The sequence below is a fragment of the Paenibacillus pasadenensis DSM 19293 genome, from assembly GCF_000422485.1.
Lineage (GTDB): Bacteria > Bacillota > Bacilli > Paenibacillales > Paenibacillaceae > Paenibacillus_O > Paenibacillus_O pasadenensis.
Window position 1 is genome coordinate 286,251 of the sequence record NZ_AULW01000001.1, and the last position, 57,671, is coordinate 343,921.

51 protein-coding genes and 1 other RNA gene (2 of these 52 cut by a window edge) are annotated in these 57,671 nt (G+C 65.8%); 4 read left to right on the top strand and 48 right to left on the bottom strand.

The annotated features are described in order from the left end of the window. From typA to H582_RS0101285, 3 genes are all read right to left on the bottom strand, one after another. On the bottom strand, positions 1-319 hold the 5' portion of the coding sequence (typA, locus tag H582_RS0101275) for a translational GTPase TypA (RefSeq protein ID WP_028597036.1). The gene continues 1,523 nt to the left of window position 1, outside the view; only the first 319 of its 1,842 coding nucleotides appear in the window; its start codon is at positions 317-319; the stop codon falls past the left edge of the window. A 61-nt stretch (positions 320-380) separates the two neighbouring features. After that, a complete protein-coding gene (locus tag H582_RS0101280; RefSeq protein ID WP_028597037.1) occupies positions 381-863 on the bottom strand; it encodes a hypothetical protein in 483 nt (160 codons plus the stop codon). 174 nt (positions 864-1,037) lie between these two features. Then, the gene (locus H582_RS0101285) at positions 1,038-1,718 is read right to left on the bottom strand and encodes a TerC family protein (protein WP_028597038.1); all 681 of its coding nucleotides are present in this window, start codon (positions 1,716-1,718) and stop codon (positions 1,038-1,040) included. 142 nt (positions 1,719-1,860) lie between these two features. Between H582_RS0101285 and H582_RS0101290 the strand changes: the two genes are divergently transcribed. Next, a complete protein-coding gene (locus tag H582_RS0101290) occupies positions 1,861-2,550 on the top strand; it encodes a TerC family protein (RefSeq protein WP_028597039.1) in 690 nt (229 codons plus the stop codon). A gap of 197 nt (positions 2,551-2,747) precedes the next feature. Here H582_RS0101290 and thiI read toward each other — a convergent pair whose 3' ends face one another. The 5 genes from thiI to H582_RS0101315 form a co-directional block, all read right to left on the bottom strand. Beyond that, a complete protein-coding gene (gene thiI, locus H582_RS32540) occupies positions 2,748-3,980 on the bottom strand; it encodes a tRNA uracil 4-sulfurtransferase ThiI (RefSeq protein WP_028597040.1) in 1,233 nt (410 codons plus the stop codon). Between the two features lie 3 nt (positions 3,981-3,983). Beyond that, a complete protein-coding gene (locus H582_RS32545; protein ID WP_052332854.1) occupies positions 3,984-5,165 on the bottom strand; it encodes a cysteine desulfurase family protein in 1,182 nt (393 codons plus the stop codon). 143 nt (positions 5,166-5,308) lie between these two features. Next, positions 5,309-6,112, bottom strand: a complete 804-nt coding sequence (locus H582_RS33070; protein ID WP_028597042.1) for a transglycosylase SLT domain-containing protein — start codon at positions 6,110-6,112, stop codon at positions 5,309-5,311. A gap of 129 nt (positions 6,113-6,241) precedes the next feature. Beyond that, complete coding sequence (locus H582_RS0101310) at positions 6,242-6,466, bottom strand: DUF1540 domain-containing protein (protein ID WP_028597043.1); 225 nt, start codon at positions 6,464-6,466, stop codon at positions 6,242-6,244. 55 nt (positions 6,467-6,521) lie between these two features. Beyond that, positions 6,522-7,022: a YpuI family protein gene (locus H582_RS0101315; RefSeq protein WP_028597044.1), complete on the bottom strand. Its 501-nt coding sequence runs from the start codon at positions 7,020-7,022 to the stop codon at positions 6,522-6,524. Between the two features lie 199 nt (positions 7,023-7,221). On the opposite strand from H582_RS0101315, the gene H582_RS25460 reads away from it, so the two are divergent. Beyond that, the gene (locus H582_RS25460) at positions 7,222-9,177 is read left to right on the top strand and encodes a S8 family peptidase (protein WP_052332855.1); all 1,956 of its coding nucleotides are present in this window, start codon (positions 7,222-7,224) and stop codon (positions 9,175-9,177) included. 134 nt (positions 9,178-9,311) lie between these two features. Here H582_RS25460 and rnpB read toward each other — a convergent pair. The 33 genes from rnpB to H582_RS0101480 all read right to left on the bottom strand — a co-directional run bounded on the left by rnpB (position 9,312) and on the right by H582_RS0101480 (position 47,980). After that, an RNA gene (gene rnpB / locus H582_RS29720) (RNase P RNA component class A) lies at positions 9,312-9,719 on the bottom strand. A 35-nt stretch (positions 9,720-9,754) separates the two neighbouring features. Continuing rightward, the gene (locus H582_RS0101325; RefSeq protein ID WP_028597045.1) at positions 9,755-10,876 is read right to left on the bottom strand and encodes a Nif3-like dinuclear metal center hexameric protein; all 1,122 of its coding nucleotides are present in this window, start codon (positions 10,874-10,876) and stop codon (positions 9,755-9,757) included. Next, positions 10,843-11,622, bottom strand: coding sequence for a tRNA (adenine(22)-N(1))-methyltransferase (locus tag H582_RS0101330; RefSeq protein WP_028597046.1), 780 nt, complete (start codon positions 11,620-11,622; stop codon positions 10,843-10,845). Before H582_RS0101330 ends, H582_RS0101325 begins: the two co-directional genes overlap by 34 nt. 1 nt (position 11,623) lies before the next feature. Continuing rightward, the gene (locus tag H582_RS0101335; RefSeq protein WP_028597047.1) at positions 11,624-12,478 is read right to left on the bottom strand and encodes a DUF2339 domain-containing protein; all 855 of its coding nucleotides are present in this window, start codon (positions 12,476-12,478) and stop codon (positions 11,624-11,626) included. Positions 12,479-12,669: 191 nt separating this feature from the next. Further along, complete coding sequence (gene rpoD, locus H582_RS0101340) at positions 12,670-13,797, bottom strand: RNA polymerase sigma factor RpoD (protein ID WP_028597048.1); 1,128 nt, start codon at positions 13,795-13,797, stop codon at positions 12,670-12,672. Between the two features lie 71 nt (positions 13,798-13,868). Beyond that, positions 13,869-15,737 (bottom strand): DNA primase, encoded by a 1,869-nt coding sequence (dnaG, locus tag H582_RS0101345; protein ID WP_028597049.1) that lies wholly within the window; start codon positions 15,735-15,737, stop codon positions 13,869-13,871. A gap of 47 nt (positions 15,738-15,784) precedes the next feature. Beyond that, complete coding sequence (locus H582_RS0101350) at positions 15,785-16,252, bottom strand: YaiI/YqxD family protein (protein WP_028597050.1); 468 nt, start codon at positions 16,250-16,252, stop codon at positions 15,785-15,787. Between the two features lie 43 nt (positions 16,253-16,295). Then, entirely contained in the window at positions 16,296-17,111 is an 816-nt protein-coding gene (locus tag H582_RS0101355) for a pyruvate, water dikinase regulatory protein (RefSeq protein WP_028597051.1), read from the bottom strand. Positions 17,112-17,148: 37 nt separating this feature from the next. Continuing rightward, positions 17,149-19,236, bottom strand: a complete 2,088-nt coding sequence (glyS, locus tag H582_RS0101360) for a glycine--tRNA ligase subunit beta (protein ID WP_028597052.1) — start codon at positions 19,234-19,236, stop codon at positions 17,149-17,151. Next, positions 19,229-20,116: a glycine--tRNA ligase subunit alpha gene (gene glyQ / locus H582_RS0101365; protein ID WP_028597053.1), complete on the bottom strand. Its 888-nt coding sequence runs from the start codon at positions 20,114-20,116 to the stop codon at positions 19,229-19,231. The genes glyS and glyQ overlap by 8 nt, the downstream gene beginning before the upstream one ends. A 349-nt stretch (positions 20,117-20,465) precedes the next feature. Further along, the gene (gene recO / locus H582_RS25465) at positions 20,466-21,299 is read right to left on the bottom strand and encodes a DNA repair protein RecO (protein ID WP_084136454.1); all 834 of its coding nucleotides are present in this window, start codon (positions 21,297-21,299) and stop codon (positions 20,466-20,468) included. Between the two features lie 143 nt (positions 21,300-21,442). Next, positions 21,443-21,616 carry a YqzL family protein gene (locus tag H582_RS30635; RefSeq protein ID WP_084136456.1) on the bottom strand — a complete coding sequence of 58 codons (174 nt, stop codon included), beginning with the start codon at positions 21,614-21,616 and terminating at the stop codon, positions 21,443-21,445. A gap of 110 nt (positions 21,617-21,726) precedes the next feature. Beyond that, a complete protein-coding gene (gene era, locus H582_RS0101380) occupies positions 21,727-22,653 on the bottom strand; it encodes a GTPase Era (RefSeq protein ID WP_028597054.1) in 927 nt (308 codons plus the stop codon). Then, positions 22,653-23,105, bottom strand: a complete 453-nt coding sequence (cdd, locus tag H582_RS0101385; protein ID WP_127464389.1) for a cytidine deaminase — start codon at positions 23,103-23,105, stop codon at positions 22,653-22,655. The genes era and cdd overlap by 1 nt, the downstream gene beginning before the upstream one ends. A 45-nt stretch (positions 23,106-23,150) precedes the next feature. Further along, positions 23,151-23,519: a diacylglycerol kinase family protein gene (locus tag H582_RS0101390; RefSeq protein WP_028597056.1), complete on the bottom strand. Its 369-nt coding sequence runs from the start codon at positions 23,517-23,519 to the stop codon at positions 23,151-23,153. Positions 23,520-23,529: 10 nt separating this feature from the next. Continuing rightward, a complete protein-coding gene (ybeY, locus tag H582_RS0101395; protein WP_028597057.1) occupies positions 23,530-24,030 on the bottom strand; it encodes an rRNA maturation RNase YbeY in 501 nt (166 codons plus the stop codon). After that, positions 24,027-26,273, bottom strand: coding sequence for an HD family phosphohydrolase (locus H582_RS0101400; protein WP_028597058.1), 2,247 nt, complete (start codon positions 26,271-26,273; stop codon positions 24,027-24,029). Before H582_RS0101400 ends, ybeY begins: the two co-directional genes overlap by 4 nt. Before the next feature lie 17 nt (positions 26,274-26,290). Then, positions 26,291-27,262 carry a PhoH family protein gene (locus H582_RS0101405; protein WP_028597059.1) on the bottom strand — a complete coding sequence of 324 codons (972 nt, stop codon included), beginning with the start codon at positions 27,260-27,262 and terminating at the stop codon, positions 26,291-26,293. A gap of 7 nt (positions 27,263-27,269) precedes the next feature. Continuing rightward, positions 27,270-28,463, bottom strand: a complete 1,194-nt coding sequence (yqfD, locus tag H582_RS0101410; protein WP_028597060.1) for a sporulation protein YqfD — start codon at positions 28,461-28,463, stop codon at positions 27,270-27,272. After that, positions 28,460-28,753: a sporulation protein YqfC gene (yqfC, locus tag H582_RS0101415; protein WP_028597061.1), complete on the bottom strand. Its 294-nt coding sequence runs from the start codon at positions 28,751-28,753 to the stop codon at positions 28,460-28,462. The genes yqfD and yqfC overlap by 4 nt, the downstream gene beginning before the upstream one ends. A gap of 202 nt (positions 28,754-28,955) precedes the next feature. Next, positions 28,956-29,600, bottom strand: a complete 645-nt coding sequence (locus H582_RS0101420) for a hypothetical protein (RefSeq protein ID WP_028597062.1) — start codon at positions 29,598-29,600, stop codon at positions 28,956-28,958. Between the two features lie 42 nt (positions 29,601-29,642). After that, complete coding sequence (gene floA, locus H582_RS0101425; protein WP_028597063.1) at positions 29,643-30,638, bottom strand: flotillin-like protein FloA; 996 nt, start codon at positions 30,636-30,638, stop codon at positions 29,643-29,645. A gap of 22 nt (positions 30,639-30,660) precedes the next feature. Next, the gene (locus H582_RS25470) at positions 30,661-31,404 is read right to left on the bottom strand and encodes an NfeD family protein (protein WP_052332856.1); all 744 of its coding nucleotides are present in this window, start codon (positions 31,402-31,404) and stop codon (positions 30,661-30,663) included. 165 nt (positions 31,405-31,569) lie between these two features. Beyond that, positions 31,570-32,013, bottom strand: coding sequence for a GatB/YqeY domain-containing protein (locus H582_RS0101435; RefSeq protein ID WP_028597064.1), 444 nt, complete (start codon positions 32,011-32,013; stop codon positions 31,570-31,572). A 15-nt stretch (positions 32,014-32,028) separates the two neighbouring features. Continuing rightward, positions 32,029-32,202 (bottom strand): 30S ribosomal protein S21, encoded by a 174-nt coding sequence (rpsU, locus tag H582_RS0101440; protein WP_028597065.1) that lies wholly within the window; start codon positions 32,200-32,202, stop codon positions 32,029-32,031. 85 nt (positions 32,203-32,287) lie between these two features. Continuing rightward, positions 32,288-32,644: a histidine triad nucleotide-binding protein gene (locus tag H582_RS0101445; RefSeq protein ID WP_028597066.1), complete on the bottom strand. Its 357-nt coding sequence runs from the start codon at positions 32,642-32,644 to the stop codon at positions 32,288-32,290. 227 nt (positions 32,645-32,871) lie between these two features. Beyond that, positions 32,872-33,387, bottom strand: coding sequence for a hypothetical protein (locus tag H582_RS32665; RefSeq protein ID WP_228551565.1), 516 nt, complete (start codon positions 33,385-33,387; stop codon positions 32,872-32,874). 181 nt (positions 33,388-33,568) lie between these two features. Continuing rightward, positions 33,569-34,150 (bottom strand): hypothetical protein, encoded by a 582-nt coding sequence (locus H582_RS0101455; protein WP_028597068.1) that lies wholly within the window; start codon positions 34,148-34,150, stop codon positions 33,569-33,571. Between the two features lie 15 nt (positions 34,151-34,165). Continuing rightward, positions 34,166-38,371: a helicase-exonuclease AddAB subunit AddA gene (addA, locus tag H582_RS25475; RefSeq protein ID WP_228551566.1), complete on the bottom strand. Its 4,206-nt coding sequence runs from the start codon at positions 38,369-38,371 to the stop codon at positions 34,166-34,168. After that, positions 38,355-42,035, bottom strand: a complete 3,681-nt coding sequence (addB, locus tag H582_RS25480) for a helicase-exonuclease AddAB subunit AddB (RefSeq protein ID WP_084136458.1) — start codon at positions 42,033-42,035, stop codon at positions 38,355-38,357. Before addB ends, addA begins: the two co-directional genes overlap by 17 nt. Positions 42,036-42,080: 45 nt before the next feature. After that, entirely contained in the window at positions 42,081-45,173 is a 3,093-nt protein-coding gene (locus H582_RS0101470; RefSeq protein ID WP_028597069.1) for an AAA family ATPase, read from the bottom strand. Next, on the bottom strand, positions 45,170-46,348 hold the full coding sequence (locus H582_RS0101475) for an exonuclease SbcCD subunit D (protein ID WP_028597070.1): 1,179 nt from the start codon (positions 46,346-46,348) through the stop codon (positions 45,170-45,172). The genes H582_RS0101470 and H582_RS0101475 overlap by 4 nt, the downstream gene beginning before the upstream one ends. Positions 46,349-46,561: 213 nt before the next feature. Then, positions 46,562-47,980 (bottom strand): class I SAM-dependent rRNA methyltransferase, encoded by a 1,419-nt coding sequence (locus H582_RS0101480; protein WP_028597071.1) that lies wholly within the window; start codon positions 47,978-47,980, stop codon positions 46,562-46,564. 115 nt (positions 47,981-48,095) lie between these two features. On the opposite strand from H582_RS0101480, the gene H582_RS0101485 reads away from it, so the two are divergent. After that, a complete protein-coding gene (locus tag H582_RS0101485; protein WP_028597072.1) occupies positions 48,096-49,082 on the top strand; it encodes a Na/Pi cotransporter family protein in 987 nt (328 codons plus the stop codon). Between the two features lie 132 nt (positions 49,083-49,214). On the opposite strand, the gene H582_RS0101490 is transcribed toward H582_RS0101485, so the two are convergent. From H582_RS0101490 to H582_RS0101500, 3 genes are read right to left on the bottom strand one after another with little or no spacing between them, the layout of a single operon-like run. Further along, positions 49,215-49,652, bottom strand: coding sequence for an NUDIX hydrolase (locus tag H582_RS0101490; protein ID WP_028597073.1), 438 nt, complete (start codon positions 49,650-49,652; stop codon positions 49,215-49,217). A gap of 48 nt (positions 49,653-49,700) precedes the next feature. Next, positions 49,701-51,059, bottom strand: coding sequence for a tRNA (N(6)-L-threonylcarbamoyladenosine(37)-C(2))-methylthiotransferase MtaB (mtaB, locus tag H582_RS0101495; RefSeq protein ID WP_028597074.1), 1,359 nt, complete (start codon positions 51,057-51,059; stop codon positions 49,701-49,703). Further along, complete coding sequence (locus H582_RS0101500; RefSeq protein ID WP_028597075.1) at positions 51,047-51,850, bottom strand: 16S rRNA (uracil(1498)-N(3))-methyltransferase; 804 nt, start codon at positions 51,848-51,850, stop codon at positions 51,047-51,049. Before H582_RS0101500 ends, mtaB begins: the two co-directional genes overlap by 13 nt. Before the next feature lie 330 nt (positions 51,851-52,180). Between H582_RS0101500 and H582_RS0101505 the strand changes: the two genes are divergently transcribed. After that, positions 52,181-52,492: a hypothetical protein gene (locus H582_RS0101505; protein ID WP_028597076.1), complete on the top strand. Its 312-nt coding sequence runs from the start codon at positions 52,181-52,183 to the stop codon at positions 52,490-52,492. Positions 52,493-53,110: 618 nt separating this feature from the next. Here the strand turns inward: H582_RS0101505 and H582_RS0101510 are convergent. The 4 genes in view from H582_RS0101510 to H582_RS25490 are tightly spaced (at most 41 nt apart) and all read right to left on the bottom strand, a layout consistent with a single transcriptional unit that may run on beyond the window. Next, entirely contained in the window at positions 53,111-53,785 is a 675-nt protein-coding gene (locus tag H582_RS0101510) for a site-2 protease family protein (protein WP_028597077.1), read from the bottom strand. A gap of 6 nt (positions 53,786-53,791) precedes the next feature. Beyond that, positions 53,792-54,847, bottom strand: a complete 1,056-nt coding sequence (prmA, locus tag H582_RS0101515; protein ID WP_028597078.1) for a 50S ribosomal protein L11 methyltransferase — start codon at positions 54,845-54,847, stop codon at positions 53,792-53,794. A 41-nt stretch (positions 54,848-54,888) separates the two neighbouring features. After that, complete coding sequence (locus H582_RS25485; RefSeq protein WP_240478898.1) at positions 54,889-56,751, bottom strand: IucA/IucC family protein; 1,863 nt, start codon at positions 56,749-56,751, stop codon at positions 54,889-54,891. Further along, positions 56,645-57,671: the 3' portion of a type III PLP-dependent enzyme gene (locus H582_RS25490; RefSeq protein ID WP_084136460.1), read on the bottom strand. Its footprint extends 281 nt past the window's final position; only the last 1,027 of its 1,308 coding nucleotides appear in the window; its start codon lies beyond the right edge, outside the window; it ends in the stop codon at positions 56,645-56,647. Before H582_RS25490 ends, H582_RS25485 begins: the two co-directional genes overlap by 107 nt.

The window sequence follows — 57,671 nt, forward strand, 5'->3', positions numbered from 1 at the left end:
AGCCCTCGAAGGCGTCCACGACGAGCAGGACGCCGTCGACCATCTTCATGATGCGCTCGACTTCGCCGCCGAAGTCGGCGTGGCCGGGCGTATCCACGATGTTGATCAGGTAGTTCTTGTAGTTGATCGCGGTGTTTTTGGCCAGGATCGTAATGCCGCGCTCCCGCTCCAGGTCATTGGAGTCCATCGCCCGCTCGTGCACGACCTCGTTGTCCCGGAACGTGCCGGACTGCTGCAGCAGCTTGTCGACAAGCGTCGTCTTGCCGTGGTCGACGTGCGCGATGATGGCGATATTGCGAATGTTCTCTCTTGCTTGCATAACTTCTTATCCACTCCATCTGTATAGGATCAAGCTAAAATCTACGACAGGCGCCGGCCCGCTACCAGCGGGCCTTCTTGCTCACCATCATCCAGCCGCCGAGCGCGACGAGCGCGAACGCGATCAGATAGATGCCCCAGCTCCAGAGCAGCACGAAGATCATGCAGAGCGCCCAGACTCCCGCCAGCGCGGCGGCAATCGTAAAGGCGCTTCTCGGATGGGACGAATCGAAGGTGTAGTACTCGTACAGTCCGACCGCGAGGCCGAGGATGAAAAACGGCCACAAATAGTTCATGTAGCCCCATCCGAACCAGTTGCAGAACAGGAAAACCAGTGCATATACGGACAAAATGCCGCCTGGAACAAGCGCTGCCGCAGGGAGGAGCCGGCCGAAATAGAGCACATGCAGCAATATGCCCGGCACGAGGATGAACAGCGGCCAAAATACGGAGCCGATGAAGCTGAAGACGCCCATGCGGCCCAGCAGGATGGCGATCCCTGCAAGCAAGATGACGATTCCGGCGGAATATTGATTGCGGATCAACCCTATCCCCCGTTTCCCTTGACGACTGCCTGCGCGCAGGCAGAGGTACGACCAGTCAGATCTTTCTTATTCTAAAGGAAGCGGAGTGAAATTGCCAGCGGGAAACCGGGCATGCCAATAAAAAAAGCGCCGCTCGCCTGCCCGGAACGAGGCTGGCGAACGGCGGAGGAGCCTTCAGCTCCGGCGCGCGGAGCGGGTCAGCAGGATGCCCGCCGCGATGACGGCCGGCACCATCAGCACCGGCAGCGCCCCGTGCAGCAGCGGAGCGTGACGGAGCAGAGGCTGCAGCGCCGCGTCGGAGACGAGCATCTCTCCGGCGGCATAGCCGAGCAGGCCGGCGCCGGCATACACAAGAGACGGGAAGCGCAGCAGCAGGCCTCCGAGAAGCTGGCTTCCCCACAGGATCATGGGTATGCTAAGGGCGATGCCGAGCAGCATGAGCGCAGGCTCTCCGCCCGCCACGGCGGCGACGGCGAGCACGTTGTCGAGGCTCATGACAAAATCGGCGGCGACAATCGTGCCGACCGCGCCGGCCAGCGTGCCTGCTCGCTTGACGCCGGCCCCCTTGGAGCGGCGCTCCTCGCCGGGACGCTCCGCATCCCGCAGCAGCTGCACGGCGATAACGAGCAGGAGCGCGGAGCCGCAAGCCTGCAAATAGGGCAGCTGAAGCAGCGAGATGGCGGCAAGCGTCAGCACGCAGCGGAGGGCGATGGCGGCGAACGTGCCCCAGGCGATCGCCCGCTTGCGCTGCTCCGGAGGCAGATGCTGGCTCGCCATGGCGATGACGAGCGCGTTGTCGCCGCTCAGCAGCACGTTGATCGCGATGATTTGCAGAAAGATCCATAGATGGTCCAAGCCGTACGCCCCCCTTCCCTACAGGGGTATGTACAAGCAGGTCCATTTATGTTACAAAAAAAAACGAATCCATTGTCCAGCTCATCCGTATACGGGTAAGTATTTAAGTCGGGGATTGTTCGAACACGAAGGAGGAGCAAGGATGGAATGGTTAGGTCCGCTGTTGACCATCGTCTTCATCGACCTTATGCTGGCCGGAGACAACGCGATCGTCATCGCGCTTGCCGCCCGCAACCTGCCTAAGCATCAACAGAAAAAAGCCGTCATCTGGGGAACGTTCGGAGCGATCGCCATCCGCATCGTCGCCACCGTGCTGGTCGTGAAGCTGCTCGATATTCCTTGGCTGCATCTGGCCGGAGGACTGCTGCTCGTCTGGATCGCGTACAAGCTGCTCGTGCAGGAGGAAAGCAGCCACGACAACATCAAGGCCGGCAGCACCCTCGGGCAGGCGATCGGCACGATCGTGCTCGCCGACGCCGCCATGGGCATCGACAACGTGCTGGCCGTCGCCGGCGCCTCGCACGGCAACATCTGGCTCGTCATCGCCGGGCTGATCATCAGCATCCCGATCGTCGTCTGGGGCAGCACGCTGTTCATCCGGCTGATCGAGCGCTTCTCGTGGATCCTTTACGTCGGAGCGGCGATTCTGGGCTATACCGCCGGCCACATGATCACGGGAGAAAAGAAGATCGCCCATCTGTTCGGAAACGGCGGCATGCCGGAGTGGCTCTTCATCGGACTCGTCGTCGCGCTCATCGTCGGAGCCGGCGTTCTGACCAAAGCGATCCGCAAAAACAAGCAGCCCGCCCATCGCGAGCGGGAAACGCATTGAATCCGAAAAGCCGAATCGTCCTTGCGGACGGTTCGGCTTTTCGCTTTGTACAGCCGAGCGAGCTGTCCCGGAGCAGACGGCCGGCTCCGAGGCGGCTCGTCCTGGATGCCCTGCCGGTACGACCGCCCCCGCCGCATGCCGCAGCGGCCAGCGGCAGTCCAGCCAAAAGAAAAAAGCCTGTTTCCAGGCTTTCTTCGTCAAAACCAGTCCCGCTCCTCCGCCTCGGCGACGGCCGGCTGCCGGCGGAACGTCCTGCCCCGGTCCAGCTGCACCGTCTCGACGCCTTGGACGGCCTGTCCGATCAGCTCGTCGAGCTCCGGAATGCCGTCCTCGATCCGCTCCACGATGCGCAGGTTCGGATTGGTGCTCGGGGATTTGGGCACGAACAGCGTGCAGCAGTCCTCGAAGGGCAGGATCGACGTCTCGTACGTGCCGATCTGTACCGCCCGGTCGATGATTTCCTGCTTGTCCATCATGATGAGCGGGCGCAGCAGCGGCAGCTCGAGGCTGCGGCCGATCACGTTCATGCTGCCGAGCGTCTGGCTCGCCACCTGGCCGAGGCTGTCGCCCGATACGACCGCGCCCGCGCCGGCCTGCTCGGCCAGCCGGCCGGCGATGTTCAGCATCGCCCTTCGCATGAGCGTGATGATCAGATGATCCTGCCCCGTCTGCGTGAAGCGAGTCTGAATATCGGTGAACGGCACGAGATGCAGCTTGAGCGGCTTGCCGGCGAAGCGCGACAGCTGGCGGGCAAGCTCGATCACCTTGTCCGTCGCCTGCTCGCTCGTGAACGGAAAGCTGTGGAAGTGGACCAGCTCGAGCTCCAGCCCCTTGCGCATCGCCGACCATGCCGCGACCGGGCTGTCGATGCCGCCGGACAGCAGCAGCATCGCCTTGCCGTTGGAGCCGTACGGGAAGCCTCCCGCTCCCGGCTCGATGCGGTTGAAGACGTAGGCTCCCTCCGGCTGGATGTCGATGCGCAGCTCCATCTCCGGCCGCCGCACGTCCACCTTGAGCTCGGGAGCCGCTCGCAGGATATGCGAGCCGATCAGATGGTTAAGCTCATGGGTGACATAAGGGAATCCCTTCCACCCCCTCTTCACCGTCACCTTGAACGTCGCGGGCTTGGCCGGAAGCGCGTTCCACAGCTGAAGCGCGGCTTCCTGGATCGCCTCCAGCTCGTTCGCCGCCCGCTTGACCGGGCTGAACGAATGGATGCCGAACACCCGGCGCAGCGCCTCGGCGACGCGCTCATACTCGACTCCATTAAGCTTGATATAGGCGCGGGCATAGGTCTTTTCGAATTCGAGCCCTTCCAGATGCTGCAGGCTGAGCTTGATATAGCGGAACATCTGCTGCTCGAACCGGCCGCGGTTGCGCCCTTTGAGCGTCAGCTCTCCGTACCGGACCGTGATGAGATCATACTCCATGAATCAGATCTTGCTCCTCTCCAGCGGCTTCAGCCGCTTCACGACGGCTTCCAGGCTGTCCGCCAGCCGGTCCGCCGCCTCCTCGTCATGCTCGTCGCCAAAAGTGATGCGGATGCCGCCAGCCGCCCGCGAAACCGGATACCCCATCGCCAGCAGCACCTCGCTCGGCTTCTCGTCCTTGGATGAGCAAGCCGACTTCGTGGAGACGATGATGCCCTCCTCCTCGAGCGCATGCACGACGACTTCCGGCTTCATGCCCGGATAAGACAGATGCAGCACATGCGGCGCCTGCAGGGGCGAGTCCGGATCCGGATCGCCGCTCAGCCGCAGCTCCGGAATCTCGTCCAAGCGGCCGATCAGCCGCTTGCGCAGCCTCCCCATCCGCTCGGTCCGCTCCGTCCTGCCTTCCATCGCCAGGCGAAGCGCCTTGGCGGAAGCGACGATCGCCGGCACGTTCGGCGTTCCGCCGCGCCAGCTTCCGTCCAGGCCGCTGCCGCCGATGAGCGGCTCCAGCCTGACGCCGGCGCGGACATAGAGGAAGCCGGTTCCTTTGGGCCCGCGAAGCTTATGCGCCGAAGCGCTGAACAGATCGATGCCCCACTCCTTTAGCCGGATCGGCAGCTTGCCGACGCTCTGCACGCCGTCCACGTGGAACAGCACCCCTGGAAAGCGGCGCAGCAGCGCTCCCGCCTCCTCGATCGGCTGGACGGACCCGACCTCGTTGTTCACATGCATGAGGCTGACGAGCGTCGTATCGGGACGCAGGGCCGCTTCCAGGCTGTCCAGCCGGATCCGGCCGTTGCCGTCGACCGGCAGCCTCGTCGTCTCGAAGCCTTCCGCCTCGAGCCGGTCGGCCGCCTGCTTCACCGACGGATGCTCGATCTGCGACACGATGACATGGCGGCCCCTCGACCTCGCGGCCCTCGCCGCTCCGACGACCGCAAGCTGATTGCTCTCCGTGCCGCCGGAGGTGAACACCCATTCCTCGGCCGACGTGCCCGTCAGCTCGGCCGCCAGCTCCTGCGAGCGCCGCAGCAGCCTGCCCGCCTCCAGCCCCGCTCCGTGGATCGAGGACGGATTGGCATAGTGCCGCTCCATCACCTCCGCGAGCGTGCGGATCACCTCGGGATGCGGCGGCGTCGAGGCTCCGTGATCAAAATAAAGCACCGGACGGTGCTTGCTCATCGCCATGACCTCCTTGAATCAAACAAAAAGACCGGCTTCGCCGGCCGCCCGTCAAGCGTGCAGCCGCGAATGCGGTCCTTCCGTGGGCTCCGGCCGAACGCCTAGAGCCAGCCTACGCCTATCCTATTATAAAAAGCCTCCGGTTACAACCCGGTGCCGGAGCCGCCGAGCTTGGCCATGATCTTGACGACGTACGACTGCGTCTCCTGCGGCAGCTCGGAAAAGTGCTCGGTCAGCGTCGCCTCGTCCCGGATGCCGAGCCGATCGAGCCTTCCCGGTCCGGCATTGTAGGCCGCCAGCGCGGCAGGCACGCTGCCGTCCAGCTTGCGAAGCAGGTAGGAGAGATATTTGGAGCCTCCGTCGATGTTCTGAGCGGGATCGAACGAGTCCGTCACGCCGAGTCCGCGCGCCGTTCCGTCCATGAGCTGCATGAGGCCCTTCGCGCCGGCGCCGGAGACGGCCAGCGGCTGGAAGGAGGATTCCGCCTCGATGACAGAGCGGATCAGCTTCGGAGACAGTCCATGGCGGGCGGCGGCCGAGGCGATCAGCCCTTCGTACTCCGCTCCCGCCGAGCCTGCGCCCTCTCCGATCCACGCGGCGGCTGACGACGCATAACCGCTTCCCGCCGCGATCAGCGCGGCTTGCAGCGCCGGCGAAGCCGAGGCGTCCCATCCGCCCGCCGCCGCGGCGGCTTGGCCGTTCAAGCCGGTTCCGGCAGACAGCCCGGACCAAGCGGCGAGCGCCATCATACCGGAGTCGGCGGAGGCGGAGGCATCCGCATCGGCCAGACCCGAAGCCCCTGCGGCCCCCGACAGCTGGCTCAAGATCTGATCGAAAGCGGAGGCCGCTCCGCTTGATGCCTGGCTGCCGCCGCCAGTCAGCTGATCCAGGCTGGGCCGCAGCTGCTGCTGGATGAGCATCGTAAGCATTCGAGGATCGATCGACATGATAGGTTCACTCCTCATTTCCCATTATCCTCGGTATATCGGCGGACGAGCCTCGGAAATGTAGAGCTCGGCGATATGGCTTTATCGAAAAAGGAAAGAGCCGCCCCGGACGGGACGGCTCGATGAGGCTCATGATGGCGAATCGGATTTGGGTTGGAACGTGTGGCAGCAGGTCGCGGACGACTCCTTGGCCTCGTCCGTATGGCGGTCTCCGAACTCTCCGCCGGCAAACTCGGCAGACAGATCGGCGTGCGCATGCTGGTCGATCTCGATATGGATCGCATCGGCCGAGCATTGGTTGCCTTGTCCCCAGAAAGCGCAATTCGAAACGCTGCATGCAACGCCTTTTGGCATGGTCCCTCACCTCCGCTACCTAGGCTGGCCAGGGAGGGGACGCGGTATGCCTTCCTTATTTTTGACCTTGCATCCGACGCGAGGTCATGTAGTCGTTTTCGTAGTAGGAGAGATCGTCCCTCAGCTCTTCGTAGATCTTGGATACGCCGAGCACGATGTCGCGCGCGCTGCGCAGCGGCTTGTGCCGGAAGCGGATCGCATCCTGGCCGGTGTACGCGTAGCGGCCGTCCTCGGAGTAGCCTTCGTTCTTCGGATAGAAGAAGGCGTTGACGCAGTGGTGGTACACCTCATAAAGCTGGCGCTCGGCATGCTCGGCGTCGAAGTTCGGCCGGCGCAGCGTGACCCCGAGCTTCTCATAGGCGACCTCGGAGTAGACCAGCAGATGACGCAGGTCGGACAGCAGCCCTTTGTAGAAGGTGAGCTCCTCGTCATTTGCTTCCGGGGACGCGAGCTGAGGAAGAGCATGCTCGTTCAGGAAAGGCTCCAGCTGCGAGATGGCGTCCTTGAGCTTGGCGCGGGTTGATTCGCTGAGCGGCTTTACATTGGCGGATGGCATGGTGAATTAGGTTCCCCTTTCATCGATCCCGTAAGAAGTTGAAGATTATGTCTATCCTAACATACAATCGGCGCGATTTGTACTCTTTATGACCCTTGCCGCGGCCGCGAAGCCGCGCCGTCCCTCCGAATAATTTACGCCCGCTTGCCGGACTCTAAGCAGGAACGGCTATAGACTTGACCGGGAGGATGAGGCCTTCATGAGAAAAAAATGGATCGGCGCGTTCACCGCGCTCGCTCTGCTGACGCTGTTGATTCCGATCAGCCCCTGGCTCATTCCCGGCGCGCGTCCGCAGGAACAGAAGGCCAAGACGAGGGCTCTGTCCGCAGAGCAGGAAAGCCGGCTCAAAGAGGCGGACATCCGCCACGACATGGAAGCGACCGCGATGCTGTGCGCGAGCGAGTGCTCCCGGGATATCGGCAAGCTGTTCGCGTTGACGGACGCGCCGGCCGCCAGCCGCGCCGACCGGATGAAAAAGCTCATCCGCCACCATCCGCAGATGGCTCATCTGAGCTGGAAAAGCCCCGGCGCAGCTGACGCCGAAGCCGGAAACGTCCCGGCCGACGCCGAATCGTTCGTCGCGGCGCATGCGAAGCCGGCTGCCGAGGCGATCGCCAAAGGCTCCCGCTACCAGTCGCAGACGCTGACGGCCGCCGGCAAGCGGTACCTGCTGCTCGCCGTGCCCGCGCCAAGCGGCAAGGAAGGCATCGTCGGCCTGATCCGGCAGGACATCGTCGGCGACGTGCAGCGGCATCAGATGCGCAACCTGCGCCAGGTTCCCTTTCCGGCGGAGGGCCATTACCGGATCGAGTCGGTCCGCGCGGGCACGAAGCGGGAGTTCACCGTCCGCACCGGCAACGACAACGGAGGCGCCAGCCACTACCATGTCCAGGAAGTCGTCGTCCGCTTCCGCGCCGAGCCGTCCGCGGAGCAGCTGGAGCAGATCCGCCGCGACATCGGCGCTTCCGCCGAAAACCGGATGCGAGGCGTCTACGTGTTCCGCTCGCGCTCGATGGATGCGATGAAGATGATGGGCTATTTCCGCAAAAAGTGGAATCCGATCTATGTCGAGCCCCATTACCTGTACCTGACGAACGAAGCGCCGGCCGACGTGAGGCCGATCGTGCCGAACGATCGGCTCTACTCCGACTATCAGTGGAACCTCCCGTCCATCGAGACGGAAATCGGCTGGAACCTGTCCAAAGGCAGCGATGGCGTCAAGGTCGCCGTGCTCGACACCGGCGTGCAGCTGGACCATCCCGATCTTGAAGGAAAGCTGGCGGAAGGCTACAACGTCGTCACCTCCGGCCAGCAGCCCGACGACGATGTCGGCCACGGCACCCATGTCGCGGGCATCATCGCCGCCGCGGTCAACAACGGGGAAGGCGTCGCCGGCCTGACGTGGTACAACAAGATCATGCCGGTCAAGGTGCTCGACTCGAGCGGAGCCGGCTCCACCTACTCCGTCGCCCAAGGGCTCATCTGGGCGGCCGATCACGGGGCCAAGGTCATCAACATGAGCCTCGGCAACTATGCGCAGGCGGAGTTCCTTCACGACGCGATCAAGTACGCCTACGACAAGGATGTCGTGCTCGTCGCGGCAAGCGGCAACGACAACTCCGAGCAGCCCGGCTATCCGGCTGCATATCCGGAAGTGTTCGCCGTCGGCTCGACCGACTCGCGCGGGCAGAAGTCGTCCTTCTCCAACTATGGCGACTACATCGACGCGGCGGCGCCGGGAGACAGCATCGCCAGCACCTATCCGGGCAGCCAGTACGCCGCCCTCTCGGGCACGTCGATGGCCAGCCCGCATGTCGCGGCGCTGGCGGCGCTCATCCGCTCGCTCAATCCGCAGCTGACCAACGTCGAGGTCTATGACATCATGCGCAGCACGGCACGCGATCTCGGCGCCAAGGGAAGAGATCCTTACTTCGGCTACGGGCAGATCGACATCGACAAGGCGCTGCGCGCCGCCGGAAAAGGCGGCTCCGCGGCGACGGTCCCCGCCTCGGACGGGCGGCAGCCGGCCGGCCTCGTTCCGGCGGAGAGCGGCGCTCCTGCCACCGAATCGGCCGCTTCGCACGCGCCCGATTCGTTCGTCGAACGGATCCGCAAGCAGCTGGAGGAGCTGCGGCGGAGGCTGGAGCGCGGTTAGCCGCCAGAGCCTGGATCCTGAAGTGAAAAAAGCGTCCTTCTCCCGAGCGGGAGAAGGACGCTTTTTTTGAAGCGCCGTCCGATAGGACGGCAACATGCTCCAAAGCGCTGGGCGCTGTTGATCGCAGGGTCGTTGCGGAAAGTCTGCCGTAAGCCGGGTTCTGTGCTCTTCGTGGTCCGAACGGGAACGACCCTCCCACGGTCAAGCGACAATCATCTATCTAGGCCGGCCATTGCTGGCAGGCTCAAGCGACCAACCCGAACGCACCCCGGGCAAGGGCTGGAGCCGAAGCTCCCGCGTTCTCTTAGGTCTTGCTCCAGATGGGGTTTACCAGCCGCGTTGTCGCCAACGCCGCTCGTGGTCTCTTACACCACGGTTCCACCCTTGCCTGATCCGGCGCGCGAGGCGCCGGCCATCGGCGGTCCATTTCTGTGGCACTATCCTTCGGCTCGCGCCGACTGGACGTTATCCAGCATCCTGCCCTACGGAGCCCGGACTTTCCTCTCGCGGCCGAGGCCGCCAGCGATTGTCTGTCAGACTTTCCGATACCTAAGCTAGTATAGCCGGATCGGAGTCCTCATGCAAGACGAAACGGCTCGGTATTTATCGCCGAAGGAACGACCTCCGTCGCATAGCGCGATTCGGAGAGCCGTGCGGACAGCCACTGCGCCACCTTCGCCTTCATGATCTTCTCGGCGTTATGCCCCGGATCGATGAGCAGCATGCCCGCGGCGAGCGCGTCGTGGGCGGAATGATAGTCGATGTCCCCGGTAATGAGCGCCTGCGCGCCGGCGAACTGGGCCTGCCGCCAGTAGCGGGCTCCCGAGCCGCCGAGCACGGCTGCCTTGCGCACCTCCGTTCCGAGGTCGCCCGTCACGCGCACAAAAGGCACGTCGAAAGCGGCCTTGACCCGCTCCGCCAGCTCGGCGAGCGTGAGCGGCCGCTCCAGCCGCCCGCTGCGGCCGAGGCCGAGCGACTTGCCTTCCCGCTCCAGCCGGATGACGTCGTAGGCCGTCTCCTCGTACGGATGGGCGGCCAGCATCGCCTTCACCGTCTTGCGCAGCAGGCTCTCAGGCACGACGATCTCGATGCGGACCTCGTCGACGGTTTCCAGCCGCCCTTGCGTGCCGAGGAACGGAGCGCTGCCCGCTCCAGGCCGGAACGTGCCCGTGCCGCTCGTATTGAAGCTGCATTGGTCATAGCTGCCGAGCGCGCCGCCGCCGGCTTGCCACATCGCCTCGCGCACGGCATCGGCATGCGTCTGCGGCACATAGACGGCAAGCTTGAGCAGCCGGTCCTCATGCACCTTTTCCAGGCTGACGCGGCCCTCCGCCGCGATGCCGACCGCATCGGCCATCCAGTCGTTCATGCCGCCTTCGGCGACGTCGAGATTCGTATGCGAGATATAGACCGCGATGTCATGCTTGATCAGCTTCTCGTACAGCGCCCCCGCGGGCGATGCGGTATCGATCTTGGCGAGCGGCCGGAAAATAATGGCGTGATGGGCGACGATCAGCTCGGCTCCCTCCGCGATCGCCTCCTCCACCACTTCCATCGTCACGTCAAGCGCGACCAGCGCCTTGCGGACCGGCTTCTGCAGCGTGCCGAGCTGCAGGCCGATCCGATCGTTCTCCACGGCATATCTTTTCGGCGCGAGCCGCTCCATCAGCTCAGCGACGACATGTCCGTTCGCGTACATGCGAGCACCTCCTCGATTCGATCGATCACCTGGGCGAGCTCGCGCTTGCGGGCCGCCGCCTCCTCCGTGTCCGAACGCTCCAGCTGGAGCGCGATGCCTCGCAGCTTGCGCAGCTCCGAGCTCCATTTGCGGGCGAACGCTTCCGACGGACGACGGGTCAAATAAGGCCCCATCCGCAGCTTGAGCCTCCGGTCCTCCTCGGACGTCAGCCCCGGTAGCAGCGGCTCGCCTCCATACAGCTCCTCGCTCCGCTCCCGCGCCTCGGCGGAGCTCAGCGCGTGGAGCACTTCATAGATCTTGCCGTCCTCCTCGAGGATCGACTCTTCGGCCAGATGCCAGCCATGCTCCAGCAGCCAGGCGCGCACGAGCTCCTCGCCTACGTTCGGCTGCAGCACGAGCTGGCGCACGCCGTCCAGCTTGCCGCCGAGGCGGCCCGCCTCCAGGATCGACACGATAAGCGCGCCGCCCATGCCGGCAATCGTCACCGTGTCGGCCTCTCCGGGCTGCAGCACCTCCAGCCCGTCTCCTTTGCGCGCCTCGATGGACGAGGCGAGGCCGGCTGCGGCGATGCCGCGGCGAGCCGCCTCCAGCGGACCGTCGTTCACCTCGCCGGCGATCGCCGACGGACAGGTGCCGCGGCCGACGAGCTCGACCGGCAGCAGCGCGTGATCCGAGCCGATGTCCGCGAGGCGCGAGCCCTCGAGGACGTAATCCGCGATCGCGCTTAAGCGCTTTGATGTCAGCATATTAAGCAACCCACTCTATCCAATAGTTTCGCAGGAGGAACAGCGCTCCTCCGCCTAGCACCAGTTTACCAACAAATACGCTCTGGAGCCAAACGCCCCGACCTTGCTCGACGAGCAGCGTCGCTTCCGGCATGAACGCCATCAACGAGGCGACGCCCAGCAGCACGGCGCAGGAAGGCTTGGACCAGCGGCGCACGAACCAGCCGGACCAGCCGAACAGCACCGCGAGCGGCAGCCAGTACAGCTGCTTCTCGCCGAGGGCGGCGCCGCCGGCAAGCTGCTGCAGCAAAATCGCATACACGAGCGCCAGGCAGGCCCAGCCGCAAAAATGGAGCAGCGGTATGCGCTGCCAGATGCCGTATCCGATCCAAAAAACGGCGCATCCGCTCCAGATCGCGGCGTTCCACTGCCAGCCGAGCAGGCCGTGCAGGCCCATCAGGTAGAGCGCGAAGCCGGCAAGCAGCAGCATGCCTGCGCCGGTCCAGGCCATGCCCGCCGTCTCGCTGCGGGGCCGGATGACCGCTCCCGCGGTCAAGGAGCCGCCCGAGACAAGCAGCGCGATCGCGATTTGCAAAGCCGGATGAAAAGAGCTAAAATGAAGAACAATCAAGAAGAAAAGGGAGAAGATGGCAAGAAATAAGAGCCATTTCCAGCCGGATGCGCCCGCCGCCGCCCTTACCGCTTTTTTCGTCCGCAGCCTTTCTTTGGGGGATGCCTCTGGGAGCGGATCCTCGTCGGCGGACGCCGGCTCGGCATACAGATTGAGCAGGAAGTCGCAATAGTGATCCGGCAGCAGCTTGCTTTTTTTCCACCCGCGAATCTCCTGCACCATAAGGTTTCGCTTGTCCATATCCATGATGACGGCTCTCCTTGCAGCCGCTCGCAGACGAGCGGCCTATGGAATCGGAGCCGGTCGGCTCCCTTCCTTACATCGTCATCTCGGCCAAGCGGCTGAAGGGCCATCCGTCTCCGGGACGTTGGACCTATCCGCTCCCCAAGCCAAAAAAAGACTCCCCGCGAATGCGGAGAGCCGGGCCGGCCTTCGACCTATTCCAAGAAATCCTTGAGCCGCTTGCTGCGGCTCGGATGGCGGAGCTTGCGGAGCGCCTTGGCTTCGATCTGGCGGATCCGCTCGCGCGTCACGCCAAATACCTTGCCGACCTCCTCCAGCGTCCTCGTACGGCCGTCATCCAGGCCGAAGCGCAGGCGCAGCACGTTCTCCTCGCGCTCGGTCAGCGTATCGAGCACGTCCTCCAGCTGTTCCTTGAGCAGCTCGTACGCCGCGGCATCCGCCGGAGCGAGCGCCTCCTGATCCTCGATGAAATCTCCCAGATGCGAATCGTCCTCCTCGCCGATCGGCGTCTCGAGCGATACCGGCTCCTGAGCGATCTTCATGATCTCCCGCACCTTGTCGGTGCTCAGATCCATCTCGGCCGCGATCTCCTCCGGCGTGGGCTCGCGTCCAAGCTCCTGCAGCAGCTGGCGCGAGACGCGGATCAGCTTGTTGATCGTCTCGACCATATGCACCGGGATCCGAATCGTGCGGGCCTGGTCGGCGATGGCGCGCGTGATCGCCTGACGGATCCACCACGTCGCGTAGGTGCTGAACTTGAAGCCCTTTTGGTGGTCGAACTTCTCGACGGCCTTGATCAGGCCCATGTTGCCCTCCTGGATCAGGTCCAGGAACAGCATGCCGCGGCCGACATAGCGCTTGGCGATGCTGACGACGAGGCGGAGGTTCGCTTCCGCCAGCCGGCGCTTCGCTTCCTCGTCGCCTTGCTCGATGCGCTTGGCCAGCTCGATCTCGTCATCGGCGAGCAGCAGCGGCACGCGGCCGATCTCCTTGAGGTACATGCGGACCGGGTCGTTGATCTTGATGCCGGGCGGCAGGCTCAGGTCGTCGTCGAAGTTGAACTCGTCGCTCTCGCGCTCCTGATCCTCGCCTCCGAGCAGAGACGGCCGATCGTCCCGCTCGTTCGTCACTTCGATGCCGAGATCGTCGAGCTGCTCGAAAAACTCGTCGATCTGCTCCGGCTCCTGATCGAAAGGAGCGAGCTTATCCATGATCTCTTTATAAGAAAGGGAAGACCGCTTTTTCCCCTGTTCGATGAGCTGATCCTTGACCAGCTCCATTTTTTGCTCGTTGTCCAGCTCCGTATGTTGGTCATTCGCCATATTCCCGACTCCCTCCTCCCTAGAAAGGTCATCCTGCCGATTCCTTCTGCTGTCTTTCTAGGGCGATAATCTCACTTTGGATCCTTGCTCTTCAAAACGTCGATCGCTCTCTCGAGAGGAATGATATCAAGATGGATCTGAGCCGCCTTCAATACATCCCCCGCCTTTTCCGCCCGCGTCGCCTCTTCCTTCAAAACCTGGATCTTCTGCTTCAAGACCATTCTTTCCGATTCTTTCTTGATGTCGAGAATGTTTGAAGGCACAAGCTCGAAATGAAGGGAGGAGCTGTCCTCATGAATGAGGATGGAAGAAGCGAGCTGCTCGAGACGATGGTCCTGAATCGAGCTGATAAATCGGCTCGCATCCGGCTCGTTGCCTCCGGCGTAATAGGCATACAGATAAGCAGCCAACGCGACATGATCCTCAAGGATAAACGAATCGCCGAGCTGTTCGTAGACCGTCGATGCCACTTCCTTGTCATGCATCATGCAAGCCAGCAGATGTCGTTCCGCTCGTTTGAATAAAGGCGTGGTGTCCGTCCTCGCGGCCGAGGGCGCACGCCTTGTTTCATTCCTACCATTATTCCACGATTGATCGTTCTTATCCCTGTCCGGCCTCGTTTTCTGCCGCTCGCTCCAGATCTGGTGGCAGTCCTGCTTGAGCGACTCCAGAGACAGCTCGAACTCGCGGGAAAGCTCTTTCAGGTAAACTTCCTGCTCCGTACGGGAATCAAGCTCCGCCACTATGCCGACAGCTTCCATGACATAGTTCTTGCGGCCCTCTTCTCCTATGAGTGTATGATTCCGGCGCGAATATAAGAGCTTAAATTTGGTGACGGATACGGGATGCTCGATGACTTCCCTCATGAACGTCTCGGCGCCGAACCGGGTAATATGCTCGTCCGGATCCATGCCTTTGGGCAGCACGGCGACGAGCGGCCGGACGCCGGCCTTCTCCAGGATCGGAATCGACTTCATCGCCGCCGCCTGGCCGGCATCGTCGCCGTCGTAGCAGAGGATCACCTCGTCCACCTCGCGCGCGAGCTGGGCCGCATGATCGTCCGTCAGCGCGGTGCCCATCGCCGCCACGCCGTTCTTGACGCCGGCGGACCAGGCCTTGATGACGTCCATATATCCCTCGAACAGCACGGCGGACCTCTTCTTGCGGAAGACGGACCGCGCCGCATGCAGCTGATAGAGCAGCTTGCTCTTGGCGAACAGGCGGGTTTCGGGGGTATTCAGGTATTTCGGCTTGGAGTCGTCCATGACGCGGCCTGCGAAGCCGCACACTTTGCCGTCCCGCGCCCGGATCGGAAACATGATGCGCGCACGGAACCGGTCTACATAACCGCTTCCATCGTTTTTCGCCGAAAGGAGGCCCGCTTTTTCCAGCAGCTCGGGCTCGTAGCCCCTCGATAGCAGAAATCTGGACAGCGTGTCCCATCCCTCCGGCGCGAAGCCGATGGAGAACTCGTCGATCAGCTTGCCGCTCATCCCCCGTCCGAGCAGATAGGCTCTCGCCTCCTGGCCCTGAGCGGAATTGTTGAGCAGATAATGGTAGAACTTGGCCGCGAGCTCATGCGCCTCATAGGACTTGTCGAGCTCGGGGTCACGCGGCGAAGAGCCCTCGCCGGGCGCATCCCATGTAATGGGCATCCCTGCCTCTTCCGCCAGATGGCGGACGGCTTCCGGGAAGGAGTAGCCCTCGATCTCTTCGATGAACCGAATGACATTGCCTCCCTTGCCGCAGCCGTAGCAATGAAAGATCTGCAGCTCGGGAGTGACCGTGAAGGAAGGCGTCCGCTCCGAATGGAACGGACAAAGCCCCTTCATATATTTGCCGTTTTTGGTCAGATGAACGTACTTCCCGACGGTGTCCACAATTTCATGATTCCGGCGCACCTCTTCGATGACGCTTTCCGGTATCTTGCCGTATGCCACTCGTTCATCACCTTCGTCCGAATAACACGTAATACTATTCGCTGGTCCTATTCTTTTTCCTGCCTGCCCTGCAAAAGTTTTGTCAGCTTTTGTTGAAAAGCCGCCCGGTCCTCCGCGGTCATCGCCTTCGGCCCTTTGGTCCGGCCTCCGCTTCGCCGGATGACGCTCTGCTCATGGCGCCTCGCCATCATCGAGTCGATCGTCTCGTTCCGGTAGCGATGGCCGCGGAAGCCGATCACCTCTGCCCCTTTGGCAAGCGCGATCGCCGCCAGGCCGTAGTCCCCGGTGACGACGATGTCGCCGCGCCGGACGCGGTTCAAAATATACAGATCCGCCGCCTGGCTGCTCCGGTCGACATGGGCGATCTCAAGCCCCGGCTCCGGCTCCAGCCGGTGGTCGTAGGACGAGACCATCAGCACCGGCACGCCGAGCGGATAGGCGATGTCCATGATCTCCCGCTTGACCGGGCAGGCGTCCGCATCGACGACGATGCGGGTGCTTGCCTTTTCCTCCATGCGCTTCCCCGCCTTTCGGCCGCGGCCGGCTCCGGGCGATCCGTCAGCTGCTGCGGATCCGCTCCATGATGATGCTGGCCGTCTCCTCGACCGCCCGATGCGACACGTCCATCGTGAAGCAGCCGATCCGGTCGGTGATTCCTTTGGCATAGGCCAGCTCGCGCTCGATCCGCTCGGAAGTGGCGTAAGAAGCGCTGTCCGGAAGGCCGAGCGCCTTCAGCCGCTCCTTACGGATGACATTGAGGTAATGCACGCCGATCGTCAGGCCGATGACGCGCTCCTTCGGTATCGTGAACAGCTCGTCCGGAGGCTTCAGCTCCGGCACGAGCGGAACGTTGGCCACCTTGTACTTCTTGTGGGCGAGATACATCGACAGCGGCGTCTTCGACGTGCGCGACACGCCGACAAGCACGATGTCCGCTTTTTTGATGCCGGTCGTATCTCTCGCATCGTCGTATTTGACCGCGAACTCGACCGCTTCCACCTTGCGGAAGTAATCCTCGTCGAGCACATGGTTCAGCCCCGGCTCCTGCCGGGACGGCATGCCCGTCTTGCGTTCGAGGCTGTGGATCAGCGGGCCGAGCAGATCGATCGCCTCGACCCCGCTCCCGTCCGCCAGACGGACCATCGCCTCTCTCAGATGCGGCAGCACGAGCGTGTAGAGGACGATCGCGCCGTTGCCGCGCGCGAGCTCCACCACCTTGGCCAGCGCCGTCTCGTCGGCGATGAAGGGCGCCCGGCGGATCTGCGGCACGATCGGGTGGAACTGCGCCGCGGCGGCGCGCACGACCAGATCGCCCGTATCTCCCGCCGAGTCGGATACGACATAGACAATGACATCCCGCTCGTATGCGCTCACGTCGCCACTCTCCTTTGGATCAGATGGGACCCCCGGATCAAGCCCAGACAAGCTTCGAGAAGTCCGCGTACCGCGCGGCGTCTCGGGAGATGGCCGACAGCAGCGCCAGCCGGTTGCGGCGGACGGCTTCGTCCTCCGCCATGACCATGACGGAGTCGAAGAAGGCGGTGATCGGCTCGCGCAGCTCCGTCAGCAGGCCGAGCGCCGTCGCGGCGTCTCCGGCTTCCAAGGCTTTGCGGTACGGGCCGGACACATGCTCGTAGGCTTCATGCAGGCCGCGCTCCGCTCCCGCTTCGAGCCGGGAGGCGTCGACGGCGGCATCCGATTCGGCCTTGGCCGCGAGGTTGGCGCTGCGCGTGAGCGCGTCGACGACCGTCTTGAACTCGCCTTGCTCCGGTCCCGCGGCCCGCGCCAGCAGGATCGCGGCCCGCTTCACGGTCAGCGTCAGATCGTCGAAGCCGGCGGCGAGCGCCGCTTCGATCACGTCGTAGCGGTTGCCTTGCTCGGTCAGCACGTTTTTCAAGCGCAGCGCGAAGAAATCGTACAGCTCTTTACGAATGTCGCTGCGGCTTCGTTTCAGGCCGCGCTGCTCATGGATGTCCAGCGCCAGGTCGAACAGCTCTCCGAGACGAACCGGCAGCTCATGCGCCATCAGCGTCTGCACGATGCCCGCCGCCTGGCGGCGCAGCGCGTACGGATCCTGCGAGCCGGTCGGAACGATGCCGATCGAGAAGCAGCCGACGATCGTGTCGAGCTTGTCGGCGAGGCTCACGAGCGCGCCGGGCTGCGAGGCGGGAGCCGTGTCTCCGGAGAAGCGCGGCTGATAGTGCTCGTTGATCGCCTTGGCGACGGCCTCGTCCTCGCCGGCCTTGCGGGCGTAGTCCTCGCCCATGATGCCTTGCAGCTCCGGGAATTCGTAGACCATCTGGGTCACGAGGTCGAACTTGCAGATCTCCGCGGCGCGCGCGGCGGCCGCGGCGGCATGCGGCTCGGCGCTTGCGGCGGCCGCGATGCGGCCCGTCAAGGCGACGATGCGGCCGACCTTGTCGGCTACCGTGCCGAGCTCCTCGTGATAGACGATCGTCTCCAGCTTGCGGAGCGCGTCGGCGATATGGAGCTTCTGGTCCTCGGCATAGAAGAATTTCGCATCCGACAACCGGGCCCGCAGCACCTTCTCGTTGCCCTTGGCGACATTCTCAAGCGACACGGCGTCGCCGTTGCGCACCGTCACGAAGAACGGCAGCAGCTTGCCGGCGCTGTCCAGCACCGGGAAGTAGCGCTGATGCTCGCGCATCGAGGTGATCAGCACCTCCTGCGGGATGTCGAGGAAGGCCGGGTCGAACGAGCCGAACAGCACGGTCGGCGTCTCGACGAGGAACAGCACCTCCTCGAGCAGGTCGTCCTTGATCGAGATCGTCCAGCCTTTTTCGGCGGCCAGCGCCTCGATACCTTCCACGATCAGCCGCTCTCGCTCCGCGATGTCGACGATGACATGCTGGCTGCGCAGCGCCTCCACGTAGGCGGCCGGCTCGGCCACGGCCGTCTCCTCGCCGAGGAAGCGATGGCCGCGGGAGACGTTTCCGCTTCTCACGCCGGCGATCTCCAGCGGCACGACGTCCGTGCCGTACAGCGCGAGCAGCCATTTGATCGGACGGACGAACTTCAGCTCGTACGAGCCCCAGCGCATGTTTTTCGGGAAGGTCATCGCATGCACGATTCCGTCAAGCCCGTCCGACAGCACGGAAGCCGTGTCCACGCCGAGGCTCGACTTGACCGCATAGACATACTCGACGCCGGCCAGCTCCTTGAAGAAAAGCTGCTCCGGCTCTACGCCCTGGCTGCGGGCGAAGCCGAGCGCCGCCTTGCTCCAGCCGCCTTCGGCGTCCTGGGCGATCTTGCGGGACGGCCCCTTGACCTCCTCGCTCACATCCGACTGCTTCTCCTCCACCGCGCGCGCCAGCACCGCCAGCCGCCGCGGAGTCGCATAGGCGGTCACACCGCCATGGCCGATGCGGGAGTCGGCGAGCCACTTCTCGACGCGCTCGCGAAGCTGATTGACCGCGGCGCGCACGAAGCGGGCCGGCACTTCCTCGAGGCCGATCTCGAACAGCAGGTCCTTAGCCATTCGCGTCCACTCCTTTCTTGAGCAGCGGGAATCCGAGCCGCTCCCTCTCCTCCAGATACGTCGCCGCGCAAGAGCGGGCGAGATTGCGCACGCGCTGGATGTAGCCGGTCCGCTCCGTCACGCTGATCGAGCCGCGGGCGTCCAGCAGGTTGAACGCATGGGAGCACTTGAGCACATAATCGTACGCCGGGAAGACGAGGTTCTGCTCCATCGCGCGGCGCGCCTCCTCCTCGTACATCGAGAACAGCTTGAACAGCATGTCCGAATCGCTGATCTCGAACGTGTACTTGGAATGCTCGTACTCCGGCTGCAGGAACACGTCGCCGTAGGTGACCCCTTCGACCCACTCGAGGTCGAACACGTTCTCCTTGTCCTGGATGTAGGAAGCGAGCCGCTCCATGCCATAGGTGATCTCGACCGCGACCGGACTCGCGTCGATGCCGCCCACCTGCTGGAAATACGTGAACTGCGTGATCTCCATGCCGTCCAGCCATACTTCCCAGCCGAGTCCCCAGGCGCCGAGCGTCGGCGACTCCCAGTTGTCCTCGACGAAGCGGATGTCATGATGCAGCGGGTCGATGCCGAGGCGCTTCAGGCTCTCGAGATAGAGCTCCTGGATGTTGTCCGGCGACGGCTTGAGGATGACCTGGAACTGATGATGCTGGTACAGACGGTTCGGGTTCTCCCCGTAGCGGCCGTCCGCCGGGCGGCGGGAAGGCTCCACATAGGCGACGTTCCACGGCTCCGGTCCGATGGAGCGGAGGAACGTCATCGGGTTCATCGTGCCCGCGCCCTTCTCCGTGTCGTAGGGCTGCACGAGGATGCAGTTCTGCTCGGCCCAGAACTGCTGCAGCGTCAGAATCATGCCTTGGAAATTCATGCTTGTGGCCACTCTCCTTTAATGGAATCTTGGAAAAATCAGCAGCCGTCCGGAAGACGCCAAAAAAACTCCCGCCTCCTACGTCTGCGACACAGACGTAGGGACGAGAGCTTGCATCTCCCGCGGTTCCACCCTACTTGGCTTCTCCGTCCGCCTCGGCGGCGCGCTTCGAAGCCCGCTTTCCTCACTTGCACGCACTCCGGAGTGCCCTCGCCTGCGCTTCCGGCCGGGCTCCCACCGCCCCCGGCTCGCTGTTCCCGCTTTGGAATTCGGAAGATCAGCAGACTACCTTCTCCATCATCGTTCGTTCGAGCATATTTTCCCATTGTAACCGTTCGCCCAGTCGCTGTCAAGCTTCCGGAGCATCCTCCTGCGCTGCCCGCTCCTGCGCCCGTAGCCGCCGGCGCTCGGCCGCTTCGGCGGCCGATGCCGGCATCGGCTCGTTCATCCGCTCCAGCTGGTCGAGGAAGCCGCGCGTCTTGAGCCGCAGATCGAGATGGGCATCCATGAGCGAGCGCAGCGCCGCCTTCAGCTGCTGCCGCGTCTCCGGGCGCACCTGGATGGAGCCGAGACGCCGCAGGTCGATCGCTCCGAACAGCCGCAGCAGCTTCAGCGCCCCCTCTTCCAGCGGAAACGCCTGCGGGTCGCGATGGCGGCAGCGGGGACAGAGCAGTCCGCCGCCCGCCGCGCTCAGCCGGAACGGCCCGCGGTCCGAGCCGCAGCCGACGCAGACGTCCAGCTGCGGGGCATAACCGGCCGCTTCGAGAATCTTCATCTCGAACAGATGGATGACGACGCTCGGGTCCTTCCCTTCCCGCAGCGCGTCATAGCACGCCTTGAGCTGATGGTACAGATAAGCGCCCGCTTCGTCGTCCTGGAACGCCCGATCACATAGCTCGGCCGCATAGGCCGCATAGGCGGACAGCTCGAGATCCTCGCGCAGCCGATGGTTCGACTCCAGAATCTCGCCTCCGTTCAGCTGTCCCAGTCCGGCGTTGCGAAAATAGACGAACTCGCCGTGCGTGAACGGCTGCACGAGCGACGAGTGGCGGCTGCGCACCTTTTTCGCGCCGCGGGCCATGATGCCCGCCTTGCCGGCCGAATCGGTCAGCAGCGTGACGATCTTGTTGCCTTCGCCGTAATCCGTGCTGCGGATGACGATGCCTTCCACCCGGTAGATCAATCGTCTTCCCCCTTCCTGCTCGCGGACGTATGGAGGCGACGACGGGCAGGCATGACATGCCAAAACCGCCCGGAGCGCTGTGCTCCGGGCGGGCCCGAACGGCTTCGGAAAGCCGCATCTGCAGAATGGCCGACGAACGGACGTCAGACCGTCAACGTCCCCCATGTCGCCTCATCGGCCGCCTCCTGCGCGGCGGCTTCCGCCGCGGCCGCCGCTTCGGCGCTTCCCGCCTCGCGAACCTGATCCACTTCCTTGTAAAGCAAAAACGACTCAACATCACCGGTCATCGCAAAGTACGTCCACGAAAAATCCCGCATGCCGCCATCTTCCTTTCGCTTTCCAAAGTGGTGCGGCTACCCGCGTCTGGCACTCTTAGCATGCGAAAAAGGAAAGGGGGCTATGCTGTCAAAAAGCGGGAAACGTCCGGCTATTCGTTGCGGAAGCCGAGATCGCGCAGGACGCGGTCCTGGTTGCGCCAGTCCTTCTTGACCTTGACCCACAGCTCGAGGAAGGTCTTGGAGCCGAGCAGCTTCTCGATGTCGCGCCGCGCCTGCTTGCCGACTTCCTTGAGCAGCGCGCCTTGCTTGCCGATGATGATGCCCTTCTGCGAATCGCGCTCGACGAAGATGACCGCGCCGATATGGACGACGCCGTTCTCCTGGACCTTCATGCTCTCGATCGTCACGGCGATGGAATGCGGAATCTCCTCGCGCGTCATCTGCAGGATCTTCTCGCGGATCATCTCGGCGCAGACGAACTGCTCCGGATGGTCTGTCACCTGGTCGGCGGGATAATACTGAGGTCCCTCCGGCAGGTAGCGGTCGATCTGGTCGAGCAGCCGCTCGACGTTGCTGCCCTGCAGCGCCGAGATCGGGATGATTTCCGCGAAGTCGTACCTGTCCTTGTACTCGATGATCGTTTTCATCAGCTTCTCGTCGTCGATCTTGTCGATCTTGTTGAGGATGAGGAATACCGGCGTCTTGACCGACTTGAGCCGCTCGATGATGAAGCGGTCGCCGCCGCCGTAGCCCTCCGCCACGTCGACGAGGAACAGGATCGCCTCCACCTCGAACAGCGCGCCTTCCGCCGCCTTGACCATATAGTCGCCGAGCTTGGAGTTCGGCTTGTGGATGCCCGGCGTATCGAGAAAGACGATCTGCGAATTGTCGCGCGTCAGCACGCCGTGGATCTTGTTGCGCGTCGTCTGCGGCTTGTCCGACATGATGGCGATCTTTTGGCCGATCATCCGGTTCATGAGCGTCGACTTGCCGACGTTCGGCCGGCCGACGATGCCGACGAACCCGGAGCGGAACTTCGCCTCGGAGCCTTTTTTGCTGCCTGCCGCGTTCGCCATCAGCGCTCGTCCCCCTTGTCGTCCATGCGGCTCTCTTCCAGCGAAAAGGCTCCCGGAAGCAGCTCGGCGACGGTCATGACGGCCTGGTCGCCTTTGAGATTCGTCATGACGACCGGCATGTCCGGCCGGCACAGCTCGGACAGCACCTGACGGCAGACGCCGCAGGGCGAGATCGGCCCCGGCGTGTCGCCGACGACGAGGATCGCCTGGAACGAGCGGGGCTCGCAGCCGTCGGCAATCGCCCGGAACAGCGCCGTGCGCTCCGCGCAGTTGCCGGGGCTGTAGGCTCCGTTCTCGACGTTGCAGCCTTGGTGGATGCGGCCATGCTCGTCCAGCAAGGCGGCGCCTACGTGGAATTTGGAATAAGGAACGTACGCGCGGCTCATCGCCTGGCGCGCAGGTTCGGACAGCTGCTGTAGCAGCTTGTCGATCGGTTGGTTGGTCGGGCTCATGTATTCTCTCCTTGGCCGGTCCTTCAGGACCGGATTCAATCACTTCTAAACGGCCAGAAGCCGCCATAGCGGCGGCCCCAGCACAAGCAGCCCGATGACGGCCGAGGCGGCGGCGCAGACGAGCACCGCGCCGGAAGCCGCGTCCTTGGCCGCCTTGGCGAGCGGGTGAATGCTGCCGCCGGCTGCGAGATCCACCGCCCGTTCGACGGCGGTGTTCAGCAGCTCGGCCGCCAGCACGAGCGCGATCGCCAGCAAAATCGCCGCCCATTCCAGCGGACCGATGCGCAGCCAGGCGGCTATGACGATGGCGGCCGTGGCGGCGGCCAGATGGACGCGCAGGTTGCGCTCGCTGCGGATCGAGGCGGCGATGCCGGCGCATGCGTCCGCCAAGCTGTCGCGGAACGGCCTTGCCATGGCGGCCGCCCTATTCCCGCGTCAAGCCGGCCTGCTGCAGGACGGCCTCCTGCTTGGCCGTCATGACGGCTTCGGCCTCGGCATCCTGATGATCGTAGCCGATCAGGTGCAGGAAGCCGTGCACGAACAGGAAGCCGAGCTCCCGCTCCAGCGAGTGGCCGTATTCTTCCGCCTGGCGGACCGCCGTCTCGACGGAGATGATGATGTCGCCGAGCGGCTCGCTGACCGGCAGCTCGTCGGCCTCGTCCTCGACCTCGTACACGATGCCGAGCTCGTCCTCGCCGTCTTCCTGCATTGCGAAGCTGAGCACGTCGGTCGGCCGGTCGATGCCGCGATAGTCGCGGTTCAGCTCATGGATGCGCGCGTCGTCGACAAACGTCACCGCCACCTCTCCGTCCTCGATGCCTTCGGCTCGCGCCGCCAGCTCCAGCAGCCGTTCGAGCCGCTTCCCCCACTCCACGGGAATTTCGACCGCGTCCTGCTCATTGCTCCAATCCATCGTCACGCTCATGCCAGCTTCTCCTTTGGTTTGACCTCTTCCGGATATTCGATCCGGGAATGGAAGATGCCGATGACGGCTTCCTTCAGCGTCTGGCCGATCTTGTCCAGCTCCTTGAGCGTCAGGTCGCACTCATTGAACTGGCCGTCGTCCAGACGGCTTTTGATGATCTTCTGGATCATCGACTCGACGTTCTCCATCGTCGGGCTGCGCAGGCTGCGGACTGCCGCCTCGACGCAATCGGCGATGCCGACGATCGCCGCTTCCTTGGACTGCGCCTTGGGCCCCGGATAGCGGAAGTCGTCCTCGACGAAGTCCGGCTCGGCTCCCTCGGCTTCCGCCTGCTTGACCGCCTTGAAGTAGAAGAACTTGAGCGAAGTCGTTCCGTGATGCTGCTCCGCGATGTCGCGCAGCGGCTTCGGGATGCCGTGCTGCTTGAGCATCTCCACCCCGTCGCGGGCATGGGCCACGATGATCGACTTGCTCAGCTTCGGATCGATGCTGTCATGCGGATTCTCGCCGCTCTGGTTCTCGATGAAATAGCCGGGCCGCTTCGTCTTGCCGATGTCGTGGTAGTAGGAGCCGACCCGGCACAGCAGCCCGTCCGCGCCGATCGCCTCGGCCGCCGCCTCCGACAGGTTGCCGACCATCACGCTGTGATGGTATGTGCCCGGCGTCTCCGTCAGCAGCTTGCGCAGCAGCGGATGGTTCGGGTTGGACAGCTCCACGAGCTTGAGCGCCGACAGGATGCCGAAGCTGAGCTCGAAGAACGGCATCAGGCCGATGACGAGCACGGCGGTGATCAGTCCGCTGCCGAAGGCGAAGCCGATCGAGTAGAGCAGCTCCTGGCGCTCCGGCAGGTCGCCGAGCAGCAGCAGCGCCAGCACGGTGACGGCGCCGAACAGGCTCGCCATGATGCCCGCCTTGAGGATCGTCGAGCGCTGGCTCGCCCGGTGCACGGTGAAGATGGCGCTGAACGAGACGACGCAGATGACGAAGCCGTAGCGGAAGTCGAAGATCAGGCTCACGTCATGGTTGAAGATGATGCTGCCCATGATCGCGAACACGAACGAGCTGACGATCGCCAGATGCTTGTCCAGCAGCAGCGTGATGAGCATCGTGCCGACTGCCGCCGGAGCGAGATAGCCGACATACGGCATCGTCGGCGACTGCGCCAGCGCCGTCGCCTGCATGAGCGCCAGGTCGAGGAACAGGATCAGCCACAGCATGAACAGATGCATGTTGTTGTAGCGCGGCTTGACGCCGCCGATCCGGCCGCTTTGGTACAGGTAGACCATCAGCACGAGCAGGAACAGCAGGCTCGTCAGCAGCAGGCCGAGCTGCGGCCAATAGCTGCGCTGGCCGCCGAGCAGGCCGGCACCGGCGAGCATGTCCAGCTTCTCCTGCGTGACGATCTCGCCCTTCTTGACGATGACGCCGCCTTCCTTGATGATGACCGGCGTCGTATTCTGGCGGGCGAGCTCCCGCGCTTCTTCCGTCGCGGCCGTGTCGAGGAACTTGTTGGGCATGAGCGACATGCGCGCCAGCTCCTGCACGACCTCGCGCGTCGTCCGCTGCGTCAGCGAGCTCGCGTTGACGAGCTCCGCCACCTTGGCGCGGGACGTCTCCGCCTCGCGGATGGAGTCCGCCGACAGCTTGCGGGCGACGTTGACGGCCACCTGCCGCATCTCCGCCACCTGGGCCGCCGTCAGCGCCGGCAGCTTGTAGAACACCTCCGCCGGCACGGCATAACTCTGGCTCTTGGCGACGCGGGACATCTCCTCCAGCAGCGCCTCGCTGACATCCGGCTTGCCGGAGTTCGTCCGCACGAACTCGTCGATGTATTCATTGTAATAACCGGGGATATCGCCGCGATAGATCTCGATCTTGTCGCTCGTGCTGACGCCCTCGTCCTGATTGAGCACCTCGATGCGGTTGAAGACGCGGTTCAGAATCGCTTCAGGCTTGAGCGGCAGCGAGCTGGAGATCGGCTCCACCGATTCGGCCGCCAGCTCCTGCGCTTTGGCGGTAGCGATCTTGTCCTCCAAGCTTTTGGATGCGATGATGTCCCGGTCGCTCTCCTCGCCGAGCGTGATGTTGTAGGTCTGGGGGATGAGATGCGGCGAAAGGTTGAGATAGAACAGCAGCACGAACAAAACGCAGAGCGACAGGCGGATGCCCGTGCTCTGCTTCCAGCTGGCTGCCCATGAAGGCTGTTCGGCCGCGTTCCGAGTCTCGGCGCTCTTCCGGTCCATGCAGGCAACCATCCTCTCTATGCTTGGTTTTCGGCATCCTCATTATAAGCGAGAATGATTTTCTGAACCAGCGAGTGGCGGACGACATCGGCTTCGGTGAACAGGATGAATCCGATTTCGGGAATGCCGGCGAGAATCCGCTGCGCTTCCCGCAGGCCCGACTTCTTGCCCCGCGGCAGGTCGATCTGGGTCACGTCGCCGGTCACGATCATCTTGGAGCCGAAGCCGAGCCTCGTCAGGAACATCTTCATCTGCTCCGGCGTCGTATTTTGAGCCTCGTCGAGAATGATATAGGAATCGTCCAGCGTCCGCCCCCTCATATACGCGAGCGGCGCGATCTCGATGATCCCTCGTTCGAATGCCTTGGCCGTCGCTTCCGGGCCAAGCACGTCATGCAGGGCGTCGTAGAGCGGCCGCAAATAGGGGTCGACCTTTTCCTGAAGGTCTCCGGGGAGGAAGCCGAGGCTCTCTCCCGCCTCGACGGCAGGACGCGTCAGCAGGATCTTCTTGACTGCGCCTTCCTTGAGGGCGGCGACGGCCATGACGACGGCGAGGTAGGTCTTGCCGGTGCCCGCCGGTCCGATGCCGAACACGATGTCCTTGGCCTTGACGGTCTTGACGTAATGCCGCTGCCCGATCGTCTTCACCCGGATCGGCTTGCCGCGGAACGTCGACGTCAGCTCCATCTTGAACAGGTCGAGCAGCTGGTCGGCCTCCAGCGTGCGGGACAGATCGAACGCGTACTGAATGTCCCGCTCGGACGGCGTGTAGCCGCCGCGCACGAGCTGCAGCAGCACGGTGTACAGCTGCTCGAGCGAGGCGACGTCGGCCTCGGGGCCGGTGATGACGATCTCGGCCTCGCGCGAGCGGATCGTCGACTCCGTCTGCTCCTCGATCAGCCTCAAGTAGTGGTCGCGGGGGCCGAACAGGGCCAGTCCCTCCGCGGCGTTGTCCAGTGCAATCTTTACGGTTCTCGTCTCTGTCGGCAAACGTTCCTCATTCTCCTTGCATCTGAACTAGTGGCATTTCCTTGACGATAGACTGATCCACTTCCAACAGAACTTTCATATAAACTTTACCATTGTCCGTCTTCTCATGCAAAATTTTTTGCTCCTTCACGACGGCATCCGCGCCGGCTTTCGACAGGACGTCGGCTCGCGCCTGAAGCAGTCCGCTCTCCACCGCTTCCTCGCGGCCGAGCTGCCTCCGCTCCTGCCGCAGCTCCATCACCGTCTCCTTGAGCCGGCCGACCGGCAGCTCCCAGCCGCGCCAGCCGAGCTGCTGCAGCTGCTCCCTCGTCTGGGAGGCCGAGAACGGATCCTTGCCGTAGCCGGTCAGCTGAAGCGCCCGTCCGAACAGCACGAGCGACCATTTCGTCTTCGTCTCGCCCGTATATACGTTCGCCGTGCGCTCAAGCGGCGACACGACGTCATACTCGTACCACACCAGCCCGCGCACCTCTCCGTCCGCCACGACCGTCGCCGTGTTGGCCCCCTCGCCGATCGTGCCGGAGATGAGCGTCTGGCCCTTTTTCACCCGGCTGTTCACATGCACGACCGGCCGCCCCTTGTCCGCGATGATGCGGGTGACGACGGCGTCGGCGGAGGCGATCAGATGCCTCGTATTCCGCGGCGCGCGCACGGCCGGCTTTTTCGTCTCGACGACCTGGATGATCAGCCTCGTCCCTTTTTTCTCCACGCCGATCCAGGCCGCGTCCGGCAGCCGCTGCGCCAGCCGCTTGGCCAGATCCGACGGCTCGGGCAGCTTCCATTCCCATTGGAAAGGATGCACGCCCTCCGCCTTGGCCGCCGCGAGCAGATCTTCCGTACGGATCGCCTTGTTGCCGCGGACCTCGATGTTCCAGAGCAGCGAGGACAGCAAGTACATGGCGACGAAAAAGAGCGCGATGCCGCCTAGGAAAAACTTGCGCTTCCGGGCTTTGCGCAGCCAGAACGGCAGGCCTTCCCGGCGCGTCACGTGAATGCGGCAGCCTGTCCGGCGCAAGTACGGGCGCAGCCGGAAGAAATCCGGCACCGTCAGAGAGAACACCATATGCTCCGGGCTCGTCCGGCGGATGGACCAGAGCGAGAGCCCGTCCTGAAGCGCGCCGTTCACGAGCGCCTCCGGCTCTCCGCCGCGGACCTGCACCGTGACGATTCCTTTCATCCTCTGCAGCCAGCCTTCCTTCATCGCTGCCCCTCCCTGTCCATCAGGTGTATCGATTCGATCTTGCCTTCGACGAACACTTCCTCGGTCCAGATCGTGCGGATGACCAGATCCGCGCCGCTCACCTCGAGCACGCCATGGCTCAGCTGGAGCCGCAGCTGATGCGACGAGAAATGCAGCACTCCCCGATGGTTCTCGATATAAAGCTGCCGGTCGCCGATCATCGTCATGCGGGGCAGGTCGTAGGCTACATCCTGAGGAAGGTCCAGCATGTCGGCGGTCCATTTGCGCAGCTTGCGGTTCAGCTTGCCCATCGAGGCGTCCGCCCTCCCTTTTGATCGAGCTTATCTATCCATACTTATGCCTCGAAAAGGGCGATTATGAACGGCAAGCGGCGCACGGCCAGGAGCTGCGGCGGCCCCGAGGCGCCGGCGGCGCATGGCAAAAAGCCGCTCCGCCGCCGGGAAGGCGGTCGAAGCGGCTCTAGCAAAGCGGGACAGTCATTCGGTCAGGGCCCTAGCGGCGGCCGCCGCCGCGCGAGCGGGGCGGTCCGAGGATCTCTGCCCAGAGCACAGCCTGGCGCAGATCGTCTCCGCTCACGCTGCCGGCTCGAGGCAGCTTGCTGCCGACGGCAGCGGGATGCGAAGGCAGAGATTCGGCGATCGCATCGGAAGCCGACTTTTCCCAGAACTCACCCGGGTCCTCGCCGGCCGGCCGCTCCATCGCCATCCTTCTCTCAGGCGGCCGGAACGGACTTCGCGCCGGCTCCTCCCGCCATTCCAGCGAGCGGCCCTCGCCGCCGCTCGTTCCTTCCGGCTCCGCCTCGAAGGGAGAGCGTCCATGCTCTGCCGTGCGGCCCATCGGCCCCGCCTGGTCTTGACGGACGGCCGGAGGACGAACCGTCTCCGCCCTTCGCGGGGCCGGCTCGCGCTCGGACCTTGACGGCGGAGCCGGGACAGGACGCTGCGGACGTGGGTCGAGGCCGCCGCCGCCGAAATCCGGCATGCGCCCCGGCGGACGGCTTGCAGGACGGCCCGGCTGCTGCTGCGACGCCGACTTGAACAGCTTGCCGAGGACCGACCAGATCGCGCCGGCAATGATGAAGACAAAAAAGATATGGTCGAGCAGAAAGTTGATCAGCAGTTGAATCGGGTTGGGCATGGCCGCGGCTCACCTCCTGCGATGCGGCTCGGGAGCGCCGGTTCAGCCCCCGTTCTTATTGTCGTTCGCCTGGCCTTCCGGCTTGGCGATGCTGCTCCGCATCTGGGTGTCCGCCTCGACGTTTTTGAGGTTCATGTAATCCATCACGCCGAGCTTGCCGGATTTGAGCGCGTCGGCCATCGCAAGCGGAACCTGGGATTCCGATTCGACGACGCGGGCTCTCATCTCGACGACGCGCGCCCTCATCTCCTGCTCCTGGGCGACGGCCATCGCGCGGCGCTCCTCGGCTTTTGCTTGGGCGATGCGCTTGTCGGCCTCGGCTTGCTCGGTCTGCAGATTGGCGCCGATGTTCTTGCCTACGTCCACGTCCGCGATATCGATCGACAGAATTTCGAACGCCGTGCCGGCATCCAGACCTTTGCCGAGCACCGTGCGGGAGATCAGGTCCGGGTTTTCCAGGACGTCCTTATGCGAGTTCGACGAGCCGACCGTCGTGACGATGCCCTCGCCGACACGGGCGATGATCGTCTCCTCGCCGGCGCCGCCGACGAGCCGCTCGATGTTGGCGCGGACCGTGACGCGAGCCTTGACCTTCACTTCGATGCCGTCTTTGGCGACGGCGGCGACGGTCGGCGTCTCGATCACTTTCGGATTGACGCTCATCTGCACGGCCAGGAGCACGTCGCGGCCGGCGAGGTCGATCGCCGCGGCGCGGGCGAATTCCAGCTCGATGTTCGCGCGCTGGGCGGCGATCAGGGCATTGACGACGCGGTCGACGTTGCCGCCCGCGAGATAGTGGCTTTCCAGCTGGTTGATCGACAGGCCGAGGCCGGCCTTGGTCGCCTTGATCATCGGATTGACGATGCGGCTCGGCGTTACGCGCCGCAGCCGCATAGCGACGAGCGTGATGATGCCGATGCGCACGCCCGAGGCGAGAGCCGAGATCCAGAGCATGATCGGGAAGAAGCTCAGAAAGACCGCGATCAGGATGACCGCGACGATCGCGGCGACGACGTATCCGACACCTGCAAATTCCATACCCATTGAATCGACTCCTCTGTTAGTGGATTTCCTTGACGATGACGCGCGTGCCCTCGACCCGCGAGACGACGACCCGGGCGTGCTGGGCGATGAACTCTCCCGCCGTGACGACATCGATGCGCTCTCCGCCGATATCGACGATGCCGGCCGGACGCAGCGGCGTCACCGTCGTGCCCGCCTGGCCGAGCAGGCTCGACTTGGACGACGACGGGACGAAGCCTTCTTCGCTCGTCAGTCGTTCTCTCAAGACGAAGCGGTTCCAGATGCCCCGTTCCTTGAAGCGGCGGGCGATCAGGACGACGACAATGACGGCCGCGGCGAACGCCGACAGCATGGCGATCGTCGCCGTCGCCGTGTCCTCGAAGCTGAACAGGATCGCCCGGACGAGCGCGGCCGCTCCCAAGATGCCGAGGATGCCGAAGCTCGGCACGAGCAGCTCCAGCACGAGCAGCACGATGCCGAGGACGAAGAAGAAGACGTCCATGCCGTCGCTGTAGCCGGCCTGATGTCCGCCGAGGAAAAACAGGCCGAAGCCGACGATGCCGATCAGTCCCGGGGCCGCGAAGCCCGACAGCAGCAGCGCGAGCATCGTGCCGGCGAAGCCGGCGAACAGCAGCAGCGTCGCGACGTACGGGTCGGCGAGCCAGACGGTTCCGTCCCCGGCTCCCCCCGCGCCTGCGGCCGAGGCGGAAGCCGCTGCCGACAGGCCGAACAGCGCGGCTCCTGCAGCCGCGATCCTTATTTTGCTTCTCAGATGGCACACCCCCTTGATGCATTCTCGTCCCTAACTAATTCAGTGGTGAAGCAATAACTCCTTCTTAGATACGGGCGAGGAGCCGATTCGTTTCGACTATTTTGCCCTATGCGGCGCCATTCAGCCGAAAAGCCAAAAAACACTCCCCTAGGGGAGTGTTGTTGTGGTCCGAGATTATGGCAGAAATTGCTGTACCGTTTGGTTTACTAGCTTACCGTCGGCGCGTCCCTTCACTTTCGGCATGAGAGCGCTCATCACTTTGCCCATGTCGGCCTTGGAAGAAGCACCGGTTTCCTGGATCGTCTGCTCTACAATTGCTTTGATCTCTTCTTCGGTCAGCTGTGAGGGAAGGTAGACACTAATAATATCAATTTCTGCTGCGACATCTTTTACAAGATCGTCGCGGCCGGCTTTTTGAAATTCTTGGAGGGAATCTTTGCGCTGTTTGATCTCGCGACTGACGATGTCAAGAACCTCGCCGTCCTCAAGCGGACGCTTCAGGTCGATCTCTTGGTTCTTCACAGCTGCGCGCACCATGCGGATCGTGGTCAAGCGGAACTTGTCCTTGTCCCTCATGGCTTGCTTCATGTCGTCGTCCAATCTTTGGCTAAGGTTCATTTCGGAAGGATCCTCCTAAAACTTTCTCTTGCGCGCAGCCTCGGATTTCTTCTTGCGCTTAACGCTCGGCTTCTCGTAATGCTTGCGTTTCTTCACCTCAGCCAGGACGCCGTCCTTAGCAATGGTGCGCTTGAAGCGGCGGAGTGCAGCATCGATGGTCTCATTTTTGCGAACTTTCGTTTCAGACACTTGTTATCCCTCCCTCCGAAACAGACGGTCCAGAAGATGAACACGGCTAATCAAATTTAATTATAGTTCAATGAAAGAGCCAGTGTCAACTCGTATGGCCTTCGACAAGCGCGCCGAGAGGACGTCCTCCCAGTAGATGCACATGCAGGTGGTAGGCGGTCTGCCCTCCGTCGGAATTGCAGTTGTTGATGAGACGGTATCCGGACTCGGCGATGCCCTCCTGCGCGGCCAGCTTCTGGGCGACGAGCAGCAGCTCTCCCAGCAGGGCGGCGTCCTCGGGAGCCGCATCGTTCATCGTGGAAAGATGGCGCTTCGGAATGACGAGGATATGTACGGGCGCCGCAGGCGCGATATCCCGGAACGCCAGCACGCTCTCGTTCTCGAACACTTTGGCCGAGGGAATGGATCCTTCGACGATCTTGCAGAAAACACAATCGCTCACAGCTCCCGCCAGCTCCTTTTCTCCTGTCCTTGCTTTCCTTATTGTAGCCGATTCCGCACGGTTCGTCTAACGCGAACGAAAAAGCCCCATCCGGCCGCAAAGGGCATGGATGAGGCGGGCTTCGGCCGCGGCTCGCGGCTCATGGCGGCCGGCGGCGGACGATGCCGCGGATGCGTGCCGGGGAGCGGCATCCGGGCCGTCCGGGGCCGCATGGCGGCAAGGGCGGCTTACAGGAACGGCAGCAGCGTCAGGCCGGCCAGCGCAGCAAGCGGGAACACGGCGCGGGCGAAGCGGCGGCGCGGATAATAAGGGTACGGATAAAGCGGCGGATAGGGGCCGAAGCCGGGACCGAAGCCAGGACCGAAGCCGGGACCGCCGACAAAGGCGCGAGGGTCGATCTCGTTCATGCCGCAAGGAACGGCGATACAGACGTACTCGTCGTCATAGTGCTCGATGAAGCCGTCGACGCACCAGCCGTCTTTCGTATGGGCGAGCACGTAGCGATGCTTGTGGTTGTCGCAGAAATGCTTCATCTCCGGCTTTTCCATGACCACGACGACCGTATTCTTGATCGTCGTCTGGCTCGGCGCGACCGGCGCGACCGGCATGACCGGCTCGGGCGGCGCGACCGGCATGGCGGCGGTCGGAGCCTTGATCGGCATCGGGGCCGTAGGCTTCACGGCCGTAGGCGTCTTTGCCGGCACAGGCGCAGGGGCAACAGCTGTCGGATTCGTCGGTTCCATTGTCGGTTACCATCTCCTCAACATTCGTTCTGCCCTATCCTATGCCGCCTATGGGCGATTGGTTAATCGCCCGCTATCGCGCGCCGCAAAAAAAAGGAAGGCGGAGGTCCCGCCTCCAAAACACGCATCCGGCCGGCGCCTGCCGCCCCGCCCCCGTCGGCCTGATTCCTTCGGCCGTCTCCTACTTGTACCCGTCCACGGCGTCCGCCATCCGGCGGGCGGCATCCGGCCAGCTCTTGTCGGCAAGCAGCGTCAGGTAGCGCTCGCGCGAGCCGATCGAGGTGTCGACCGAATCCGCGAGCTGCTTCAACTCGGCGAGAGCGCCGGCCATTTTCTGCAGCTCGTCCGCCGACCCTTCGAGAGCCGTCTTTTTCATGAGCTGGACAAATTCCGCGGCGTCCTTGCCTGCGCTGTCCGGCCAATCCGCCGAACGGCTGCGCGCGGTCTCGAACAGCTTGTCGAGCGGGATGTCGCCCAGGCCTTGCCCGGCGCCGTCCGGTCCGAGTCCAAGCAACAGGGAGACTCGCTCCTTTTCCGGAGCCGCGCCTTCCTTAAGCTTGCCGAATGCCTGGATCGCCTTGTCCAGCTCTTCCTTCGTCTCCTTCCAGAGGAGGAAGGCCTGCTCACCTTGCTCTGCCCGCTCCTGCTGCTGCTCTTGCAGATAATGCGCGAATAGGAAGACGTTGCCGACCAGGCTCATCGTCAGCAGGATGAAAAGCACGGCTGTCGTCATGCTGCGTTTCGGTTGAGGCTCTTGCTTCACAGGATCGTTCCTTTCTTAGTCGAGTTCCATGCGGACCGCCTGACGGCCCCGAAGAAAATAGACGTGGACTTCGGCGACGGGCCGGCCGAGCGCCTGCTCGACGGCCTTGCGGTACAGCTCCAGCTGGAAGCGATGCTTGTCCGCCGCCCGCTCGTAATCGCCGGAGGGCACGCGGTCGCTCTTGAAGTCGCACAGCACGAGCCGGCCGGCCTCCTCGAACAGGCAGTCGATGACGCCCTGGAGGAGCACCGGCTCGCCGGCGGCTTCCAGGCCGGCGTCCGGGAACGCCTCCCGCGCCGGCAGCAGGCAGCTGAACGGCAGCTCCCGCCAGACGCGCTCCGCGGCGAGCAGCCGCTGCCCGAGCGGCCCGGCGAAAAAGGCCTTGGCCGCCTCGACGTCGGCCGCCCCGGCCTGCTCCTCCGTCAGGATGCGCTTCCGCACGAGCCGCGCCAGCGCAGCCTCGACCGCCCCGTCCGGCAGCGGTCCGTCCAGCGGCACATGCTGCAGCAGCGTATGCACGGCGGTGCCTTTGTCGGCGGCGGTCATCCCGCGCTGCTCCATGAACTTCGGCCGCCGCAGGCGCAGCGCGGCCTCTTCGCCCGTCGGGGCGGAGCGCAGCGGCGCAGCGCCTGCGCCTGCGGCGGATGCGGCCCCAGCTGGAGCGCGGCCTGCCGCCATGCGGCCGACAGGCTCGACGAACGGACCGCTGTCCATCGGAACCGCGTCCTCGCCTCTTGCGGCATCGCCGCGAAGGCGCTTGAGCTCGGTGACGGAGGTTTTGGCCGCGACCCGAGACGCCTCGGCATGAGGATAGCTCCAGGACAGGCGCCTCTCCACCTCGCGCTCCCAGCCTCCCGGCGCGAGCGGCACCGCATGCAGCGCCGCCTGCCGTTCCTTCGTCCGATCGGGCGCCGCGGCCGGCTCCGCGCCGGCGGCAGCCTGGCCCCCGAGGACGTAGTAGGGCAGGATGCCCTTTTTCCAGCTGGCGAAAGACGCTTCGGGACGCGAGGCCGGAGAAGGAACGGCGCCGGAGGCGGGAATCGGCTCCGCGCGCGCTCCCGTCAGCTCGACCGGCGCGGCCGGAGCCGGCGGCGCCTGACCGTCGGACCGCTCGTCCGAATGCTCGCTAGAGGCGAAGCCGGCAAGCGGTCCGAGCCAGTCGAGGAAGCGGCGGGCGGCGGCGATCCGGTAGTCCGACAAGACGCCGCTCTCGCCGAGAGAAGCGTTCCAGCGCTCCGTCTGCCGGACGGCGTCGTCGACCGTGCCGACGAGAACGAGCTTTTCTTTGGGCCGCGTCAGCGCGACATAGAGCACCCTCAGCTCCTCCGCCTGCATCTCCATCCGCATCCGGCGGCGGATCGCCAGGCAAGGCAGCGTCGGGTAGCTGAGCCGCAGCTCGGGATCGACGAACTTCGGTCCGAAGCCGAGCTCCTTGTGCAGCAGGAACGGAGAGCTCACATCCTGCTGGTTGAACTTCTTGCCGAGGCCCGCCACGAATACGATCGGGAACTCCAGTCCCTTGCTCTTGTGGATGCTCATGATGCGCACGACGTCCTCGCCCTCTCCGAGCGCGCCTGCCGTGCCGAGGTCGCCGCCGTTCTCCCGCATCCGGTCCATGAAGCGGAGGAAGCGGAACAGGCCGCGCGCGGTGCCGGCCTCGAACTGGCGGGCCCGCTCGTGCAGGGCGCGCAGGTTGGCCTGCCGCTGCGCTCCGGCCGGCAATCCGCCTGCCCAGTCATAATACCCCGTCTCGCTGTAGATCCGCCAGATCAGGTCGGCCAGGCTGCCCTGGCGCGCCGCGTCGCGCCATTCGTCGAGCTTCCCGAGGAAAGCCGACAGCTTGGCGCGCAGCTCCTGCGGCGCGAGCAGATGGTCGGCCGTTCGGACGGCCGCTTCATAATACGGCCCTGAGCCGCCGACGATGCGGATCAGCGCCAGCTCCTCGGCCGTCAGCCCGAACATCGGCGAGCGGAGGATGCCGGCGAGCGGAATGTCCTGGAACGGATTGTCCGTCACGCGCAGCGCCGACAGCATGACGTCGACCTCGACGGCGTCGAAATAGCCGCTGCCGAGCTCGGCGTACGCCGGGATGCCCGCCGCCTGCAGCTCCTCCATGAGCACGGGCGCCCACGACTTGGTCGCGCGCAGCAGGATGACGACATCCCGCCACGCCATCGGCCGGCTGCCGCCGCGTCCGTCATGCACCGCATAGCTGCGGGCATGCAGGTCCAGCAGGCGGCGGGCGATGTAGCGCGCCTCGAGCTGGGCCGTCTGCAGGTCGGCCGCTTCTTCCCGCTGGCCGGCCTCGGCGCCGTCCGAGCCTTCCGCCGCGGCGGGAGCTTCGGCGGCGGCCGCGCCGCGCTCGCGGTCGATCAGCGCCAGCTCGACTGCGAACGCGTCCCGCGGCTCCGGCTCGGGATAGGAGGCGCCGAGCACGAGCTCGGCGGAGCGGTCGTAGTCCATCTCGGCGACCGACTCCCGCATGAGCGCGCGAAAGACGGCGTTCACGCCGTCCACCACCTCGGAGCGGCTGCGGAAGTTGCGGGCCAGGTCGATGCGCCGGCCGGCCTCCGCGTCCCCGTGCCCGAAGCGGCGGTATTTGGCCAGGAACAGATCCGGCTCCGCCAGGCGGAAGCGGTAGATGCTCTGCTTGACGTCGCCGACCATGAAGCGCCGCCCGCCTCTCTCCTCCGGCGGATCCGCGGGGGAGCCGGTCAGCAGCTCGACGATCGATTCCTGCACGCGGTTCGTATCCTGGTATTCGTCCAGCAGCACCTCGCGAAACTGCCTGCGGTAGTCCAGGGCGGCCGCCGATGGGACGGCCCGCTCCGGCGAGGAGCCTTCCCCGCGCAAAATCGCCAGGCAGTAGTGCTCGAGGTCGCCGAAGTCGAGCAGTCCCTTGCGGCGCTTGGCGTCCCGGTAGCGCCGGTCGAACTCGATGACGAGCTCCGCCAGCGTCTCGAGCAGCGGCGCGAGCTCCCGCAGCTCGCGGACGTAGTCGGCGGCCGGCCGGCTGAACAGCTCCTTGCCGAGCTCCTCCACGATGCCCTTGGCCTCCGCGCGCAGCTCCTTGGCCCGCTCCTGCAGGAGCGGATCGGCATCCTGGGACGCGCGCGCGGCCTTCAGCCGGCCGAACGATCCGGCCAGCTGCCAGGCGTCCCGCCATTCGTCCCAAGGACGGGTCAGCACGGACTCCCGGATGGACGAGACGAGGCTCAGATCCTCCCGCAGCGTGTCGGCGTAAGCCATCGGCCCTCCCGGCGCCCCGGCCAGCTCGAGCGCCTCCGACAGGGCGGCCTCCGCCCCCTCGAGGCTGAGCCGCAAATCCGCGGAGAGCGCCGCCAGCCAAGGCGTAGCCTCCAGATCGGACGGCTCCTCCACGCGGAACGCGGCCGCCATGCCGCGCAGCCAGTCGTCCGGCCACGGCTGCGAGCGCGAAAACTCATACAGCTGCTGGACGAGCCGATACAGCGGCTCGTCGCTCTTTTCGCCGCCGTAGCGGTCGGCCAGCTCGAGAAAGAGGCCGCCGTCGTTGTCCGAAGCGGCATAGCGCTCCTCGAACAGCTCGTCCAGCACCTCCAGCCGCAGCAGTTCGCCCTCGGTCTCGTTGGCGACGCGGAAGCCGGGATCGAGCCCGATCATCGGGTAGTAGCGGCGGATGACGTCGAGGCAGAACGAGTGCAGCGTCGTGATCGACGCCCGCCCGAGCAGCGCGAGCTGCCGCCGCAGATGCTCCGACTCCGGCTCGAGCTCGAGCGCCGCCTCCAGCGCGGCGCGGATCCGCTCCTTCATCTCGGCGGCCGCGGCCTTGGTGAACGTCGCCACGAGCAGCTGGTCGACATCCGTATCCTCGGAGATCATGGTAATGATCCGCTCCACGAGCACGGCCGTCTTGCCGGACCCGGCCGCGGCGGCAACGAGCACGTCCCCGCCGCGCGCCGTCACCGCCGCCCACTGGTCGTCCGTCCAGCGCGAGCCGGCGGGCTTGGGCGGCGGCGCGTCCAGCGCCTCGGGACGCGCTTCGTCCGATGCTCGGCCTGCCGGACCGACGATCGTTTCGTCCATCGGTTCGCCAGCCGGACCGACTTTCGGTCCGACCTTCGGTCCGACTTCCGGTCCGACTTTCCGTCCGACTACCGTTTCGCCTGTCGGATCGCCTGTCGATCCGACGATCGTGTCGTCCCCGGCTCTTTCGGCCGCCCGGTCATCGGCTGCGCTCATCGTCCTCTCTCCTCTCCCAATGGAAGGTCCCGTCTCCGGCTCCATCCTTCCTGTGCTTGTCCTGCGTTCCGTCCTCGCCCGCAGGCAGAAGCCGCGGCGGGTTCTCGGCCCCGGCTGCAGGCTCCGCCTGCGCCTCGGCGAGCTCCTCCAGCGACGTCCAGAACTCCTCCTTGCCCGGCGCGGGCAGCTTCAAATACTCGTTGCCTTCGTTGAGCGGATCGAACTGGCAGACCGGCTTGTACGCGCAAAACTGGCATGGCGTCTTGGCGCCGAGCCGGTACGGCCGGATCGCGATCTCGCCGTCCTTGACCGACTGGCCGATGCCGCCGATCGTGCGGCGGACCGAGCGCCGGAGCAGCTCCCACTGGCGTCCGCTCGCGACCGAGGAGTCGGACAGAAAGCCGCCGTCCTTGCGGAAGCCGGCCGGCAGCAGGTCCGAGCGCCCTTCCAGCCCGGCGTCCATCATGCGGACCGTATCGGCGTCGTCGAGCAGCAGGCCGCGCATCTTGAAGCGCTTGAGCAGCATCGCGGCCGCCTCCTCCGCCCCTAGGCCCGCCGGCACGCTGAGCACCGGGTTCTGCACGTGGAAATAGAGCACGCCGGCCGGATGCGCCGGCTCTCCGAGCCAGCTCTCGGCATGGGTCAGCAGCACGTCCAGATAGGCGAGCATCTGCAGCGATAGGCCGCTCGCCACCTCCTCGAGCCGCAGCTGCGTCGCGCTCGACTTGTAGTCCAGCACGCGCAGCAGCAGCCCTTTGTCCGAACGGGCGGCATCGACGCGGTCGATGCGCCCGACCAGCGTGATCGAGCCGCTGCCGTCGGGGAGCTCGATGTCGAGCGGCGGCAGCTCGCCGCCCGGCCCGAACTGGACCTCCAGCCCGACGGGCTGGAAGTCCGCGCGGCGGGCATGCTCGCCGAGCACGACCGCCGCGCGCGAGACGACCGCCTTGAGCTTGCCGGCGATGTAGCGGTAGCGGCTGCTGCTCAGCAGAATCTCCGACTGCAGGCGCGGCACGAGCTCGTCGACCGCCTGGGAGGCGGTCTCGCGGATGCGCGCCTCGCCGGCGCGGCCCCAGCCCTCGCCGAGCTCCGTCGCGACCTTGGTGAGCGCCGCATGGAACAGCTGGCCCATGTCCGGCGCGCCCAGCCGGTAGAGACGGCGCTCCTTGAGCTTCAAGCCGTGCGCGGCGAAATGCTGGAACGGGCACGAGACGAAGCGCTCCATCCGCGACACGCTCGTCGTCAGCTGCCCGCCGTAGAGCCGGTCGGCCAAGCCGCGGCCAAGCCGGACGACCTGGTTGTCGTAGCCGAGCGCGCCTGTCATCGCCGTCAGCCGGCCCTGCCAGTCCGGCCGCGCCGCGAACCAGTTGTACACGTCCTGCCAAAGCGGAGCGAGCTCGCCTCCGTCCAGCCACTCGCGCAGCCTCGGCACGAGATAGGACAAGGCGCGCTGCGGCAGCTCGAGATAGTCGAGCTGCCGCTCGGACGCCGCGGAGGCGTCCGGCGCTCCGGCCGCGGCATTCGCCGGCAGGCCGGGGAACAGCGTCTGCAGGTGGCGGATGTATTCGGACGGATGCAGTCCCTTGCCCTCTTCGTCGGCAAGCGGCCAGCTCACCCATAGCCGCTCGGACGGCGCAAGGAAGGCGCGATAGATGTGGAAGCGCTCGTCAAGCAGGCGGCGGCGCACGCCCGGGGCCATCTCCAGCCCCGCGTCCGCGAGCTGCTCGCGCTCCCGCTCGGTGAGCAGGCCGTCCTCCTGGATGCGCATCGGCAGCACGCCGTCGGACGCGCCCAGAATATAGGCGGCGCGCACGCGCCCATTGCGGACGCGGTCCATCGCGCCGACGACGACCTGATCGAGCGACGGCGGCACGGCCGACAGCTTCATCGACTCCAGGCCGGTCTCCACCATGCCGGCGAACAGGTCGGCCGGGATCGGCTCCTCGCCCGCCAGCTCCACCAGCTGGTCGAGCAGGCCGAGCACGCCGTCCCATACTTGGCGGTGAACGCGGGCGGCGCCGGGCCGGCCGGCGGCCAGCTCCTGCTCCGCGCGCCGCTCCAGCCGGTCGGCCGTCCCGGAGCGGTCGAGCAGGTCGAACAGCGCCTCGCAGCGCTCCCGCACCGTCTCCGCCTTGGCCATGGCGCGCTCGAAGCGCGTCAGCGGCCGCATCAGCTCGCTGCGGGCGCGCAGCACGTCCTCGAACTCCTCGCGCTGGCGGGCTCCGGCCTCAGACGGCTCGTCCTCGACGCTGCCGGTCCGAAGCGGCTGCCAGCGCTTCAGGCTTTTCCAGCTGCGGCCCTCGATGCCTGCCGCCAGCACATAGTTTTCCAGCCGGTCGAACCGCTCGCGGTCGAGCCGGCCGTCTTCCGGAAACAGCAGCTCCGTCTTGACGCAGCGGAACACCGCCTCGTGCTTCCAGCCGTACAGCGCCGTCTCCAGCGCCGAGCGGATGAACTCGACGAGCGGATGATGGAGCACGTCGCGGCTGCCGTCGAGGAAAAACGGGATGCGGTAGTCGGCGAACACCTGCTGGATCATGTCGCTGTAGTCCGCCGTCTGCCGCACGACGACGGCCAGCTCGCGCCAGCGCATGCCGCGCTCGCGCACTTGGCGCACCATGTCGCGGGCGGCCGCCTCGACCTCGGCCCGCCGCGAGGCGGACGGACGAAGGACGATTTCGGCGGCGTCCTCCGCGAGCCGATCCCGATCCCCCGCACGGCGCAGCGGCACGCGCCCGCCGAAATGCCGGTTCAGATGCTCCAGCATCCCCCCCGGGCGATAGCGGGGCGCATCGGCCGGCGGCAGGACGAGCGGGGAATCGACCTCGACTCCGAGCTCGGCCGCCAGCCGCGTCAAGCGGATGCAGGCGTCGGCGGCGGGGTGGAACAGATCGAGCTCATGCGGACGCTCCTCGGCTCCGTAGAGACGGTCCAGGCAGAGCGTCACGGTGACCGACTCCGCCTGGCGCAGCAGCGCGCCGACCGCGGCCAGCTCGCGGGCCGTGAAGCCGTTGAAGCCGTCGAGCCAGTACCGCGCTCCGCGCATCGAGCCGCAGTCGGCATACCCGTCGGCGAGCAGCGTCAGATGGTCCTCGTCGTCCATGTAATGTCCCGCCAGCTCCCGCTCCAGCTCGCCGTAGACGAGGGACAGGTCATGGAGCTTGCGCTCCAGCAGCGAGCCGCGGGCGCGCGCTTCGGCGGCAGAGCCCTCCGATTCCGCGCCTGTCTCGTACCCCAGGCTGCCGCGCACGGCGGCTGCATCGACGCCGTAGCGCTTCCATTCCGTCAGCAGCTCGCCCATCTTGGCGATGAAGCCTTGCTGCCCGCTGCCACCCTGGAACAGGCGGAGCTGCGGCGAGAGCCGGTGCACGATCTTATGCAGCAGCATGTTCTTGCCGTTCTCTCCGACCGGCACGAGCGCCGCGCCGCCCGCTTCCTGCATGACGCGCATGGCGAGCCGGCGGAAGCTGAGCACCTGCGCCCGCAGGCTGGAGCGGATGCCGCTGCCGAACAGCGCGTACTCCGTCTGGAACGTCGCCTGCTCCGGAGTCAGCAGCACGAGCGGGGGACCGGCCGGATCGGCCGCCAGCTCGCGGCGGATCTCCTCCATGCAGGCAAACGTCTTGCCCGTGCCCGCCCGTCCGATGATGAATCTCAGCGCCATTTTTGCCCGCTCCCTCCCTCCGGCGGCTCTCGCCTCCGGGCGTCGTTATTTGAGCAGCAGCCTCGTGCTGCTGTGTCCTTCCTTGGTCTTGCTCACTTCCAGCACGGCCGGGAACGCGTCCTTGAGCTCCTGCACATGGGAAATGACGCCGATCAGCCGGCCCGCCTCATGCAGGTCGGCGAGCGCGGAGATCGCCCGGCCGAGCGACTCCTCGTCGAGCGAGCCGAAGCCCTCGTCGATGAACATCATCTCGATGGAGACGCCGCCGCGGCTCGACTGGATGACGTCGGTCATGCCGAGCGCGAGCGCCAGCGAGGCGTTGAACTTCTCGCCGCCGGACAGCGACTTGACGTCGCGGTTCTGGCCCGTGTAGCTGTCGTAGACGTCGAGGCCGAGGCCGCTCTGCCGCCCCCGCGCCTCGAGGCGGCCGCTGCGCTCCAGCACGAACTGGCCGCTCGACAGCTCATGCAGCCGCTCGTTGGCGGCATGCAGGATCTGCTCGAGGAACTCGATCAGGATATAGCGCTCGAACGAGATCTTGAGCGCGTTGTCGCCCTTGAGCATCTCGTGCAGGTCGGCGACCTCCTCGAGCTCGGACTCCGTCGCGGCGCAGCGGCGCGCCGCTTCGGCCGCGGCCGCGCCGAGCGCCTGCGCCTGGCCGCGGCGGCGTTCCGCCTCGCGCCAGCGGGCATCCGCCGCCTCCCGCTCGCCGCCGAGCCGCTGCGATTCCGCCGCCAGCTCCGCGAGCGCGGCGCGCTCGCGTCCGGCGAGCTCGCGCTCCAGCTCGTCGGCGAGCCGCCGCTGCGCGGCCAGCTCCGCGCGGTACGCCTCCAGCGTCCGCCGGGCCTCGCCCCGCCGCGCCTCGTCCAGGCGCGCCGCGCGCCACTCGTCCGCAGCGGCGAATCCGGCCGCGGCCAGCTCCGCCGCGAGCCGCTCGGCCGCCGCAGCGGCGGCGAGCTCCGCCTCGCGCGCCTGCTCCGCAAGCCCCGCGAGCCGCGCCGACGTCTCCGCCGCGGCCGTGCCGGCGCGCGCATGGCGCTCCTGCGCGGCGCGCAGCGCGGCGGCAAGCGCCGCCTCCAGTCGCGCGGCGGCTCCGTGGCGGCGCTCCAGCTCCGCCGCGTCCTGCAGCGGCTCCGGCACCGCGGCCAGCTCCGCCTCCAAGCGCGCCTCCCGCGCCGCCGCATCAAGCGCGAGCGGCTGGCGCAGCGCCTGCAGCCGCTCGCGCTCCGCCTCCAGCGCCTCCAGCCGGCGCTCCAGCTCGGCCAGCGCTTCGCGCAGCGGGCCGCGCTCCGCCTGCAGCGCCTGCAGCCGCTGGCATTCGCTGCGCACCCGGCGGCCCTCCTCGAGCGTCTGCTCGAGCTGCCGCTCCAGCGGCTCGGCTCCGATCTCGAGCTCCGCTCGGCGCCCTTCGGCCTCGGCGACGCGCTCCTGCGCCGCGGCGGCCTGCGCGGCCGCGGCGGCGAGCTCGCGCTCGAGATGCAGCAGCGCGGCCTTGGCCTCCTGCAGCTGCTCGCGGCGCACCGGCTCGACGTCGGCCGAAGCCTTGCGCGGATGCGCCTCGCTGCCGCACACCGGGCACGGCTTGCCGTCATGCAGATGCTCGGCGAGGCGTCCCGCCTGGCCCTCGATCCAGCGCTGCTCCAGCCGGTCCGCCGCCTCGCGGCTCGCCAGCGCGGCGCGCTCGCGCTCGTCCCGCGAGCGCTCCAGCGCCTCCGCCTGCCGGCTCGCCTCGAGCATCGCCTTCAGCGCCTCATGACGGCGCAGCAGCTGCTCCAGCCGCCGCTCGAGCTGCGGCAGCGGCTCCGTCGCCCGCTCCAGCTCCTCGAGCCGCCCCTGGCGCTCGCGGCGCTCGGCGCGCGCGGCGTCCAGCGCGGCTCCGGCGCGCTCCAGCTCCGCGCCGACGCTGCGCTCCTCGGCGCGCAGCCGCGCCAGCTCCGCCCGGCGCTCGCCGAGCGTGCGCACGAGCGGCAGCAGCCCCGCGAGCCGCTCCTGCTCGCGGCCGGCCGCCTGCCGCTCGGGCTCGCGCGCCTGCTCCGCCGCAGCCGCCGCGGCCGCCGCCTCGAGCTCGCGCGCCGCCTCCGCGGCCGCCTCCTCCGCCTCGCGCAGGCGGCGCTCCAGCGCGGCCGTCTCGGCCGCGGCGCGGCGCGCCTGCTCGTCGTACGGCGCGAGCCGCTCCGCCCGCTCGGCCGCCTCGAGCCGCGCGGCGAGCCCGCTCATCTCGCCGCCGCGCGCCTCCAGCGCCTCCGCCTGACGGCGGGCCGCGTCGCGCTCGCCCAGCCGCGCGTTGATCCGCTCCGCCTCGGCGAGCCGCGTCCGCTGCGCGTCCCAGGCCGCCTGCGCCCGCTCCCGCTCCTCCAGCAGCTCGCGGCACGCCTGCTCGTAATGCCGCTCCTCCTCGGCCAGCCCGTCCAGCAGCTGCGCCGCTCCAGCATGCTCCTGCGCCAGCACGGCCGCGAGCCGGCTCTCCTCGCGCGCGGGCAGATCGCTCCGCGCCTGCTCGCCGATATAGAGCAGCCGCTGGCGGTCGCCCTTGACCGCCTCGCGCAGCTCGCGGGCGCGCGCGGCGAAGCTTTCCTCCAGCCGCCGGTACAGCTCCGTGCCGAACAGCCGCCGCAGGATCTCTTCCTTATTCTCCGTGTCGGAGGTGAGCAGCTTGCGGAACTCGCCCTGCGGCAGCATGACGATCTGGATGAACTGGTCCCGCGTCAGGCCGACGAGCTCCTCCAGCCGCGCGTCCACCTCCTTGACGTGGAACCGGTCGACCGCCGGAGCCTCGCCGTCCGCAGACAGCTCGTACAGCTCGGCCTTGCCGCCGGTCTCGCTCTTGTTGCCCGCCCGGCGGTGGGCCATCTGGCGGAACACGCGGTAGCGCCGACCCTTGGTCTCGAACACGAGCTCCACCGACGTCGGCTGGTCGTCGCCCGCGAAATGGCTGCGCAGCAGCCGCGTCTCCGCGCGGTCCTCGCCGCTCGCCGCGCCGTAGAGGGCGTAGCAGAGCGCGTCGAAGACGGTCGTCTTGCCCGCGCCGGTCTGGCCGGAGATGACGAACAGCCCTCTGCCGCGCAGCGGCTCGAAGTCGATCGCCTCCTCGTCGCGATAGGGCCCGAAGGCCGTCATGCTCAGTCGAATCGGCCTCATCCCGCCGCCTCCTCTCCGCCGAGCACCCGTCCGCACACCTCTTGGAACAGGCGCTTCTTGCTCTCGCTCAGCTCGGTGCCGCGCACCTCCCGGTAAAAGCCCTCGAACAGCGACGCCGGATCGGTCGCGCGGCGCGCTCCTCCCCGGTCGGCGGCAGAGGCTGGACCGTCGCCCGCGGCAGCCGGAGGCGCGAGCGGACGGCGCTCCACATGCAGCGCGTTCGGATAGGCGGCGCGCACCTTTTCCATCGGGAACAGCACCGGATTGTCGTCGAGCAGCGTCACGAACACGTAATCGTCGCTCCTCTCCTTCGTCGCCTCGATGTCCCGTATGTACCCGCTCACCCGGCGCATGTCGCGGCGCGGCTCGAGGAGCCGCTGCTCGACGGACGCCTCGCCGTCCGCGCCCAGCTCCACGACGAGCCAGCCCTTGCGATGCCGCTCCTCCGAGATGGAGTACTTGAGCGGCGAGCCGGCGTAGCGCACGCTCTCGCGGCCGACCCAGTGCGCCTGATGCAGATGGCCGAGCGCCGCGTAGTGGAACGGATCGAAATGCCGCGCGTCCACATGCTCCGCTCCGCCGATCGACAGCGGCCGCTCCGAGTCGCTCGTATTGTCCTGCGGGCGGCCGCCGGGCGTGACGAACGCATGGCCGACGAGCACATGGCGCGCGGCCGGATCGAGCCGCTCCGCCAGACGCGCGGCCGCCGCCCGCATCGCGTCGTCATGCGTGCGGATCGACTCGTCGCCGAGCGCCAGGCGGACGACGGACGGATCGCAGTACGGCAGCAGGTGGAAATGGACCTCGCCATGGCCGTCCCGCAGCCGCACCGGCTCCGCGTCCGGGTCGTAGCGCCCCGCCAGATGGAGGCCGCGGCCGGCCATCAGCCGGCTGCCGAAGCGGATCCGGTCGGGACTGTCGTGGTTGCCGGCGACGGCGATGACCGGCGTGTCGAGGCCGATGACAAGGCGCGAGAGCGTCTCGTCGAGCAGCTCCACCGCCTCCGTCGGCGGCACCGCCCGGTCGTACAGGTCGCCGGCGATGACGACAGCGTCGGGCCGCTCGCGCTCGACCGCCTCCAGCAGCTGCTCCAGCGCGAAGCGCTGGTCGTCCGTCATGTAGACGCCCTGCACGAGCTTGCCCAGATGCCAGTCGGCCGTATGGATGAACTTCATGTGCGCCTCTCCCTTCCCCTCGTGCCAGGCTCGTCCCGCCCGGCCGATCATGAACATATGTTCTTATACAGTAGCATCTTCGCGCCTTGCGTGACAAGCCTGGAGCGGAGGGCGCGAAACGAAACCAGCCGTCCGGGTCGGCGCCGGACGGCTGGAACGCTTCAAGGCTGGGCAGGCCCCTTATCTGCTTCGTTCGAAGGCTGCCGACGCGCCTTAGCCCAGGCTGCGCACTTCGAAGATCGCGAACTTCAAGTAATGGCCCTCCGAGACGCCGAGCAGCTGCGGATGGTCCTTGCCCGCCGCGCGCCACTCCACGAGGCGCAGCGACTTGCCGGCGTCGGCCGCGGCGTCCTGGATCGCCTGCAGGAACAGCTCGGGGCTCATATGGTACGAGCAGCTCGCCGTGACGAGATAGCCGCCTTCGTTGACGAGCTTCATGCCGTGCAGGTTGATGTCCTTGTAGCCGCGGCAGGCGCCTTCCACCGCGCCCTTCGTCTTGGCGAAGGCCGGCGGGTCGAGGATGACGACGTCCCAGGTGCGGCCGCCTTCCTCCAGCTTGCGGGACGTATCGACGCCTTTGGCGCCTTCGGCGCGCGCGCTGCGCTCGTCCTTGCCCTTCACCTGCCGGCGCAGGTACTGGAACGCGTCGTCCACGACGAACTCCACCCGGTCCGCGAAGCCGTTCCGCTCCACGTTGCGGCGAGCCGTCTCGACGGCATGCTCCGACACGTCGAGGCAGGTGACCTTTTTCGCTCCGTACTTGCAGGCATGCAGCGTGAAGCTGCCCGTATGCGCAAAGCATTCCAGCACCGTCGCCCCGTCCCAGAGCGGGTAGGCGACAGGCTTGCCGCTCTTGTTGACCGGCACGAGCGCCGTCTCTCCGTCCGGCCGCCCGCCTGCCGGCGCGGCAGCCTCCCAGCCTTCCGGCAGCTCCGCAAGCGGACGCCGCTCGAGCCGGATGCCGCTGCGCGCGCCCCAGCCTTTCATGAGCGGCGCGATCGAGGCGCGGTTTTCCCGCTGGTCGTAAAAATAGCCGGTCTTCTGGCCTTCCTCCAGATCGACCTCCATGACGATGCCGTTCTCGACGATGTCGACGTAGCGCGGACAGTCGCCGTACAGCACGCCCGTGCGCTCCTCCAGCCCTTCCAGGCGGCGCACGCCGACGTCGCTGCGCTCGTAGATGCCCTTGGGCCGGAAGACGGCGACGAGCGCCCGCACCAGCTGCTCGCGGCGCTGGTCCATGCCGAGCGTCAGGATCTGCACGACGAGCACGTCCGCGAAGCGGTCCACGACGAGCCCCGGCAAATAATCCGCCTCGCCGTAGACGAGCCGGCAGTCCGGCTCGGAGACGAAGCGCTCGCGATACGCGCGGCACTCCTCCAGGCGGGCGGTCAGCAGCGCCTCGTCCAGCTCCTGCTCCGGCTGCCGCGAGACGACGCGCACGCGGATCTGCGAGGCGGGATTCCAGTAGCCGGACGCCAGGTAGCGGCCGTTCGCCGCCATGACGTCGACCATGTCGCCCGGCGCGGCCTCTCCGTCCATGCGCTCGATCTCGCCGGCGTACACCCACGGCTGCCCTTGCTCCAGACGCCTCGTCTTCTTTTTATGCAAATAAAGCTTCGCTCTGCTCAAGCCTGATCCCATTCCTTTCGCGATCTATCGATCCCGGGCCGCGCGCCGCGCGGCGTCTCCGGTCATGCCTCCCCGCCCGTCCACATAAAGTAGAAAAGCGAAAGGAGTCCTGTCCATGCTCAGCTCGATCCTCATCCCCGCGCTGCTCGGCTTCGCCGTCTTCATGCTCGGCATGAAGCTGATGGAAGCCGCGCTGCACCGCTCCGCCGGCCGCTATGTCACCGCCGCCGTCGAGCGCTTCACGCGCACGCCGCTGCACGGCCTCGCCTCCGGGGCGGCGATCAGCGCCGTGCTGCAGAGCAGCACCGCCGTCACCGTCATCGCCATCGGCATGGTCAACGCCGGCGTGCTGACGCTGCCGCGCACGCTCGGCATCGTGCTCGGCACGAACGTCGGCACCTGCCTGACGACCGAGCTGATCGGCCTCGAGCTGGAGCGCCTCGCCGGGCCGCTGCTGCTCGCCGCGCTCGCCGGCTGGCTGCTCACCGCCGTGCTCGGCGAGATGAGCCCCTCCGGCGGACGCCACCGCCAGCGCTGGCTCGGGCCGCTGCGCAGCGCCTCGCTCGCCGTGTTCGGCTTCGCGCTGCTGCTCGCCGGCATCTCCGTCATGAAGTCGATCGGAGCCGCCGTGCAGGCCAGCCCGTTCTACGCCTGGTTCATGGAGCGCTCCGATGACAGCCTGCTGTGGGGCTTGCTGGCCGGAGCGGCGCTCACCGCCGTCGTCCACAGCAGCGCCGCCGTCATCGGCATGGCGATGAGCCTCGCCGCCGCCGGGGCGATGCCGCCCGAGCTAGGCATCGCGATCGTCATCGGCGCCAACGTCGGCACCTGCCTGACGGCGGTGCTCGCCTCCATCGGCGGCAGCCGCGCCGGCGCAGGCGTCGCCTGGTTCCACGTCGCGCTCAACGTCGGCGGAGCGGCGCTGTTCCTGCCGCTGACGCCGCAGCTGGCCGCGGCGGCCGCCTCGTTCGGCGGGGGCGCGTCGGCGCAGCTCGCGCATGCGCAGACGCTGTTCAACGTCGCCTGCTCGCTGCTCGCGCTGCCGCTCTGCTACTTGCCGCTGCGCCGCCGCTCCGGCAAAAGCCCCGCTTCCAAAGCCTAGGGCGTGCCTGCAACCGTGCTCGGGGGCATCCATCGCCGCCTTTTCGCCCCCTGTGAGGGACGGAAATTCGGCAACAGCTGCTTCCTTCACAAGTTGCAGGCACGCCCTAGGGACGGGGCCGGCCCCGCTGCCTTACGTGCCGCTGATGCTCAGTCCGAGCAGCCTGAGGGCACCCGCCACGATGCGGTCGTTGTTGTCGTAGCCGGACTGCTTCTGGCGGCGCCAGGCCTCCTCCGGCTCGAACCACTCGACGCCGCGGATCTCCTCGACCTGCGCCTGCAGCGAGCCGCCGGTCGCCTCGACGAGATAGTAGTGGACTTCCTTGTCCACCAGCCCTTTGGCCTCGTGCCGGTACTGGTACTTGATCTGGTCGATCGGCTCGACGATCCGGCCCTGCAGGCCGGTCTCCTCCGCGATCTCGCGAAGCGCGGTCTCCTCCACCGTCTCGCCCGGCTCCATCTTGCCCTTCGGCAGCGAAACCTTGCCGTACCGATCCTGGATGAGCTGGATCTGCAGTCCATGCTCTGGCGTCCGCCGGTATACGACCCCGCCTGCTGAGATTTCCTTCATGCGCTTCCGATCCTCCCCGATCTGATCTTGACGGCGCGGCGCCGCATGTCAGGCTCCTGCCTTCTCCAGCCTTGCCGGCTGCTCCTGCACGACCTCGACGAGGCGTCCGCGGCTCTCGTTGACGCCCGCTTCCGTGATCTCGACGCGGCACAGCTTGCCGATCATCGACTCGTCTCCTTCGAAGACGACCTGGATATAGTTGTCCGTATACCCCATCATCAGGCCCGAGCCCGGCGCGCTGCCCTTGTGCTCGAGCTCCGGGATGACGCCCAGCGTCTGGCCGACGTACTTCTCGGCATAAGCGAGCTGCATCGTCTCCGACAAGTCGATCAGCCGGTGGACACGCTCGTTCTTGACCGCCTCGTCGACCTGGTCCTCCATGCGCGCGGCCGGCGTGCCGGTCCGCTTGGAGTACGGGAAGACATGCATTTCCGAGAAGCCGAGCTCCTTCATGTACGCGTAGCCCGCCTCGAACTGCTCCTCGCTCTCGCCCGGGAAGCCGACGATGACGTCGGTCGTGATGGCGACACCCGGCATCGCCTCATGCAGGCGGCGGATCGTCGCCGCGTATTCCTCGGTCGTGTACTTGCGGCGCATGCGCTTCAGCACCGTGTCGTCCCCGGCCTGAAGCGGCACATGCAGATGGCGGCACATTTTCGGCGACTTGTTCAGCACCTCGATCATGTCCTCGTCGATCTGGCTCGCCTCGATCGAGCTGATGCGGATGCGTTCCAGCCCGTCCACCTTGTCCAGATCCCAAAGCAGGTCGGACAGCTTGTAGTTGTCCAGATCGTCGCCGTAGCCGCCCGTATGGATGCCGGTCAGCACGATCTCCTTGAACCCGGCCTCGACGAGCTTGCGCGCCTGGGCGACGACGCTTTGCGGATCGCGGCTGCGCGATAGGCCGCGCGACCACGGGATGATGCAGAACGTGCAGAAGTTGTTGCAGCCCTCCTGAATTTTCAGGAACGCCCGCGTGCGGTCGGCGAAGTCGGGCACGTCCAGCTCCTCGAACTCGCGCGTCTTCATGATGTTGCGGACGGCGTTGACCGGGACGCGCTCGGCCTGCACCTGGCGCACGTAGTCCATCATCCGCTCGCGGTCCTGCGTGCCGATGACGAGGTCGACGCCCGGGATGTCGAGAATCTCCGCCGGCGACGTCTGCGCGTAGCAGCCCGTCACCGCGATGACCGCGTCCGGATTGCGCCGGATCGCGCGGCGGATCACCTGCCGGCTCTTCTTGTCGCCCGTGTTGGTGACATGGCATGTATTGATGAGATAGACGTCGGCCTTGTCCGTATCGAAGTCCACTTGCTCGTAGCCTTCGTTCTTGAACAGCTGCCAGATCGCCTCGGTATCGTAAAAGTTGACTTTGCAGCCTAAGGTGTGAAGGGCTACCGATGGCATGACGTTCCTCTTCCTCCCATTTCTCCGGACTCGTACATGAGCGCGGCCAGTCCCGCCAGCCCCGCCGTCTCGGCCCGCAATATTCTCCGTCCCAGGCCTGCCGCGAGCGCGCCCGCCGCCTGGATCTCCTCCGCCTCGCGGGGGCTGAAGCCGCCCTCGGGCCCGACGACCAGCAGCACCGCATGCGGCTCGCCGTCCTTCAGGACGCCGCTCTCGCGCGCCTGCCGGATGCGGTCGCCCAGTCCCGTAAGGGCGCCTGGAGCATGGCCCTCTTCCTCGTAGCAGAACAGCGCCAGATCATGCCGCGGCACGTCGGCGAGCAGCTGCTTCCAGCCATGCACCTCCCGCACCTCGGGCAGGCGGCTGCGATGCGCCTGCTCCGCCGCCTCCTTGGCGATTTTGCCCCAGCGCTCCAGCCTCTTCGCCTCTTTGCGGGCGTCGTACTGCACGACCATCCGCTCGGATTGAAAAGGCAGGAAGGCGAAGGCGCCGAGCTCCGTCCCTTTTTGGATGACGAGCTCCATCTTGTCCCCCTTGGGCAAGCCCTGGGCGACCGTCACGCGCCAAAGCGGCTCGCGGTCCATCGGCAGCCGCTCGGTGATGTCGGCGGTCACTTCCGACGCCGACAGCTCCCTCAGCACGACGCGCGCCTCGAGCGAGACGCCGTCGGCGACGATGACCTCGTCGCCCGCCTTCATGCGCATGACCTTGACCATATGATGGGCGTCCTCCCCGCGGAGGACGACCGTGGAATCGCCGAACTGCTCCGGCGAGACGAAATATCGCTGCATCTCATAACCCCTGTATCGTAAAAGTCATCCTCCATCATACACCTTTTGCGGATGAAAATCCATGCGGGCGGCGGGCAAGCCGCCGCTTGGCGATACATTCCATGCGGATCTTCCGTCTATTGGGATAGAAATCCAGAATGATGGAAAGAGGGCGATGTCATGCATGATGAGGACCGGCATGGGAGTGGAGGGAGCGCGGCGCGGCCGAAACCGCCTGTCCCGCCATGGGTCTATCGGGGACTAGCCGTGCTGATCCTCGCTGCCATCGCTGGCCTGTTTCTCGTCGGGTTCCCTCTTTATTCCCTCTCGAAGGAGTTCCGGCCCTTCCGCTTGACCGTCGACAACCAGTCCGGCAAGAGCGTCGACGTGCTGGCGATCTCCATCCGCTCGCGGGACGGTTCGGGAATCGAAGGCGTGAGCTCGCTGGACCGCTTGTCCCGGACTGTGGACAACGGGCGCAAAGCGACGTTCAAGCCGGCGCTGGAGCATGCCGGGGAAGGGTCGATCTACGTGGAGTACCGGATCGGCGGCGACCGCGATTCCGTGAAGACGGTCGTATGCGGGTACACGGAATATGCCAGCGGGTTTTCCACGTTGACGCTCAAGGGGACCGAGGTCCAGCTCGAGCAGAACTGCCATTAGCTGCTAGAGTGCGCATTCAACCGGCTAGGGCGTGTTTGCAGCCTCCGCGTGTTTGCAACCTCCGAAGGAAGCAGATGTTGCCGAATTTTCGTTCCCTGCAAGGAACGTCCCCGCCCGAATCTAACGACTCCTCAGACGCTTAGAACCCCTTTTTCCGCGTCTCCAAATTTTTAACGACGAATCAGACGCTTAGAACCGCCTTTCGCCTGTTTCCGCACGTTTTTTCGACTATTTTGCACGGCTAAGCTCTTCACGCGTCGTTAGATGCTTGAGCCGCCCCATTCGGAGCTTCTAACGATCTGATTCGTCGTCAGCGGCCCTCTCCTTTACACTTCGACTGCAACAGCCGCACGCAAAACCGAGCGCCTCCGGACGGTGCGATTCGCGCAAGTGGGACGATACGGGATTGGGACGATACGCGCGATTGGGACGATGCGTCGGTGTCATGGAATCTCACGGAGCGGAATAGAGCGCAGCTGCAACGGTACCGCTTGCTTCCCGATCGGTCCTTTACAGAGGTGGGCTAAGAAGGCGGCCGCTTCAACTAGATGAACGTGAAAAAGGACAAAGCGAGACGATCTCGCTTTGTCCTTCTTGCCGTGCGGATTGGGAGTACGATTAAAAAAGAGCTTCAAACCACGTTCGGAACATGCCATGCAGATCTCCGACAAGAGCCAGATAAGGCTGCAGCGTCGCTCGATTGAGCGCCGGGATGAAGACGATCAGCAAGAAGATGAGGATGCCCCACTGGGAGTATTGATCGAGCTGGATGCGCGTGCGGCGCGGCAGCAGCTCGTACAGGATGCGATAGCCGTCGAGCGGCGGCAGCGGCAGCAGGTTGAACAGGAACAGCATGCCGTTCAGATAGATGAAGTAGTGCAGGAAGATCGAAAGTGCCTCGACGACGCGATCCGAAGCGCCGAGCAGCAGATCCGTCGAGTTGAAAAGCTGCCATAAAAACGCGCCGACCGCCATCAGCACCAGGTTGCTGAGCGGACCGACGAGCGCGACGACGATGTTCATGAGACGCGGCCGCTTGAAGTTGAGCGGGTTGACCGGCACCGGCTTCGCCCAGCCGAAGCCGGCGATCAGGATCAGGAACGTGCCGAGGAAATCGAGATGCACGGCCGGATTGAGCGTCACCCGGCCTTGCTTGTACGCCGTATCGTCGCCGAACTTGTACGCGGCATAGGCATGCGCGAACTCATGCAGCGTGAACGCGATGATGAGCACGAGCGCGATGAACGGCAGCTCGTCGAGCGGAAAGCGAATGAGGCTTTGCAATCCCTCCATCCGCGCCTACCCTTCGCCTTTCGGCTTCGCCGCCACGAAGGCGATCCATTTGTCCTCGCGGACGCGCTCGACGATCTCGAAGCCCGCGGCGAGCAGCGCCGCGGCGACCGTCTCTTCCTTGTTCTCGTAGATGCCGCTGGCGATGTACGTGCCGCCCGGCTTCAGCGCCGCATAGACGTCGTCGAGGAACAGCAGGATGATCTCGGCGAGGATGTTGGCGACAATCAGGTCGCACGGCACGCGGACGATCAGCGGCTCGTTCACGGCCCGCTCGGCCAGCTCCGCCCGCACCTTGGCCTCGATCGGATTGGACTCGGAGCTCCAGGAGGACGCCTCGCCGCTGCTGATCTTGAGCACGCCGAGCAGATCGCTCTGGAGCGCCTGGATGCGGTCCTCGAGCCCGTTCAGGCGGGCGTTCTCGATCGCGCTCGAGACGGCGACCGGGTCGAGGTCGACCGCGAGCACGCGGCTCGCGCCGAGCTTGACCGCTCCGATCGCCAGAATGCCGGAGCCGGTGCCGACGTCGATGACCTCGTCGCCCTCGCGGACCGTGGACTCCAGCGCGCGCAGGCAGAGCGACGTCGTCGGATGCGTGCCGGTGCCGAACGCCATGCCGGGATCGATCTCGATGACCAGCTCCTCCGAGGTCGCCTCGTACTCTTCCCAGGTCGGCTTGATCGTCAGCCGCTCCGAGACGCGGATCGGCTTGAAATACTGCTTCCAGGCGGTCGCCCAGTCGTTCTCGTCGACCGTCACGACCGAGATGTCGGCCGGCCCGGGGTCGATCTCGTACGTCCGCAGCTCTTCGATGCGGGGACGGACCGCCTTCACATGCGCGTCCATGTCCTCGTCTTCGTTGAAGTAGCCCTTGATGACGACGAAGCCCTCCGGGATGTCGTTCAGCGGCAGCTCGTACCACTGCCCGAAGCTCAGGTCGCGCCGCCGCTCCAGCGAGCCGGACTCCTCGATCGACACGCCTCCCGCTCCCTGCTCATGCAGGAAATTGGAAATCATCTCGACCGCTTCCTCGGTCGTATAGATCGTCAGTTCATGGTATTTCATCGGTGCAGCCCCACTCCTCTTCGCCTACTGGCTTATCCCGTCTATCTTACACCAGATCGGAGAGGGGTTTCAAAATGCGAGCGCCTCAGCAGCTGGAACGGATTGGCTCCGGTCCCTTTGCCGGAAGGCATCGCTCCGGGCACTCCGTCGGACTCGAGCAGCGGAACGACGATCTGCTTGAGCGGCCACTCCTCGCTTTCGAAAATGGCGCGCTCGAGGCGGCCTCGATCCTGCTCCGGCAGCCCGGCAGCGGCGAATGCCTTGCGCCAGGCGCTCTCGGTCGAGCGCCACAGCCGCCGCTCCGGAATGCCGTATGCGGCGGCCAGCGATTCCAGGATGGACGCCAGATTGACTTGCGTGCCGAGCGACTGCACATAAAAGATCAGCTTTTCCGGCGTCTCGTTGTACAGGCTGTTGGAGTAGCCGGGACGGATGCGGTAGAGCGGGTCGCCGATGCCGTGCCGCTCGAGATAAGCCGGATGCAGCCGCACGGAGTCGTGGTCGCGGAACAGCAGGCCGTGCGGACGATTGCCGCTCAGCACCAGGCAGCAGTTCTGGCCGTGGATCTCCGGCACGATGCCTATCTTGAACAGGCGCATGACGATGTCGTAGAACAGCTCGGCCGTTTCTTCGTAGAAGGCGGCCGCTTCCTCCGCGGATACGTCCTTTCCGAGCAGCTCCGAGAGGAAATGGCCCTCCTTCCTCTGCACGCCGAGCGATGCCATCGGCACGGCTCTGCGGCCCTCGGCCAGCGCCTCCGCCGGCAGCTTGCGGATCTGCGCGGCGAGATGGCGGGGGCGGTCGTCGAACAGCCCCATCGGCTCCGGCAAGAACCCCCACCAGTTGCGCTCCTCGCACAAGAAGACGCGGTCCGCCAGCGCCGCGTCCCGGGCGAGCGCCTCGCGGAACATCCGCTCGCCCGCCAGTCCGTTCAGCAGCTTGACGACCGGCAAGTAGCGGGCGGCGCCGAGCGACAGGACGCTGAGCGGCAGCTTGAGCATCCGCTCCGGATCGTCCGGCGAGGCGAACGTCCGGATCGAGGAGGTCGCGAGGAAGCGGCCCGCCTCGACGTCCAGCACGACGATCGTCCCGTCGGCTATCTCGTCTCCGAATTCGGGCTTGATCTTGTGCTCCAGCTGCCAAGGATGAACGGGCAGCGCCATGTAGCCGGCTTCCGACAGCCGCCTGTGCGCCAGCTCGGCCTCCACAGCGGCTCTTTCCCGCCCGTCGAGCAGATCGAGCGGCTCGGCCTCGTCCGCCAGGCTGCCCCGCTGGATGCTCTCCTGCTTGACCGCGACCCAGCGCATCGCGGCCGGCCGGCCGAACTCGGCCATGCAGGCGGCGTAGTCTTCATCCGACAAGCCGATTTTGGCCTTGGCGAGAGGGTGGAACGGACGGTCGCGCAGCGAAGCGATCCTCTCGCCTTTAAGCAGCCAGGCAAACGGCGTCTGCGGCGCGAAGCCGAGCGGCTCAGCCGTCCGTTCCAAGCTCAGCTCCAGCTGGCGAGCCGCGATGTCGAGCCCTTCCAGAAATTCGCTCGTCCCGCGCCTGGCGAACGCCTCCGGCGACAGGACGGCCCGGAACACGGCCTCGCATGCTTCCCGCGGCGAGGCCGTCTGCCTCCAGCCGCCTTCCCCGTTTCGGACATAGACCGGAGAAGCCGCATCCCACACATGCCGCTGCCGGATGCCCGGCTCGAACAGGAACCGGAGCGCTCCGTCATAGACGAGCGAGCTGCCGCTTCCGTTGAACAGCGGCGCCAGCTCCGGCCGAGCGGCGAGCGGGCCCGCGACGCGGTCATCGAGCGGAATGAGCTCCTCGAACAGCAGCGCATCCATCAGATCCTTCATGATCTGACGCTGCGCCTCGCTGCCCTCGATCGGAACCTTGGCCGTCTGCATCATCGTTTCCCCCTGTCAAATAGTGAAATTCCGGATGCGGATGACCTAAAAAATCATGATGCGAGATCGTCCAGCAGTAGGCTCCGGACTGCTCGAGCACGACCACGTCGCCGACCCGCAGCCTCTCTACGGAAGCGTCCGCATGCAGCCGGTCCTTCGGCGTGCACAGCTCGCCGGCGATCGTGACCAGCCCGCCCTCCACGGAGGGGCGCTCGAACGGATAGGGCCAGCGCTCCGAGCTCACGACATGGAACGGATGGTCATGCCCCCAGGAAGCAGGCAGCCGGTTGTGATGCGTCCCGCCCCGCACGACGGCGAAATGCCGTCCGTGCGAGCTCTTGATGTCGACGACCTCGGCAGCGTAGCAGCCGTAGTTCGCGACGATGAACCGGCCCGGCTCGAAAAACAGCTCCGTTTCTCCCAGACGCTCCTCGATGCCCCGCTCCCGCAGCAGGCCGGTGAACCGCTCCCAGTCGAAGCCCGGCGTCCCGTCGTACGTCACGCCGAAGCCGCCGCCGGCATTGAGGACGCGGATGTCGAGCCCGCGCGCCTTCCACTCCTCGGCTTTGGCCACGTACAGCTCGATCATGGCGGCATGCAGCTCGGCATCCGGATTGTTCGACAAGGAGTGGAAATGAAGTCCGCGGCAGAGGACGAACCGATTGTCCGGCGAACGGAGCAGGGCGAGCGCCTCCTCCAGATGCGATTCGTCCATTCCGAACGGACTCGGCCGTCCGCCCATGACAATCGCGGTCTGCGGCAGCTGCCCCGAGCTCAGGTTGACCCGCAGCAGCACCTCGACCGGCTGCCTCCGGCGGGCGGCGATCCAGATGATCTTGCGCAGCTCGAGCAGGCTCTCGACATGGAGATAGGCCACGCCGAGCTCCAGCGCCGCCTCCAGCTCGGCATCCTTCTTGCCCGGC

Excerpts from the sequence above, each read along its gene's own strand:
- rpoD (WP_028597048.1), bottom strand. The coding sequence starts at position 13,797 with ATGGCGAATGACCAACATACGGAGCTGGACAACGAGCAAAAAATGGAG.
- H582_RS25485 (WP_240478898.1), bottom strand. The coding sequence starts at position 56,751 with ATGATGCAGACGGCCAAGGTTCCGATCGAGGGCAGCGAGGCGCAGCGT.
- H582_RS0101500 (WP_028597075.1), bottom strand. The coding sequence starts at position 51,850 with ATGCAGCGATATTTCGTCTCGCCGGAGCAGTTCGGCGATTCCACGGTC.
- H582_RS0101420 (WP_028597062.1), bottom strand. The coding sequence starts at position 29,600 with ATGCCCAACCCGATTCAACTGCTGATCAACTTTCTGCTCGACCATATC.
- addB (WP_084136458.1), bottom strand. The coding sequence starts at position 42,035 with ATGGCGCTGAGATTCATCATCGGACGGGCGGGCACGGGCAAGACGTTT.
- H582_RS30635 (WP_084136456.1), bottom strand. The coding sequence starts at position 21,616 with ATGCGGGATTTTTCGTGGACGTACTTTGCGATGACCGGTGATGTTGAG.
- glyS (WP_028597052.1), bottom strand. The coding sequence starts at position 19,236 with ATGGCTAAGGACCTGCTGTTCGAGATCGGCCTCGAGGAAGTGCCGGCC.
- H582_RS0101335 (WP_028597047.1), bottom strand. The coding sequence starts at position 12,478 with ATGGATATGGACAAGCGAAACCTTATGGTGCAGGAGATTCGCGGGTGG.
- H582_RS25460 (WP_052332855.1), top strand. The coding sequence starts at position 7,222 with ATGAGAAAAAAATGGATCGGCGCGTTCACCGCGCTCGCTCTGCTGACG.
- H582_RS0101315 (WP_028597044.1), bottom strand. The coding sequence starts at position 7,022 with ATGCCATCCGCCAATGTAAAGCCGCTCAGCGAATCAACCCGCGCCAAG.
- yqfD (WP_028597060.1), bottom strand. The coding sequence starts at position 28,463 with ATGAAGGAAGGCTGGCTGCAGAGGATGAAAGGAATCGTCACGGTGCAG.
- H582_RS0101475 (WP_028597070.1), bottom strand. The coding sequence starts at position 46,348 with ATGAAGTTCATCCATACGGCCGACTGGCATCTGGGCAAGCTCGTGCAG.
- H582_RS0101330 (WP_028597046.1), bottom strand. The coding sequence starts at position 11,622 with ATGCTGACATCAAAGCGCTTAAGCGCGATCGCGGATTACGTCCTCGAG.
- H582_RS0101470 (WP_028597069.1), bottom strand. The coding sequence starts at position 45,173 with ATGAGGCCGATTCGACTGAGCATGACGGCCTTCGGGCCCTATCGCGAC.
- addA (WP_228551566.1), bottom strand. The coding sequence starts at position 38,371 with ATGAGCGCAGCCGATGACCGGGCGGCCGAAAGAGCCGGGGACGACACG.
- H582_RS0101435 (WP_028597064.1), bottom strand. The coding sequence starts at position 32,013 with ATGAACCTTAGCCAAAGATTGGACGACGACATGAAGCAAGCCATGAGG.
- cdd (WP_127464389.1), bottom strand. The coding sequence starts at position 23,105 with ATGAGCCCGACCAACCAACCGATCGACAAGCTGCTACAGCAGCTGTCC.
- thiI (WP_028597040.1), bottom strand. The coding sequence starts at position 3,980 with ATGGAGTATGATCTCATCACGGTCCGGTACGGAGAGCTGACGCTCAAA.
- H582_RS0101485 (WP_028597072.1), top strand. The coding sequence starts at position 48,096 with ATGCTCAGCTCGATCCTCATCCCCGCGCTGCTCGGCTTCGCCGTCTTC.
- yqfC (WP_028597061.1), bottom strand. The coding sequence starts at position 28,753 with ATGGGCAAGCTGAACCGCAAGCTGCGCAAATGGACCGCCGACATGCTG.
- H582_RS0101510 (WP_028597077.1), bottom strand. The coding sequence starts at position 53,785 with ATGGAGGGATTGCAAAGCCTCATTCGCTTTCCGCTCGACGAGCTGCCG.
- H582_RS0101390 (WP_028597056.1), bottom strand. The coding sequence starts at position 23,519 with ATGGCAAGGCCGTTCCGCGACAGCTTGGCGGACGCATGCGCCGGCATC.
- glyQ (WP_028597053.1), bottom strand. The coding sequence starts at position 20,116 with ATGAATTTCCAAGGCATGATTCTGACGCTGCAGCAGTTCTGGGCCGAG.
- floA (WP_028597063.1), bottom strand. The coding sequence starts at position 30,638 with ATGGAATTTGCAGGTGTCGGATACGTCGTCGCCGCGATCGTCGCGGTC.
- era (WP_028597054.1), bottom strand. The coding sequence starts at position 22,653 with ATGGCGAACGCGGCAGGCAGCAAAAAAGGCTCCGAGGCGAAGTTCCGC.
- H582_RS0101290 (WP_028597039.1), top strand. The coding sequence starts at position 1,861 with ATGGAATGGTTAGGTCCGCTGTTGACCATCGTCTTCATCGACCTTATG.
- ybeY (WP_028597057.1), bottom strand. The coding sequence starts at position 24,030 with ATGAGCGTGACGATGGATTGGAGCAATGAGCAGGACGCGGTCGAAATT.
- H582_RS0101490 (WP_028597073.1), bottom strand. The coding sequence starts at position 49,652 with ATGAAGGAAATCTCAGCAGGCGGGGTCGTATACCGGCGGACGCCAGAG.
- prmA (WP_028597078.1), bottom strand. The coding sequence starts at position 54,847 with ATGAAATACCATGAACTGACGATCTATACGACCGAGGAAGCGGTCGAG.
- H582_RS32665 (WP_228551565.1), bottom strand. The coding sequence starts at position 33,387 with ATGGAACCGACGAATCCGACAGCTGTTGCCCCTGCGCCTGTGCCGGCA.
- H582_RS0101310 (WP_028597043.1), bottom strand. The coding sequence starts at position 6,466 with ATGCCAAAAGGCGTTGCATGCAGCGTTTCGAATTGCGCTTTCTGGGGA.
- H582_RS0101400 (WP_028597058.1), bottom strand. The coding sequence starts at position 26,273 with ATGGACCGGAAGAGCGCCGAGACTCGGAACGCGGCCGAACAGCCTTCA.
- H582_RS33070 (WP_028597042.1), bottom strand. The coding sequence starts at position 6,112 with ATGTCGATCGATCCTCGAATGCTTACGATGCTCATCCAGCAGCAGCTG.
- mtaB (WP_028597074.1), bottom strand. The coding sequence starts at position 51,059 with ATGCCATCGGTAGCCCTTCACACCTTAGGCTGCAAAGTCAACTTTTAC.
- H582_RS0101350 (WP_028597050.1), bottom strand. The coding sequence starts at position 16,252 with ATGGAGGAAAAGGCAAGCACCCGCATCGTCGTCGATGCGGACGCCTGC.
- H582_RS32545 (WP_052332854.1), bottom strand. The coding sequence starts at position 5,165 with ATGAGCAAGCACCGTCCGGTGCTTTATTTTGATCACGGAGCCTCGACG.
- H582_RS0101325 (WP_028597045.1), bottom strand. The coding sequence starts at position 10,876 with ATGTACGCGAACGGACATGTCGTCGCTGAGCTGATGGAGCGGCTCGCG.